Raw genomic sequence first — 57,671 nt, 5'->3', positions numbered from 1 at the left:
ACGGAGTCGGAATCGGAGCCGGAGTTGGGGCCAGAGCCGCAGTCGCAGTCGCAGTCGCAGTCGGCGATAGAGCAACCCCCAAAGCCCCCCGTCCCGAAAACACCACCCCCACCCGCCGCCGCATCTCCTCCGCCAAAACCTCCCTGCGCCCCGCGCCCCCACCCCGGCCCCCCGCCCGGCGCCGGCCACTGCTACAGCTGCCGGAATCAGTTGCTCGCCCCGGCCCGCCACCACCAACGGCACCGGCAGCCATCCCTCGTGTACGTGATCGAAGTCCCATGACACGAGAATCCAGCACACCCCCCACCCACGGAGATCCACCCCAAAACCCGTGGACAACACCCCACTTGTGGATAACTCGGCCACCCACAAGAGTGACGCCCCCTACCCCACACCACAGACCTCACCCCCTCACCCCCTCACCCCCTCACCCCCTCACCCCCTCACCGAGGCGAAACAACAACCCCCAACAACCCCGGCCCGGTATGCGCCCCGATAACCGCCCCCACCTCACTCACCCGCAACTCCGCAACCCCCGGCACCCGTTCACGCAGCCGCTCCGCCAACCCCTCCGCGCGTTCGGGCGCGGCGAGGTGGTGGACGGCTAGGTCGACGGCCGCCCCGCCCGCCCGCTCGACCGCCAGCTCCTCCAGCCGCGCGATCGCCTTGGACGCCGTCCGCACCTTCTCCAGCAGCTCGATCCGCCCCCCCTCCAGCTGAAGCAGCGGCTTCACCGCGAGTGCCGAGCCGAGGAGGGCCTGAGCGGTGCCGATGCGGCCGCCGCGGCGGAGGTAGTCGAGGGTGTCCACGTAGAACCAGGCGGACGTCCCGGCCGCCCGCTTCTCCGCGACGGCCACCGCCTCGTCGGCCGTGCCGCCCGCCTCCGCGGTCTCGGCGGCGGCCAGGGCGCAGAAGCCCAGGGCCATCGCGACCATGCCGGTGTCGACGACCCGCACCGGCACCGGCGCCTCCCGCGCGGCGACGACCGCGGCGTCGTACGTGCCGGAGAGTTCGGCGGAGAGGTGGAGGGAGACGATGCCGGTGGCGCCGGACTCGGCGATCTGGCGGTAGGTGTCGGCGAACAGCCGGGGGCTCGGGCGGGAGGTCGTGACGGGGCGCCGTTTCTGGAGCGCCTGGGCGAGGGCGCGGGTGGAGATCTCCGTGCCCTCTTCGAGCGCCTCGTCGCCGAGGACCACGGTCAGCGGCACCGCGGTGATGCCGTGCCGCTCCATCGTCCCCGTCGGCAGGTAGGCCGTTGAATCTGTGACGATCGCGACATGGCGGGACATGAGCTGGAGGTTACCTGCCGTAGCGGGGGAACGGCAGCCCGGCCCCCAGGAGCCGGCCGCCCCTTGACCTGATCAAGCCGAATCGATCCGGATCGAGCCGTGTCATGTCGATTCCGGCCGCGTCGAGGTTCGCTTCAAGCTTCAGGTCGTCGTCTCAGGCCGCGCTTTCTTCTCCCAGGGGTACGCCGGACGCGGCGCCTGCGGACTGATCGCGGGCCGCACAGCCTCCTCACCCCGACCCTCCTGTCCCGCGGCAGCCGGCCAGACCGGCCCACCCGAAGCCGAGGACGGAGACGACGAGGGCGGAGACGATGCCGAAGCCGACGCGGAGGACGGAGAAGCCGACGCCGAAGCCGAACCTTGCCCAGCCTGCCCCGAACCCCACCTGCCCTGCCCGGACCCCCCGCCCGCCTGCCCCGAACCCTGGCCCGCCTGCCCCGATCCCCACTTGCCCTGCCCGCCCTGCCCAGCCTGCCCAGAACTCCGACTGGCCTGCCCCTGACTCTCCCCCGAACCCCACAACCCCTGCCCAGCAGACCCCACCCCCCGCTCGGCCCCCTCCCCATCCCCCTCACTCGTCCAATGCCGCAAAGCCCCCGCCTCCACATCGATCTGTGCGCTGAGGCTCTCCAGATCGTCCTCGGCGAACCGCCGCGCCCGGTCCCGCGCCGCCCATCTCAGCGCGTCCGCCGAAGCGACGATCCGCTCGGTCCGTTCCCGCAGCTCAGGCAGCCGTCCGGCGACGGTCGACCGGTCCGGGTCGGACTCCAGCCGCTTCAACTCGGCGTCCAGCTGATGCCCATGCTCACTGAGCCGGGCGAAGAGTCCGAGGGACTCCTTCAGCGACTCGTCCTCCGCGACGCCCGCCTGCAAGTCGTCCTGCGTGGCCCGCATCGACGTCCGCAGCTTCAGCCGCAGCTGGGCGACCTCTCCCGCGGGGCCGAGCCGGCCGAAGGACTTGGCCCGCAGCGTGTGGTCCTCCACCGTCCGCCGGGCCTGGTCGATCGTACGGTCCACCCCGCGCTTGGCCGCGCCGACCACCTTGACCGTCGCGTACACCCCGAGCGCCAGGAAGAGCACCACAAGCAGCGCAACCACTGCGATCACGGCTTCCACAGCTCTCCTCCTAGCCTCCGGCACGGCCCACCCCGCACCGCCCTTTCCAAGGTAAACGCCGACCCCTCCCCCCGAGTTCCATCCGAACCCGGACCCACCCCCCATTCCCACCCCGCCAACCCGTAGGGGACACCCCCGAGACCCCGCCGCCGCACCGCCGACCCCAGCCACACCCAGCCCGTCCAGCGCTTGAGGACAAGGCCCGTCCAGGGCCGAAAACCACCCCTGAAACCCGCACCCGAAACCCGCACCCACCCCAACCCAACCCACCCCGCACCCCCGCACCCCGCACCCCGCACCCCGCACCGGCACCCCCGCGTCCCGCACCCGCACCCGCACCCCCGCACCCCCGCACCCCCGCACCCGAAACCCGCCCCCACACCCACCCCCAAAAACGCGAAACGCGCCCCACCCGGCCAAAGACCAAGCAGAACGCGCCCGCAAACCCCTCACAGGCACCCCCGGCGCCCGCAACCCCTCACAGGCACCCCCCGGCACCCACCACCCCTCACCCCTCACCCCTCACCCCTCACCCCTCACCCCTCACCCCTCACCCCTCACCCCTCACCCCTCACCCAGTAACGATATTCACCAACTTAGGCGCCCGAACAATCACCTTCCGCACAGCCGCCCCGTCCAACGCCCGCACAACCCCCTCATCCGCCAACGCCACCTTCTCCAGCTCAGCCTCGGAGATCCCCGGCGACACCTCCAGCCGAGCCTTCACCTTGCCCTTGATCTGGACGACACAGACGACCGCCTCGTCGACGACGTACGCGGGATCGGCGACCGGCAGATCCTGGTGGACGACGGAGTCGGTGTGCCCCAGCCGCCGCCACAGCTCCTCCGCGACATGCGGAGCCAGCGGCGCGACCAGCAGGACCAGCGCCTCGGCGACCGGACGCGACACGGGGACGCCCGCCTTGACCAGGTGATTGTTCAGCTCGGTGATCTTGGCGATGGCGGTGTTGAAGCGCAGCCCCTCGACGTCCCCGCGCACCCCGTCGATCGCCTTGTGCAGCGCGCGCAGCGTCGCCTCGTCGGGCTCGGCGTCGGTGACGGTCACCTCACCGGTGGCCTCGTCGACGACATTGCGCCACAGCCGCTGGAGCAGCCGGTACTGGCCGACGACCGCGCGGGTGTCCCAGGGACGCGAGACGTCCAGGGGGCCCATCGCCATCTCGTACAGCCGCAGGGTGTCCGCGCCGTACTCCGCGCAGATGTCCTCGGGCGTGACCGAGTTCTTCAGGGACTTGCCCATCTTGCCCAGCAGGCGGGAGACCTTCTCGCCCTCGAAGAAGTACGCCCCGTCGCGCTCCTCGACCTCGGTGGCCGGGACGGGGAAGCCCCGGGCGTCGCGGTAGACGTACGCCTGGACCATGCCCTGGTTGTACAGCTTGTGGAAGGGCTCGGCGGAGGAGACGTGGCCCAGGTCGAAGAGGACCTTGGACCAGAAGCGGGCGTACAGCAGGTGCAGCACGGCGTGCTCGGCGCCGCCGACGTACAGGTCGACACCGCCGTGCGGCATCCCCTCGCGCGGGCCCATCCAGTACTGCTCGATCGCGGGGTCGACCAGCCGCTCGGAGTTGTGCGGGTCCAGGTAGCGCAGCTCGTACCAGCAGGAACCGGCCCAGTTGGGCATGGTGTTGGTCTCGCGGCGGTAGGGCTGCGGGCCCCGGCCGTCGCCCAGGTCCAGGGTCACGGCGACCCAGTCCTCGTTGCGCGACAGCGGCGTCTCGGGCTGGGTGTCGGCGTCGTCGGGCTCGAAGGTGCGCGGGGTGTAGTCCTCGACGTCGGGCAGCTCCAGCGGCAGCATCGACTCGGGCAGCGCGTGGGCGACGCCGTCCTCGTCGTAGACGACCGGGAAGGGCTCGCCCCAGTAGCGCTGGCGGCTGAACAGCCAGTCGCGCAGCCGGAAGTTGACGGTGCCCGCGCCGATGCCCTTGCGGGCCAGCCACTCGGTGACGCGGGCCTTGGCCTCGGGGACCGGCAGACCGTCCAGGGAGATCTCGTCGTTGGCCGAGTTGATGATCTTCGCGTCGTACGAGCCGAAGGCGTTCTCCCACGCGGCGGTGTCCGTGCCGCGGCCGTCGGTCGGCTCGACGATGCAGGTGATCGGCAGCTCGAAGGCGCGGGCGAACTCGAAGTCGCGCTGGTCACCGGCGGGGACGGCCATGATGGCGCCGGTGCCGTAGCCCATCAGGACGTAGTCGGCGATGAAGACCGGAATCCGCTCACCGTTGACCGGGTTTGTCGCAAACGCGCCACTGAAGACGCCCGTCTTCTCCTTGGCCTCGACCTGCCGCTCGACGTCCGACTTGGCCGCGGCCTTCGCGCGGTACGCCGCCACGGCCTCCGCCGGGCTCGCCGCCCCGCCGGTCCACACCTCGTGCGTGCCCTCGGGCCACGCGGCCGGCGTGATCTCGTCGATCAGCGGGTGCTCGGGCGCCAGGACCATGTACGTCGCGCCGAACAGGGTGTCCGCGCGGGTGGTGAACACCGTGATCCGGCGGTCCTCGGAGCCCGCGACCGCGAAGTCGACCCGCGCCCCTTCACTGCGCCCGATCCAGTTCCGCTGCTGGAGCTTGATCGCCTCAGGCCAGTCCAGCGCGTCCAGATCGTCCAGCAGCCGGTCCGCGTACGCGGTGATCCGCATGTTCCACTGCCGCAGCTTCGACTTGAAGACCGGGAAGTTGCCCCGCTCGGAGCGCCCGTCGGCGGTGACCTCCTCGTTGGCCAGGACCGTGCCGAGGCCGGGGCACCAGTTGACGACGGCGTCGGAGGCGTAGGCCAGGCGGTACTCGCTCAGGACGTCGGCGCGCTCGACGGCGCTCAGCGCGTCCCAGGAGCGGGCGCCGGGCAGCGCGCGCTCACCGGAGGCGAACTGGGCGACCAGCTCGGTGACCGGGCGGGCCTTCTTCGCCTCGTCGTCGTACCAGGAGTTGAAGATCTGGACGAAGATCCACTGGGTCCACTTGTAGTACTCGGGGTCGATCGTGGCGAACGAGCGGCGCTTGTCGTGGCCCAGGCCCAGCCGGCGCAGCTGGGACTTCATGTTCTCGATGTTGGCCTCGGTGGAGACCCGGGGGTGGGTGCCGGTCTGGACGGCGTACTGCTCGGCGGGCAGGCCGAAGGCGTCGAAGCCCAGGGAGTGCAGGACGTTGTGGCCGGTCATCCGCTGGTAGCGGGCGTAGACGTCGGTGGCGATGTAGCCCAGGGGGTGGCCCACGTGCAGGCCCGCGCCGGAGGGGTACGGGAACATGTCCATGATGAACTTCTTGGGGCGGGCGGCGAGTTCGGGGTCGCCGGCCAGGTCGCCCGTGGGGTTCGGTGCCTCGTAGGTGCCCTCGGCGTCCCAGAAGTCCTGCCAGCGTGCCTCGATGTCGGCCGCCAGGGCCGCCGTGTAGCGGTGCGGCGCGGCGCTCTCGGCGGCGGCAGCGGGGGTGGTCTCGCTCATGGTCCTCAAAGCTCCATCGATCGTCGTCGTCATCTGCCCGGACGGCCCGGGAGTCCCCGGAAAACGAAAAATCCCCTCGCACAGGAGGGGACGCCGCGCTGATACCGGCCACACTCACCGGCGGTCGGTGCTGATCAGCGCGGCCCGCTAAGCAGAAGGCGTACGGCACGCATGCCGTCAGAGTACCGCAGGGCTTGAGCAAGCGACGACGGACTTCCGTATAGCTGAACGACACCGCGGACACGGGAGCGAAAACTGACTTACGTTCAAGATTTATCCGGCACACCACCCCCTATGGGGACAACGCCTCCAGCGACCGCCCCTTAGGTCACAGAGCAATAACTCAAACCTCGTACCCATCGGTATGGAGCCCACTTAGAGTTCGGCAGCGGGACCGCTTTCCCGAACTGCTCGGAGTTGCCCCCATGAACCCTCGTCGTACTAACACCTCGCTCCCGAAGCCGGGCCGGTCGGCCTACGGGATGGCGACGGCTGTCGTCCTGCTGCTCATACCCGTGGTCGTGGTCTTCGGAGGCAACTGGCTCCAGGACTTCCTGAACTTCGGTGCGGGCGTACTGGCCCTCGTCTGTCTCACCTGCTCCGTGATCTGGGGCCTGGTCGCGCAGGACCGGCTGATCCTCAACACCCGCCAGCGCATCGTCGCGCAGGGCATCCACCGGATCACCGCCGTCGCCTCGATCGCCTTCCTGCTGGTGCACATCACCATCAAGATCGCCGTCGGCCACACCGTCCTGATCGCCGCCCTGATCCCCTTCAGCCTCGGCATCAGCGGCACCGGCGGGCTGATCGGCCTGGGCTCGCTCGCCGCCCTGCTGATGATCTTCGTGGGGGTCACCGGCGCGCTGCGCAACCAGTTCGCCTCCCCCGCCCCGGTCGCCGCCCGCTGGCGCGCGATGCACATGATGGCCTACCCCGCCCTGTGCGCGGCCCTCATCCACGGCCTCTTCGCCGGCCGCGCCGCCAAGCCGTTCTTCATGGTCTCCTACGAACTCTGCCTGCTCGGCGTGATGGCCGCCCTCGCGCTGCGCGCCGCGCCGCGCGCCTTCAAGCGGAAGGTCGCCGACCGGATCGCCGTGGTCATCGGCTCCGAGGGCGGCATGCGCGACGACCTGGAGCAGTCCCGCGCGCGGATGGCCGAGTCCGGCCCCCAGGAGCGTCCCGCGCGCGCGGAGCGTGAGCGCCCGGCCGCCGCCCCCAAGACGTCGTCCCTGTTCGGCACCCCCGCCCCCGACGCCGGCGGTTTCGCCGCCGCCTACCGCAACGCCCCCCAGGCCCCCGCCCCGGGCGCCGGCGTCCCCTTCGACATGCAGGCCACCGCCGCGATGCCCCGCATGGACGGCCCCGGCTCCACCTCCGGCAGCTGGCCCGTCCCCTCCCCGCCGCCGGTCGGCGAGGCCCCGCAGTCCGTCTACGACCCCATGCAGGACACCGGGTTCAACATCCCCGTCTACAACAACCAGGGTGATGTGCGCGACACCGCTGAGACGAACCCCGGTTTCCGCGCGTACAACCCGAACAGCCCGTACAACGCGAACGAGCAACAGCCTGGCGCGTCCTTCGACGCGTCAGGTCCGGGCGAACCTTGGAACACGCCTTCCGGAGGCTATAGGTGAACGAGGCCCTGCCCGACGTGCCCGAAGTCCGCGTGGTCGGTCTGCCACAGCTGACGTCGGGCTTCGACCTCGTCGAGAGGCTCGATCTGCCCATGCACCTCAAGGTGCACGGGCCGCTGGAGCCCATCGGCGGCGAGAAGCTGGCCCAACTGGCCGAGCGGATCAGCCTGAAGGGGCGGGGCGGCGCGGGCTTCCCCTTCCACAAGAAGCTGCGCTCGGTCGCCGACGCCGCGATCAAGAAGGGCATCCGGCCCGTCGTCGTCATCAACGGCAGCGAGGACGAACCGGCCTGCCGCAAGGACACGGTGATGATCAACCGTGCCCCGCACCTCATCCTGGACGGCGCCCTCCTGTGCGCCGAGGCGCTCGGTGCCCGCACGCTCGTGGTGGGGGTCACCCGTGAGTCGACCGCCCGCTCCATGGAGGCCGCCCTCGCCGAGCGCGGCCTGAGCAACTCCCGCCGCTCCGCGCTGCGCGCCTTCGTCCAGCGCAACCCGATCCGCATGGTCACCGGCGCCGCCGCGTCCCTGATCCGCTCGATCGACGGCGGCCCCGCGGTCCCCCCCGGCCGCAAGACCAGCGCCTCCCAGAGCGGCGTCGGCGGCGCCCCCACCCTCCTGTCCAACGCCGAGACCTTCGCCCAGCTCGCCATCGCGGCCCGCATCGGCCCCGAGCGCTACGGCAACACCGGCCTGTACGACGAGCCGGGCACCGTCATGCTCACCGTCTCCGGCGCCGTCGCCCGCCCGATGGTCATCGAGGTCCCCACCGGCGTGCCCCTGCGCTACGTCCTCCAGCTCGCCGGCGCCCCGCCCGTCCCCCAGGGCGTGCTGACCGGCGGCTACCACGGCAAGTGGATCGACGCGGCGACCGTCAACGAGGCCGTCGTGTCCAGGAATTCGCTCGACGCGGTGGGCGGCGCGCTGGGCGCCGGGGCGATCCTGCCGATCAGTCAGGAGACCTGCCCGCTGGGCGAGTCGCTGCGGGTGGCCCAGTGGCTGGCCGAGGAGAGCGCCGGCCAGTGCGGCCCCTGCTACCTGGGCCTGCCGGCCGCCGCGCGCGGTATGGAGGACATCCTCAACGGCGGCGGCCCGGCCGCCCTCGAAGCGCTCAAGCAGGTCGCCAAGAACGTCAAGCGGCGCGGCGCCTGCTCGCACCCGGACGGCTCCGCGATGTTCCTGGAGTCGACGATCAAGGCGTTCACCGACGACCTCGCCGCGCACGTCCTCGGCAACGGCTGCGGCCGGCCCGTCGAGGGCGTCCTGCCGCTCTTCGAGGACGGCAAGATGCCGACCGGCATCCCCGGCGGCGGCGAGGCGCCCTCGGACGGCGGCTCCAGCCGGCAGAAGATCTTCGTCGACTGGACGCTGTGCCGCGGCCACGGCCTGTGCGCCGACATCCTCCCCGAGGTCTTCCAGCTCGGCGCCGACGGCTTCCCGACGGTGGCGCAGGCGAAGGTGCCGCGCTACGCCGAGGCCAAGGCGCTCCGCGCGGTGCGCCGCTGCCCGGCGCTCGCCCTGCGCGTCGAGGAGGACACCCGGGGGCAGGCCCCGGCGAAGAACCTGCCGGTGCTGTCGCAGCGCGAGGGCGGCGGCGGGCGGGGGCGGCGGGCGCTGGGCCGCTGACGTTCGCTTCGAGAGGGGCGCTCACGAAAGGTGGGCGCCCCTCCCCATGCCATGAGTGCGACATGCCATGAGTGCGACCGCGCACGAAAAATCCCGCCGGATCATCAACTGATCCAGCGGGATTCACTGTGGAGCTAAGGAGAATTGAACTCCTGACCTCCTGCATGCCATGCAGGCGCTCTACCAACTGAGCTATAGCCCCTCGCTGTCGTTCCCGGGGTTCCCCCCGGCGACATCGAGAACATTACCGGCCGAGGGCGTGGACCACCAAATCGATTCCGATCTGTCCGGATTGGCCGGAATGACCACTTCGACTGGTCACGTCATCACGAACGAATAGAACCGCTTGAGAGTGCAGTGCTCCTCCAGCAGCCGCCCATAGATCGGCTCCCCCTCAAGCTCGCGGTACGTCTCGATGGGGTCGCCCTTTATGATCAGCGCCCGCGCGCACTCCTCGCACCAGTACTGGTACTTGGAGTTGACCGGCTCCATGTCCCGCACGATCGGGGTGCCGCTGCCGCACCAGTCGCACTTCCGCCTGTGTGCACCCATAGGTCAGCTCCCGGGAGTGTCGCACCGTCGGGCCGCCCCCTTCCGGCCGTTTGATTCTGCCACGGACGGGCCGACACGGTCAGCGACGCATCAGTACCAGTCCGGACACAGAGGTATACGCCTGTGGACCCCTGACCGACTCAAACCGGAAACGAAAAGATCCCGCCCCTTCCCGGGACGGGATCTTTCACAAACCTCTGTGGAGCTAAGGAGAATTGAACTCCTGACCTCCTGCATGCCATGCAGGCGCTCTACCAACTGAGCTATAGCCCCTCGCGTTCTTCCCGTTCCGGCTGGCCGGGCGAACAAGAAGAACTCTAGCCTGCGACCTGCCGGAAAGTGAAATCCGCGCTACGCACCCCGGCAAGACCCGCCGCAAGGCCCCGGCAGGGCCCTCACCAGGCCCTCAGTCGTCGTCCCCGAGCACCGGCTCGGGCAGCGTCCCCGCGTTGTGCTCCAGCAGCCGCCACCCCCGGGCGCCCTCCCCGAGCACCGACCAGCAGCAGTTGGAAAGCCCGCCCAGGCTCTCCCAGTTGCGCGCCTCGAGCCCGAGCAGCCGGCCGATGGTCGTGCGGATCGTCCCGCCATGGCTGACGACGACCAGGGTGCCGTCGTCGGGCAGCTTGTCGGCGTGCCGCAGCACCACGGGAGCCGCCCGGTCGGCGACCTCCGTCTCCAGTTCGCCGCCGCCCCGGCGCACCGGCTCCCCGCGCTTCCACGCGGCGTACTCGGAGCCGTACCGGGCGACGATCTCCTCGTGCGTGAGCCCCTGCCAGACGCCCGCGTAGGTCTCGCGCAGGGCCTCGTCGTGGGTGATCTCCAGGCCGGTCAGGGTGGCCAGCTCGGCGGCCGTGCGGGCCGCGCGGGAGAGGTCCGAGGCGATGATCGCGTCGGGCTTCAGGGAGGCGAGCAGCCGGGCCGCGCGGCGGGCCTGGCCGACACCCGTGCCGGTCAGCTCGACGTCCGTGGAGCCCTGGAAGCGGCGCTCCACGTTCCACGCGGTCTGCCCGTGCCGCCACAGGATGAGGCGGCGCCCCCGGCCTGCCTTCCCGTCGCTCACCTCACCCGTCGCGCTCACCACTGGTCCCCGTCGTCCTCGGCGGCCTTCTGCTTCGCGTGCTCCTCCGCCTTGCCGCGGGTCGCCTTGGCCTCGGCGGGCAGCTCCAGCTCGGGGCAGTCCTTCCACAGCCGCTCCAGCGCGTAGAAGACCCGCTCCTCGCTGTGCTGGACATGGACGACGATGTCGACGTAGTCGAGGAGGATCCAGCGGGCGTCCCGGTCGCCCTCGCGGCGCACGGGCTTGGCGCCCAGCTCCTTCAGCAGCCGCTCCTCGATCTCGTCCACGATGGACTTGACCTGGCGGTCGTTGGGCGCCGAGGCCAGCAGGAAGGCGTCGGTGATCGACAGGACGTCGCTGACGTCGTAGGCGATGATGTCGTGCGCGAGCTTGTCGGCCGCGGCCTGGGCGGCGGTCGTGATGAGTTGGAGCGAGCGGTCGGTGGCGGTCACTGCACGGTCTTCCGTCGGGGGTCGTTGGCCCTTCAAGGGTCTCACGGACCACCGACAGCCCCTTCTCCCTTGGTGCCGCTACGACGCCGACGGCTTGAAGTCCGTCCCCAGGACCACCGTGACGTCCGCGTTCGACGCCCCCTCGCCCGCCTTGACCGCGCTCTCCGGCAGCCCCAGCGTCTTGGCGACCTCGGTCGCGTTCTCCTTGTCGGAAGGATCCCCGTAGGTGACGGCCGACGCCGGCCGCTCGCTGTCCGTCCCCCCGTCCAGGAACGTGAACCCGCCGTTGAGCAGCGTGACCCGCGCCTCCTCGGTCCGGCTCTTCTTCCCCGTCGCGTTCTGTACGGAGACGGCGACGGCGGCGCCCTTCTCCGGGCTCTTCGCGGTGCCGCCGAGGACGGTCTTGACGACGTCGGCGCTCGCCTTGGCGTCCAGGGTGCCGTCGCTCTGCACGGGCAGCAGGGACGTCTTGTAGTCGCCGCCCTTCGCCAGCTCCGCGAGCCCCGCGAGGAACGTGCCCAGGTCCTTGTCGGTGAGCGAGGGGTCCAGGATCTGCGCGAGGGTCTGCACGGTGACCGTCGCCGCGCCCGCGTCCGTCGACACCTTGCGCAGCACCCCCTGCACGACCTGCCCGAACCGCTCCAGCTGCGCGTCCTGCGACTCGTCCTCCGCGCGGTAGGTGGCGTACGCGACGGCCATCTTCCCGCTCAGCGTCTGCCCGGACCCCTTGGCGACGAGCGGCGCCTGCCCCTTCTTGGCGGCCGGGTCGGGGACGGCGACGTTGGTGTCGGCCTCGATGCTGCCGACCAGGTCGACGAGGTTCTGGAGATACGGCGTGTCCAGCCGCCAGGTCCCCTCGATCTCCGTGCCCAGCACGGTGTCCAGCGCGTCCCGGGTCCCGGAGGACCCGTCGTCGTCGACGGACTTGGCGAGCGTGGTCGTCGTCCCGTCGTCGGTCGTCACGACCAGCGAGTTGGGCAGCAGCACCGTCGTCCCCTGCTTCGCCGTGCTGTTGTCGACCAGGAGCACGGTGGAGGTGCCGCCCTTGGCGGTGTCGTGGAGGTGTACGACGATCACGTCGCGTTTCTGCGCGCCGCCGGCCGTGGCGGCGGCCGCCTTGGAGCCGCCTGCGGAGTCGCCGGAGCCGAGCAGCAGATAGCCGACGCCGCCGACGACGACCAGGGCGAGGACGACGGCCAGGGCGACGAGGCGGCTGCGCGCCCGCTTCTTGGCCTCCTCGCGGCGCTCGGTGCGGTTCTCCGTGAAGTTCAGCCAGTCGATGACGTCCTCGGAGTTGCCCTCGGCCTCCTCGACGAACGCGAACTGCTCGGTGTGGTACTCCCGTTGCTCGTCCTTGGGGGTCTCAGCCGGCTGCGGCTCGGGCTCCTGGGCGGTCTGCGGGGGGATGTAGGCGGTCTGCTGCTCGGCGGGGGCCTGGGTCTGCTGGGGCGCCTGGGTGTGGGTCTGCTGGTGGGTCTGGGCGCCGTACGCGTCGTAGCCGTACGGCTGCTGCTGCCCGTAGCCCTGGCTCTGGTCGTAGGGCTGGGTCTGCTGGGGGTACTGCTGCTGGCCGTAGCCCTGCTGCGGGTAGCCCTGGTAGTCGTACGCGGGGTACTGGGCGTACGGCTGGCGGGGCTGCTGCTGGGGGACCTGGCCGTAGATCGGGCGGCCGTAGTCGTCGTAGCCGACGAGTTCGTACGGGGTCTCGCCCTGGTCCTGGTCAGCGTCGTAACGGTCGTTCACCGGCACCCCTTCTCGGCTCGCTCGCCTCACTCGCCGCGGTACAGCTCGCGCTTGTCGATGTAGCGCACGACACCGTCCGGCACCAGATACCAGACGGGGTCGCCCTTGGCGACGCGCGCGCGGCAGTCGGTGGAGGAGATGGCGAGCGCGGGGACCTCGACCAGGGAGACGATGCCCTTGGGCAGTCCGGGGTCGGCGAGGTGGTAGCCCACGCGTGTGACGCCGATGAAGTGCGCCAGGGAGAACAGTTCGTCGGCGTCGCGCCAGGTCAGCAGCTGTGCGAGGGCGTCGGCGCCGGTGATGAAGAACAGGTCGGTGTCGGGGTTGAGGGCCCGCAGGTCGCGCAGGGTGTCGACGGTGTACGTCGGGCCGCCCCGGTCGATGTCGATGCGGCTCACCGAGAACTGGGGGTTCTCGGCGGTCGCGATGACCGTCATCAGATAGCGGTCCTCCGCCGCGGAGACCGCGCGGTGGGACTTCTGCCAGGGCTGACCGGTCGGGACGAACACGACCTCGTCCAGATGGAACTGCGCGGCGACCTCGCTGGCCGCCACGAGGTGTCCGTGGTGGATCGGATCGAACGTCCCGCCCATGACGCCGAGGCGGCGCTTGCCCGGATTCGACGGGCCGGTAGGCATGTCCTGCTCTCCCATGCGTGCGACCCTACCGGCCCGGGCCTAGGGCCTGTCCGGCGGATCCGGCTGGCCGACAGCGAACGGTGTCTGACCGGCTTACCTGAGCGGGGTCTGGTGCGTGCAGCTGCAAGGCGGAGGAGACGCTGACATCTGCCGCTGCCGCGGCGGGCGACGCGGTGGGGGCACCTCCCGGCCGAAGGCTGGGGGACGTCGGCAACCGACGACAACGCCTGGGGGTACCCCCTGCTCGAAGAGCTTGGGGGAGTGCGTGCCAGACCCCGCGACCCCAGCAGGATCCGCCGGACAGGCCCTAGCCTTGGCCGGAGGTTGCCCGAGTGGTTGGGGACCGGTCAGCGGTCGCGGTTGAAGCGGGTGGTGATCCACAGCAGGAGCAGCAGGATCAGGAACGCGGAGCCGCCGGTGACCAGCGGGTTGAGGCTCTCGTGGTTGCCACCGTGCCCCTCGCCCTCGGCGGCGAGGGTGACCAACTGGGCAGCGGCGCTGTGGAGGTTCATCTTCGTCAGGACCTATCCGGTGTGGGCGGCAGAAGAACGTCGGCCCATGGTAAGCGGGCGGCTCGGCGGCGATCACGCCGACTCCGCCAATAGGTAAGGGGGGCGCGCTCTCGCGGGGCGCGGGGAACTTTCGCGGAGCGTCAGTCGTCTTTCCGCTTGTAGCCACGCAACAGGAACCACGCGGTCAGTACACAGCCCACGAGCATCACGAGAAGCACGACCCGGAGCAGATTGCCCGGCCCCTGCTGGTCGGCGGCGTTCATGGCCGCGGCGAGCCAGGTGGCGGGGGTGTGCTCCATGGCGCGGGACTCCTTCAGGTCTAGTGCCCGTCCACCGTAACTCCGCCTAGGCTGGAAGCAGCCTCGGGGGCACAAAGGACCGCACAAGGGTCCGCAAAGAGCCACTCAACCGCACATGGGGGATGACATGTCCGACGGCCAAGAGCAGGGTGGGCACGAGAACGTGCCGAGCAGGCAGCGCAGGCGGTTCCCCGGGATCTCCTCGCGTGCGTACGAGCACCCCGCAGACCGTTCCGCCCTGGTCGCCCTGCGCAAGCTGAGCGGCTTCGACACGGTGTTCAAGGCGCTCAGCGGACTCCTCCCGGAGCGCAGCCTGCGCCTGCTGTTCCTCTCCGACTCCGTCCGCGTCTCCGAGCAGCAGTTCGCGCATCTGCACGGGATGCTGATCGACGCCTGCGACATCCTGGACCTCGAAAAGGTCCCGCCGATGTACGTCAACCAGGATCCGCAGCCCAACGCGATGTGCATCGGTCTCGACGAGCCGATCATCGTCGTGACGACCGGTCTCGTCGAGCTCCTCGACGAGGAGGAGATGCGCGCGGTCGTCGGCCATGAGGTGGGCCACGCCCTCTCCGGCCACTCCGTCTACCGCACGATCCTCCTCTTCCTCACCAACCTCGCGCTCCGGGTGGCCTGGATCCCGCTCGGGAACCTCGCGATCATGGCGATCGTCACGGCGCTGCGGGAGTGGTTCCGCAAGTCGGAACTGTCCGCCGACCGTGCGGGGCTCCTGGTCGGCCAGGACCTCCAGGCCTCCATGCGGGGCCTCATGAAGATCGCCGGGGGCAACCACCTCCATGAGATGAACGTCGACGCGTTCCTCAAGCAGGCCGAGGAGTACGAGGCCGGCGGCGACCTCCGTGACTCGGTCCTGAAGATCCTGAACGTTCTGCCCCGCTCGCATCCCTTCACGACGGTCCGCGCGGCCGAGCTGAAGCGGTGGGCCGAGTCCCGCGACTACCAGCGCCTCATGGACGGCCACTATCCGCGCCGCGAGGAGGACAAGGACACGTCGGTAACCGACTCGATCCGCGAATCGGCCGCCAGCTACGCGACCGACGTGAAGAACTCCAAGGACCCCCTGATGAAGCTGGTGAGCGACATCGCGGGCGGGGCCGGGGACTTGGGCGGCAGGGTGAAGAAGGGGTTCGGGTTCGGGGGGTCTACACAGACGAAGGATCGGGGGGAGGGGCAGGGGGGATCGGAGGAGGGGTAGCGGGTCGGGTGCGGCGGGGTGGGGGGCTGGTCGCGCCCACGCGGCGGAGCCGCACATCGATACAGCCCCGCGCCCCTAAAAGACGTACGACCACCGCCAGTTGAAAAGCCGACGGGCAGGGGCTGAGCGCGCCCACGCGGCGGAGCCGCAGTTCGGCACAGTCCCGCGCCTCTCCGCCAGCTTCTCAGCTTCCGGCCACCGCACGCTTTTAGGGGCGCGGGGCTGTATCAAATGTGCGGCTCCGCCGCGTGAGCGCGCTCAGCCTCTCTCCGTGAGCTTCTCAACTGGCGGCGGCTGCACGTCTTTTAGGGGCGCGGGGAACTGCGCGACCAGCCACGACGGTGGGAAAGCCGCCCCCTACCGCAACACCCCACACACCGCCCCCACCCCCCCACTCACAAACAGATCCGTCCCCGTCGGCCCACCCCCCTCAGCCCTCTCCCCCGCCAGCAACGGCCGCAAATACCCCACCGAATCCACCCCGCACGACAACGGCCCCGCCTGTACGTACGACGAGTTCAGCTGAGCCTGGTGCAACCGCAGGTCATCCGCGTCGAACCGGAACTGCATCTCCCGCCGCACCGTGAACAGCGACGCCTCCCCCGACCCCCCGGCGGACCGCACCGCGTACACGAAAACGTGATCCGCCGTCACCTCAAGCGTCGTAGAGTCCAACTCCCCGACCTCCAGGCTCCCTTGAACCCGCACCTTACGATCCGCGAGCTGCACCCGCCCGGGGTCGAAGCGGACCAGCCAGCCAGTGGGAGCGTGGTGCCCGTCCGCCGCCGGGTGGGCGAAACTCTCGTCGAACTGGTCCAGTTGATCGGTGTCGAGCAGTATCCGGGCCGCCCGCACCTGCTGCCCGGTCAGCACCTCGGGATACAGCGCGGACCGCACGATGTAGTCCTTGGCGGTGGTGAGCGCGGCGACGACTTGGCTCTCGGTGAAGTGCCCCGTACCGCGCGCCGCGGGCAGCGTGATCCCCTCCGCCCCGATCCGGAACTGCGCGGCGGGACTGCGGTCGTACAGCTGCTCGGGATCGGCGCCCCCGGGCACGGCGACGGTGGGCGCCAGCGGAACGACCGTCATCCGCAGCGGCTCCACGGGCCGTCTCGCAGAGGGGGACTGATAAGGGCTGCGGACGCCCATATAGATCGCCGTACCGAACGCGACCATGATGAGGACGACGAGGACGGCCGCCTGCCGGGTGAGCCCGCGCCGCAGCGGCGGCCGGCGCCGGACGGCGGGCGCGTGATCGGCCATCCGCTCCCGCGCCGAGTACTCCTGTAAGCGGGCAGCGCGCACGAACGACTCGTCGAAGACGACGGATCGGTACTCGTCCTCTCCACCTGCGGGAGCGCCCTCGGGTGTCCCCTCCGGTGGGTCTCCAGTCCCGCTCATACCTTCAGAGTAGGTCGTGTGAGGCTCAGGTAAACGCCCTGGTACACGACAACTTCTGAGAGGCCGTCAGGAAGAGGCTCACCGGGGGCCGGGCCGTGCCGAGAGCGCCGGCGGAGAGTACTCGGCGGCGGCCGGGGGCCCGGACGTACCGCCTTGCTCAAGTCCGGTCGGCGCCGGGGAGGGCCCTTGGTCGCGGCTGGAGCCGGAGGCGCCCCGGTAGACGGCGGCGAAGGCGAACGCGATCATGCCGATGCCCATGATGAGCGCGAGGACCCAGGCGACGGGCCGGTGCCAGCGGCTCTGCCTGCCGTACGGCGAGTACATGCCGTCGACGTCGGAGGAGTCCTCGGCGTCGTCCTCGGGATCATGGCCGAAACCCTCGGGGCCGTACGCGAGGCGGCGTGACTCGGCCTCGGCGGCTCTGGCCTCGGCGGCGGCCAGGAGGCGTTCGACGGCGGTCGGCTCATGGAACACCGCCGCCTTGACGAAGGCCTCGTCGAACACCACGGAGGCGAACTCTTCGTCCGTCACCCCGCGGTCCTGGTCGTCGTCGGGCTCGCGGCCGTCCGAGAACGGCGTGCCCCCCACGTCCTCCGGCACCTCTCCAGAGTAGACCTGAGGTAACGGTTCGGACAGGCCGTCCGCATATTCGCGCACCCGATGAGACGGCCGTCACGCCGCCAGGCTTCAGCGCCGGACGTGCCCGTCGCCCGTGACGATGTACTTCGTGCTGGTCAGCTCCGGCAGCCCCATCGGCCCGCGCGCGTGCAGCTTCTGCGTGGAGATGCCGATCTCCGCACCGAAGCCGAACTGGCCGCCGTCGGTGAAGCGGGTGGAGGCGTTGACGGCGACGGTCGTGGAGTCGACCAGCTGGGTGAAGCGCCGGGCGGCCTGCTGGGAGGTGGTGACGATGGCCTCGGTGTGGCCGGAGGTCCACAGCCGGATGTGCTCGACGGCCTTGTCCAGCGAGTCGACGACGGCGGCGGCGATGTCGTAGGAGAGGTACTCGGTCTCCCAGTCCTCCGCCGTGGCCTCGACGACCGTCGCCTTGGAGTCCTTCGCGTACGCCATGACCCGCTCGTCGGCGTGGACGGTGACGCCCGCCTCGGCGAGGGCGTCCAGGGCGAGGGGGAGGAAGTCGGCGGCGATGTCCTGGTGGACCAGGAGCGTCTCGGCCGCGTTGCAGACGCTGACGCGGTGGGCCTTGGAGTTGATCAGGATGTCGACGGCCATGTCGAGGTCGGCGTCCGCGTCGACGTAGACGTGGCAGTTGCCGGTGCCGGTCTCGATGACGGGGACGGTCGACTCGGAGACGACCGTGCGGATCAGGGAGGCGCCGCCGCGCGGGATGAGGACGTCGACCAGTCCGCGCGCCCGCATCAGCTCGCGCACCGACTCGCGGCCCTCGCCGGGGACCAGCTGGACGGCGTCGGCGGGAAGACCCGAGCCGCCGACGGCGTCGCGCAGGACGCGCACGAGGGCGGTGTTGGAGGCGTACGCGGAGGCCGAGCCGCGCAGCAGGACCGCGTTGCCGGACTTCAGGCAGAGCGCGGCGGCGTCGACGGTCACGTTCGGGCGGGCCTCGTAGATGATGCCGACGACGCCCAGCGGGACGCGGACCTGGCGCAGGTCGATGCCGTTGGGGAGGGTCGAGCCGCGCACGACCTCGCCGACCGGGTCGGGCAGGGCGACCACGTCCCGTACGTCGGAGGCGATGGCCCGCACCCGCTCCGGGGTGAGGGTCAGCCGGTCGATCACCGACTCTGCGGTGCCGGCCTCGCGGGCCTTGGCGATGTCCTTGGCGTTGGCGTCCACGATCTCGCTCGTGCGGACCTCCAGCGCGTCCGCGATGGCGAGCAGCGCGTCGTCCTTCACGGCCCGGGGCAGCGGCGCGAGGTCCGCGGCGGCGGCCTTGGCGCGGTAGGCGGCCTCGATGACCGGGGACATGGCGTCGTAGGGCGAGAGCGTGGTCATGGAAGAAAGCGTAGTGCGCCCGGCGAGGGCGTCCGCCCGGCGGTCCACACCCCGAGACAAGGGGTCAGAAGGGGTGGACGCCGACCGGGGCGGCCGGGGGTGGGCCGTAGCCCTCGGCGATGCGCTGGTGGTAGGTCTCGCGGTCGATGACCTCCAGGCCGACGATCTCCCAGGACGGCAGGGCGGCGGTCTGGCGGTGCTCGCCCCACAGGCGCAGGGCGACGGCCGCCGCGTCGTGCAGGTCGCGGGCCTCCTCCCAGTAGCGGATCTCCGCGTGGTCGGCGGCGTAGCGGCTGGTCAGCAGGAAGGGGTGGTCATGGGCGAGCTGTTCGAGGCCGCGGCGCAGGTCCGGCAGCGGTACGGCGGCGCCGGAGACGCTGAGGGTGACGTGCCACAGCCGGGGCAGGTCCTTGGGCTCCTCGTAGTCGCCGCCGGCCGCGACGCTGGTCAGACCCCCGCGGGCCGCCGGCCCGGGGCGTGCTGGTCTCACGACGGCCTCCTCGCACTTTTCGCGGAACATCCAGGGTCCGCAACCCAGTTGAGCAGGCTACGGCCGTCCTTGTGGCGGTTTCACGGAACGTCCCCCACCGGTACGGGGCGTTCGACCCGGTCGTCAGGCGGCTACGGCTGGAGCAGCACCAGGTCGTCCCGGTGCACGACCTCCCGCTCGTACGCCGCCCCCAGCTCCTTCGCCAGCTCGCGGGTGGAGCGGCCGAGCAGTTGGGGCAGTTCCTTCGCGTCGTAGTTGACCAGGCCCCGCGCGACCGCCCGCCCGGTCAGGTCGCGCAGTTCGACGGGGTCCCCGGCGCTGAAGTCGCCCTCGACGGCCGCGATCCCGGCCGGCAGCAGCGACTTGCGGCGCTCCACGACCGCCTTGACCGCGCCGTCGTCCAGCGTCAGCGAGCCCTGCGGGGTCGACGCGTGCTGGAGCCACAGCAGGCGGTCCGCCGAACGCTTGCCCGCCGGGTGGAAGTACGTGCCCGTGTCGCCGCCGGTCAGCGCCTCGGCCGCGAAGACCGCACTGGTCAGGACGACCGGGATGCCGGCCGCCGCGGCGATCCGCGCGGCCTCGACCTTCGTGACCATGCCGCCGGTGCCGACGCCCGCCTTCCCGGCGCTGCCGATGTCGACGTGCGCCAGGTCCTCGGGGCCGTTGACCTCCGCGATCCTCGACGTCCCCGGTTTGCCGGGGTCGCCGTCGTACACGCCGTCGACGTCCGAGAGGAGGACCAGCAGGTCGGCGTGGACCAGGTGGGCGACCAGTGCGGCGAGGCGGTCGTTGTCGCCGAAGCGGATCTCGTCCGTGGCGACCGTGTCGTTCTCGTTGACGATCGGGAACGCGCCCATCGCGAGCAGTTTGCCGAGCGTGCGGGAGGCGTTGCGGTGGTGGGCCCTTCGGCTCATGTCGTCGCTGGTGAGGAGGATTTGGCCGACCCGTACGCCGTGGCGGGCGAAGGAGGCGGTGTAGCGGGCGACGAGGAGGCCCTGGCCGACACTTGCCGCCGCCTGCTGGCGGGCCAGGTCCTTGGGGCGGCGGCGCAGGCCCAGCGGGGCGAGGCCGGCGGCGATGGCGCCCGAGGAGACCAGGACGATCTCCTTCTCGCCGCCGCTTCTCGTCTTGGCGAGGACGTCCACCAGGGCGTCGACTCTGTCGGCGTCGAGGCCGCCGGTGGCGGTGGTGAGGGAGCTGGAGCCGACCTTCACTACGATCCGACGTGCCTCTGACACCCGTTGCCTTGTCACCCTGCGTGTCCTCACTGGTGTTGCTTCGACCTGCGGCGGACTTCGCAATTTACGGGAGGGGGTTGAGCGGCGCTTCGCGATTTCGCGGTTCGGACTACTGGGCGAGGGAACGCCTGAACGCCACGCACTCCTCATACCCCGGCAGCAACCCCAACTCCCCCGCCCGCTCCAGGCTCGGCCCCTCCGCGTCCTTCGCCGACAGTTCCGGGACCCCCTCCACCGGCCACTCCACCCCGATCTCCGTGTCCAGCGGATAGATCGTGTGCTCCCGCTCCGGCGCGTACCCCTCCGAACAGAGGTACGTCACCGTCGCCCCCTCGGTCAGCGCGCAGAAGCCGTGGCCCAGGCCCTCCGACAGGTACACGGCGTTGCGGGTCTCGTCGTCGAGGCGGACCGCCTCCCACTTGCCGAAGGTCGGGGAGCCCACCCGTACGTCCACGATCACGTCGAGGATCGCGCCCTTGACGCACATCACGTACTTGGCCTGGCCCGGGGGGACGTCCGCGAAGTGGATGCCGCGGATCACGCCGGCCGCCGAGACGGAGAGGTTCGCCTGCTTCAGCCGGAGCGGGTGCCCCACCGCCTCCTCCATGCGCTCTTCCTTGTACCACTCCAGGAAGAGGCCGCGGGCGTCGCCGTGCTGCTGGGGGATGAACTCCCAGGCGCCTTCGATGCCAAGGGGGTTGATCTTCATGCCAAGTCCTCTCAGGCGCCGTACTTCAGGAGGTCGAGGAGGTAGTCGCCGTAGCCGCTCTTGGTGAGGGGGCCGGCGAGGGTGCGCAGGTGGGCGTCGTCGATGAAGCCCTCGCGCCAGACCGCCTCTTCGAGGCAGCCGATCTTCATGCCCTGGCGTTCCTCGACGACGCGGACGTACTCGGAGGCCTGGACGAGGGACTGGAAAGTGCCGGTGTCGAGCCAGACGGTGCCGCGGTCGAGGACGGAGACCTGGAGTTCGCCGCGGTCGAGGTAGTACTTGTTGACGTCGGTGATCTCCAGCTCGCCCCGGGCGCTGGGGGTCAGGTTCCGGGCGATCTCGACCACGCGGCTGTCGTAGAAGTACAGGCCGGGCACCGCGTACCGGGACTTCGGCTGCGCCGGCTTCTCCTCGATGGAGCGGGCGCGGCCGTGCTCGTCGAAGTCGACGACGCCGTAGGCGGTGGGGTCGGAGACGGCGTGGGCGAAGACGACACCGCCGGCCGGGTCGCTGTACTGGGCGAGCTGCCGGCCGAGGCCGACGCCGTGGAAGATGTTGTCGCCGAGGATGAGGGCAACCGAGTCGTCGCCGATGAACTCTTCCCCGATGACGAAGGCTTCGGCGATGCCGTTGGGCTTGTCCTGCGTGGCGAACTGGAGGTTCAGGCCGAAGTCACTGCCGTCGCCCAGGAGGCGCTCGAACTGGGGGCGCTCCTCGGGTCCGGTGATGATGAGGATGTCCCGCAGTCCGGCCATCACGAGGGTGGACAGGGGGTAATAGATCATCGGCTTGTCGAACACCGGCATGAGCTGCTTCGACACCGCACGGGTGATCGGCCACAGCCGGGAACCGGTACCACCGGCGAGCAGGATTCCACGCATGACAAAACAGCCTACGGCAGCCTGATAGGGGCTCCCTACGCGGCCTTCGCAACCGGCCGGGGCCGAACGCCCGGCGAACGGTGTCTTACCTCCACGCCATACAATGCGGGCTCTTATGAAGATTCTTGTCACCGGCGGCGCCGGGTTCATCGGTTCGCAGTTCGTGCGGGCCCTGCTTCTGAACGAGCTGCCCTCGGGTGAGGGCGCGCAGGTCACGGTTCTGGACAACCTGACCTACTCGGGCAACCGGGAGAACCTGGCCCCGGTGGCGGACAAGGCGGGCTACACGTTCGTCCACGGTGACATCCGGGAGTACGCCACCGTCGATGACGTGATGCGCGGGCAGGACGCGGTGGTCCACTTCGCGGCCGAGTCGCACGTGGACCGTTCGATCGCGGACGCCTCCCCCTTCGTGACGACGAACGTGCTGGGCACGCAGGTCCTGCTGGACGCGGCCAAGCGGCACGGCGTGGGCCGGTTCGTGCACGTGTCGACGGACGAGGTGTACGGGTCGATCAGCGAGGGTTCCTGGACCGAGGACTGGCCGCTGGCGCCGAACTCGCCGTACTCGGCGTCGAAGGCGGGCTCGGATCTGCTGGCGCTGTCGTACCACCGCACGCACGGCATGGACGTCGTCGTCACCCGGTGCTCGAACAACTACGGGCAGTACCACTTCCCGGAGAAGATGATCCCGCTGTTCACGACGAACCTGCTGGACGGCAAGAAGGTCCCGCTGTACGGCGAGGGGCTGAACATCCGGGACTGGCTGCACGTATCCGACCACTGCCGGGGCATCGAGCTGGTGCTGCGCGGCGGGCGGGCCGGTGAGGTCTACCACATCGGCGGCGGCACCGAGGTCACCAACAAGGAGCTGACGGGTCTCCTCCTCGACGCCTGCGGCGCGGGCTGGGACAGCGTCGAGCACGTCACCGACCGGCTCGGGCACGACCTGCGCTACTCCCTGTCGATCGAGAAGATCCGCGCGGAGCTGGGTTACGAGCCGCAGGTCACCTTCGAGCAGGGGCTCGCCGCCACCGTCCAGTGGTACCGCGACAACCGCGCCTGGTGGGAGCCGCTCAAGGCGAAGGCGGCGCTTCCGGCATGACGCGCTGGCTGATCACCGGCGCGGGCGGGATGCTCGGCCGCGACCTCGTGGACACCCTTGAGGCACATGAGGTCACCGCGCTCACGCGCAAGGAACTCGACATCACCGACCCGGCCGCGGTGCGCGCCGCGGTCACCGGCCACGACGTGGTGATCAACGCCGCCGCCTGGACGGACGTCGACGGCGCGGAGACCGACGAGCCCGCCGCGACCCTCGTCAACGGCGAGGGCGTACGCGTCCTGGCGGAGGCCTGCGCTTCCTCAGGGGCGGCGCTGATCCAGATCTCCACCGACTACGTCTTCGCGGGCGACGCGACCGAGCCCTACCGCCACGACGCCCCGACGGCCCCCCTCAACGCGTACGGCCGCGGCAAGCTGATCGGCGAGGAGGCGGTCCTGGCGCTCCTCCCCGAGCGCGGCTACGTCGTCCGCACGGCCTGGCTGTACGGCGCGCACGGCCGTAACTTCGTGGCGACGATGCTGAGGCTGGCGGAGTCGAAGGAGACCCTGGACGTGGTCGACGACCAGCGCGGGCAGCCGACGTGGACGGTCGCGCTGTCCCGCCAGCTGGTGGCGCTGGGCGAGGCGGCCGTCGACGGCCGTGCGCCGGCCGGGGTCTACCACGGCACCGCGTCCGGTACGGCGACCTGGTTCGACCTGGCGCGTGCCGCGTACGCGCGGGCCGGTCTTGACCCGGAGCGGATCCGGCCGACGACGTCGGAGAAGTTCGTGCGCCCGGCGAAGCGGCCCTCCTACAGCGTGCTCGCGCACGACCGGTGGGCGGAGGCCGGAGTGGCCGAACAGCCGCACTGGGAAGAGCAGTTGGCGCAGGCTCTGAAAGCGATCGCCGCCGGGGCGCGCCCGTGAGCCTGCTCGACCGGATCACCACGGCCCTCCCCTCCGGCACCGCGTTCGTCGGTGCCGGCACCGCGCTGCTCGGGGTCGCGAGCTACGTCCATCTCGCGGCGGCCGGGCACACGCTCGACGTCGACGACATGGCGAGCTTCTCCGTGCTGTGGACGGTCGTGTCGTCCATCGGGCTCGGCCTGTTCTTCCCGGTCGAGCAGGAGATCACGCGGCTGGTCGCGGCGCGGGTGGTGCACGGGGACGGGATCGCGCCGGTGCTGCGGCGCGGTGCGGTGCTGTCGCTGGGGCTGCTCGCGGCGGTGCTGGTGCCGATGGCCCTGTTCTCCGCCCCGCTCGCGCGGCTGCTGTTCCACGGCGACCAGGCCCTCGTCCTCGCTCTCGGCGGTGCCTTCGCGGCGCTCGCGGTCGCCTATGTGACGCGCGGGGTGCTGGCGGGGCTCGGGCAGTTCAAGGCGTACGGGACGCAGCTGGGGCTCGACGGGGCGATGCGGATCGTGCTGCCGGGGCTGCTGGCGGTCGCCGGGGTGAAGTCGGTGTTCGCGTTCGCGGCCGTGCTGACGGTGTCGCCGCTGCTCGCCGTGCTCGCGACGCTGCGTCCGGTGCTCACCGGGGCCCGGCACGGGTCGCCCGCGCACTGGCGGGAGTTCATCGAGCACCTGGGTCTGCTGGTCGGTTCGACGCTGCTCGCGCAGGTCCTCGTCAACATCGCGGTCATCAGCACCAAGCTCATCTCGACGAACGACGACGCGCTGGTCGCGGCATTGTTGTCGGCGCTGGTGCTGGCGCGGGTGCCGCTGTTCGTGTTCGGCGCGTTCCAGGTGTCGCTGCTGGCGGGGCTGTCGTCGGCGGTGGCGGAGCGGGACTGGGCGGGGTACCGGCAGCGGCTGCTGCGGGCGGTGACGATCACGGGGAGTCTCGGGGTCGCGGGCGGGATCGGCGCGACCGCGCTGGGTCCGGTGCTGCTGCCGGTGCTGTTCGGGGCGCCGGACGTGCTGACGGCCGTGGACTTCGCGTGGCTGTCGCTCGGGACGACGCTGTACATGCTGGCGATGGTGCTCGGTCAGGCCCTGCTGACCAGCGGCGGAGCCCGGTTGCAGCTGCTGTCGTGGGTGGTCGGCACAGCGGTTCTGCTGGCGGTGACGTTCAGCTCGCTCGAGCTGCGAACGAGGGTCGAGGTGGCCTATTCCGCGGGGTCTTTCGCGGTGGTCGCCTTCATGTCACTCGTGGTTCGCGCTCGTGTAGGCTACCGTTCGCCGCACTGACGAGAGTGATCATCATCCCATCACTCCAGGTAGTCGATGTGTACGGACAGTGGACCACAGTCCGGCGGCCTCTCTGCGCGGCCGTCCACCCCGGCACATCCATGAGTACATCCCTGGTACACCTTCTGGAAGAGTAGACAGGCCTTTTCCCTCATGAGTCGTCCGACCTACCGGAGCGCGGCATGAAGTTGTGGATGCTGACCTCGGTCACCGGCGTGTTCCTGGTGCTGTGCATCGTGGAGCTGCTGCGCCGCCGAAAGCTCAAGGAGAAGTACGCCTTCCTGTGGGTCTTCACCGGGATGGTGATCATCCCGCTGGGCTTCTTCCCGTCCGGACTGGACGCGGTGGCCCGCAATGTCGGGGTGCGCTCGGGTGTGAGCCTGCTGCTGTTCCTCAGCGTGGCGTTCCTCTTCATCGTCTGCCTCCAGCTCAGCTGGGAGGTGGGTCACCTGGAGGAGGAGGGCCGCACGCTCTCCGAGGAGGTGGCCCTGCTGCGGGTCGACGTCCAGGAGCTGCGCGGGCAGCTGGCCGAGCGGGAGACCGCAGGCGTCCCCGCCGGTCCGGTCTCGGGTTCGGAGAAGCTGAAGTGACCGACGACAAGCGCGTACTGATCATCATGCCCGCGTGGAACGAGGCCGACGGCGTCGCCGACGTCGTCAAGGAGGTCCACTCCACGCTGCCGGACGTCGATGTCCTGGTCGTCGACGACGGCTCGGCCGACGACACGGCGAACGTGGCGCGCGGCGCCGGGGCGACCGTCCTGAAGCTGCCGTACAACCTCGGCGTGGGCGGTGCGATGCGCGCCGGCTACAAGTTCGCGCACGACCGGGGCTACGACATCGCCGTCCAGGTCGACGCGGACGGCCAGCACGACCCGCGCAACGTGCCCGAGCTGATCGAGCGCCTGGAAGCGGGCGCCGACCTGGTGATGGGCGCCCGCTTCGCGGGCACCGGCGAGTACGAGGCCAAGGGTCCGCGCCGCTGGGCCATGCTCGTCCTCGCGTTCTGGCTCTCCCGCATGGCCCGCACCAAGCTCACCGACGTCACCTCCGGTTTCCGCGCCTGCGACCGCGACCTGATCGCGGCGTTCGCGCGCTGGTACCCGGTGGAGTACCTGGGGGACACCGTCGAGTCGACGATCGCCGTCGTGCGCGCCGGCTACCGGGTCGAGCAGGTGCCCGTGGCGATGCGCGCGCGCACGACGGGCACGCCGAGCCAGTCCCCGTGGAAGGCGACGATGTACCTCGGCCGGATCGGGATGATCCTGCTGCTCGCCTTCAGCCGCCGCGCCACCCTCGGACCCGCGCGGAAGAAGGCCAAGTGACCATCGACATCATGCTGCCGCACTACGGCGACACGGCGCTGATGCAGGCGGCCGTGCGGAGTGTGCTGGACCAGACCGACAAGGACTGGCGGCTCACGGTCGTCGACGACGGCCGCGAGCCGGGCGTACCGGAGTGGTTCGCCTCCCTCGGCGACGAGCGGGTGCGCTATCTGCGCAACGAGGTCAACCTCGGGATCACCCGCAACTTCCAGAAGTGCGTGGACCTCGTCGAGGCGACGCACTTCACGATGCTCGGCAGCGACGACCTGATGATGCCGGCCTACGTCGAGACGCTGCGCGCGGCGATCGAGGCGGAGCCCGGGGCGGCGATCTACCAGCCGGGCGTCGAAGTCATCGACGAGCACGGCCAGCCCGTCACCACTCTGGGTGACGAGGTGAAGCGCCGCCTGTACGCGCCGAAGACGAGCGACGGCAAGCGTCTGGTGCTGTCCGGTGAACCGCTGGCGGCGAATCTGCTGGGCGGGAACTGGCTGTACTTCCCGTCGATCTGCTGGCGCGCGGACGCCGTCAAGGCGATCGGGTTCCGCGAGGAACTCTCGGTCATCCAGGACCTGGCGCTGATCATCGAGCTGATCCGGCGCGGTGAGCGGCTGGTCGTCGACCCGGCGCCCGCGTTCCGCTACCGCCGGCACTCCGCGAGCCTGTCCTCCGCCGAGGCGGCGACCGGCAGCCGGTTCGGGGAGGCGGTGCGCTTCTTCAACGAGGTCGCCGACGACCTGGACGCGTTCGGCTGGCACAAGGCCGCGAAGTCCGCCCGCCGTCATCTGTCGATGCGGCTGCACGCCCTGACGATGCTCCCGGGCGCGCTGCGCCACCGCCGCTCGGACGCGGTGCGCCGGCTGCTCGGGTACGCGTTGACCAGATCCGAGTGACGTTCCGGCGGCGGGCGGCTCCTCGTGACCGCGGGCCTTCGGAACCATGGCCGTTCGCGGAACGTTGGCAGAACACGTTGGCAAAGAAGCCGTAAGGGCCGTGGCCCCCGAGGAACCCGAGCCCCCCGCCCCCTCTCTTAAGGGCCGAGGCCCCGAGGCCCGGCCCGACTCCTGCACCGCCTCGACCGCCTCCCGTCTGCGAAAGCCCGAGTCCATACATATGACTGCCGAGTCCACCGAAATCTCCCAGGCCCCCCGGTTCAGCATCGTCGTACCGGCCTACGGCGTGGAGGCGTACCTGCGGGACTGCCTCGACTCCGTGCTGGGGCAGGCGTACACGGACTTCGAGATCATCGCGGTCAACGACGCGTCGCCGGACGCCTGTGGCGCGATCATGTCCGAATACGCGGACGCCGACCCGCGGGTCGTGGCCGTCCTGCTGGAAGAGAACGTGGGCCTCGGCCGGGCGCGCAACGTCGGGATGGAGCGGGCCCGGGGCGACTATCTGATCTTCCTGGACAGCGACGACGTGCTGCTGCCGGGCTCGCTCCAGGCGATCGCGGGCCGCATCGAGGCGACGGGCGACCCGGAGCTGCTGGTCTACGACTACGACCGCACGTACTGGGACGGCCGGGTCACCCCGAACGCCAAGCGCAAGATCCTCACCGACGCCCCGCGCGGCGCCTTCGGCCTCGACGACTGCCCGGGTCTCCTCGAACTCCTCCAGGTCGCCTGGAACAAGGCCTACCGCCGGGACTTCGTGCGGCGCTGGGGCTTCGTGTACCCGACGGGGTACTACGAGGACACGCCGTGGACGTACCCGGTGCTGGTGGCCGCCGAGTCGGTCGCGGTCCTGGACCGGGTGTGCGTGCACTACCGCCAGCGCCGCCAGGGCAGCATCCTGTCCTCCGCGAGCCGTAAGCACTTCGACGTCTTCGACCAGTACGACCTGGTCTTCGGCTTCCTCGCCGCGCACCCCGAGTTCGACCGCTGGCGCGGGCCGCTGTTCGAGCGGATGGCGTTCCACCTCGGGGTGATCGAGCGGATGCCCGGCCGGCTCCCGGCCGGCTCCCGCGCCGAGTTCCGCGCCCGCCGCCTGGAGTCCGAGCGCACCCACCGCCCGGCCGGCCAGGTCAGCAAGCCCAAGCCGCGGAAGAAGGGCGTACGAGGCGTCGCGAACCGTCTGCCCGGCAAGCTGCGGGGGCCCGCTCGCAAGGCGTACCGGGCGGCCCGCAAGCTGAAGAAGCCGGTGCGGACGGCCGTCCTCATGGCGTACTACCGCGCCCAGCGGATGCTGCCCGTGCGGAAGGACACGGCCGTGTTCGCCGCGTACTGGAACGCCGATTACTCCTGCAACCCGGCGGCGATCGACCGCAAGCTGCGGGAGCTGGCGCCCGGGGTGAAGCCGACGTGGGTGCTGAAGCCGGGTCCGCGCAACCGGCCGCCGGCCGGGACCAGGACCGTGCACCCGGGCTCGTTCGCGTTCTGGCGGGCGATGGCCCGCAGCAAGTACTTCGTCAACAACGTCAACTTCCCCACCAAGGTCGTCAAGCGGCCCGGCCAGGTCTTCGTCCAGACCCACCACGGCACGCCGCTCAAGCGGATGGGTGTCGACCAGGTCGAATACCCGCTGGGCGCCGCCCAGTTGGACATGAACCTGCTGATGGACCGGGTCGACCGCTGGGACTACAGCGTCTCCTCCAACAGCTTCACCACCGCCGTCTGGGACCGCGCCTACCCCTCCACGGCGTACGCGTCGCTGGACTACGGCTACCCGCGCAACGACATACTCGTCAACGCGACGGACGCCGACCGCCGCGCCGCCCGCGAGAAGCTGGGCCTCGCCGAGGACGCCAAGGTCGTCCTGTACGCGCCGACCCACCGCGACTACCAGTCGGTGCCCCAGCCCCTCCTGGACGTCGAGCACTTCGCGCACGAGATCGGCCCCGAGTACACCGTCCTGGTCCGCGCCCACTACTTCAACCTCGACACCGGGCACGGCAACAGCGGCGGCATCGTCGACGTGAGCGGCCACCCGAGCGTGGAGGAGCTGTACCTGGCGGCGGACTGCCTGCTCACCGACTACTCGTCGCTGATGTTCGACTACGCGATCCTGGACCGCCCGATCGTCATCTACGCCAACGACTGGGAGGTGTACCGCGCCACCCGCGGCACCTACTTCGACCTCCGCATAGAGTCGCCGGGACCGATCGCGGCGACCAAGGAAGACCTGATCGACGTCTTCCGCTCCGGCCGCTGGAGCGGAAGCGCGTCCGCGAAGGCCCGCACCGAGTTCCGCCGCCGGTTCTGCGAGTTCGACGACGGCCGCGCCGCCGAACGCGTCGTGCGCCGCGTCTTCCTCGGCCAGGAACCCGAGCCGCCGCGGCCGTCCATGGGCGGCTAGAGCTACCGTGTCCGGCGAGTCCGGTCATGTCCGGCAGGACCCTCACCCTGAGAAAGGCGCAGTACCCCAGATGCCTCCCCGTCTGTCAGTAGTCGTTCCCGTGTACAACGTGGAACTCTTTCTCGACGAGTGCCTCCAGTCGGTCGCGGACCAGACCTTCACCGACTGGGAGGCCATCGTCGTCGACGACGGATCGACCGACGGCAGCCTGGCGATCGCCGAGCGGTGGGCGGCGAAGGACGACCGCTTCAAGGTCGTCGCGAAGAAGAACGCGGGCCTCGGCCCGGCCCGCAACACCGGCGTCGAACACGCCGACGCGGGCGCCGAGTTCCTCGCCTTCGTCGACAGCGACGACATCGTCCTGCCGGACGCGTACGAACGCTGCGTCGCGAGCCTGGAGAAGACGGGTTCGGACTTCGTCAGCGGGAACGTCAACCTGCTGAAGGCCGGGGAGATCATCAAGTCCCCGCTGCACCAGAAGCGGCTGCGCACCGACCGCGAGCGCACCCACATCAGCCGCGACAAGGACCTCATCTACGACCGCACCGCGTGGAACAAGGTCTTCCGCCGCTCCTTCTGGGACAGGAACACGTTCGAGTTCCCGGGCATCCTGTACGAGGACGCGCCCGTCACCCTCCCCGCGCACTTCCTCGCGAAGTCCGTCGACGTCCTGGGCGAGCCGGTCTACCTGTGGCGCCAGCGCACCGGCGGCGCCCCCTCGATCACCCAGCGCCGCACGGAACCGGTCAACGTCCGCGACCGCATCAGATCCTGCGACTCCGTCAGCCGCTTCCTCGCCGGCCAGCCCGGCGAGAAGTACGCCGCCCACAAGCGGTGGTACGACGAGATCTTCGTGACCGACGAACTCCCCTTGTTCATGGGCGTGTTGGACGAGGCGGGCAGCGAGTTCCGGGACCTGTTCCTGACCGGCGCCTCGGACTTCCTCAGCCGCGTCGACCCGGCCGTCTTCCCCAAGCTCCCCGTGTCGCTGCGCCTGAAGTGCCACCTCATCCAGGAGAAGCGCCTGGACGAGCTGATGGAACTGCTCGCCTACGAGCGCGAGACCGGCCGCGCCGTCCCCGTCGTCCGCCAGGGCCTGCGGCACTTCGCCGACTACCCGGTCCTCACCGGCGAGAGCGTCCCGCGTTCGGTGCTGCGCGTCGACAACGACTTCGCCGCCCGCGCCCGCGCCGAGGAGGTCGTCTGGCAGGGCGGCAAGCTGCACATCAAGGGCCACGCCTACATCCGCAACCTCGCCGCCGAACGCCCCCAGCCGACCACGCTGCGGGTGCTGATGCTGCGCGAGACCGGCAGCCGGCGCACGGTCCTGGTCCGCCCGGACCGCACCCAGGCCGCCCGCGCCACCCAGACCTCCGGCCAGTCCCTGCACAACTACGACTGGTCCGGCTTCGCCCTCGGCCTCGACCCGCGCAAGTTCAAGGCGCGCGGCGGCTGGCGGGACGCCGTGTGGCGGCTGACCGTCGCCACCGTCCAGCAGGGCATCGTGCGCCGCACCCGCCTCAAGGCCGGCGAGAGCGGCAGCGCCGAGTCGCCGGTGCCGTACTGGGTCGAGCCCGACGTACGGGTCGTGCCGTTCGTCGCCGACGACCACATCTATCTGCGGGTCGAGCTGGTCCGGGCCCGGCTGACCGGGCACCGGGTGAGCGGCGGCGTGCTGGAGCTGAAGGGCGCGCTGGGGCACGAGGCGGTGTCGGGCAAGCTGGGCCTGAAGCTGACCCACGGCTCGACGCAGGCCGTCCTGTCGTACGAAGTGCGGCGCGAGGGGCGGGAGTTCACCGCTTCGGTGCCGCTCGCGGACCTGGACGTCGACGGGCGGGACGTCGCGAACTGGGACCTGACCGACAAGTGGTCGGCCGAGGTCACCGTCGACAAGAAGGCGCACCCGCTGGCGGTGCAGGCGGGCGAGGGCGACCTCACCCACCAGTACCCGCTGGACGGCGCCCCGGTGTGCGGCTGGGGCGAGCGGACGCTGGCCGTCGCGGACGACGGGGTGGGCCGGCTGGCGCTGCGCACCCAGCGCGCGCAGCCCGCGGTCTCCTCGCTGTCCGTCACCGCCGAGGGCCGGGTCGTCCTGGCGGGCGCGCTGCCGGTGAAGACCGACGAGCCCGTCGAGATCGTCATGCGGCACAGCCGGCACTCCGAGGAGCACTCCAGCCCGGCGGCCCTGGTCGACGGCGTGTTCCGCGCCGACTTCCTGCCGGTCCCGGACAGCCTGAGCGAGGTCCCGCTGCGCCAGGGCCGCTGGTATCTGACGGCGCGCGCGGCGGAGTCCCGTACGGAGGTCCCGCTGCGGGTCGTCCCCGAGGCGCTCGGCGATCTGCCGGTGCGGTTCGCGGTGCGCGGCCGGGACTACTCCCTGACCCACCGCTTCTTCGACCGCCTGCTGGTCGAGGCGGCCCCCGACCTGCTGCCGGACGAGTTCGGCTGGTACCGCCAGCGCGAGCTGCGCACCGGCGTGTACGAGACGGCCCGCACGGCGTCCTTGCGCGACACCGTCCTGTACGCGTCCTTCTCCGGCCGCCAGTACTCCGACTCACCGCGCGCGGTGTACGAGGAGCTGGTGCGCCGGGGCGACCAGCTGGAGCACATCTGGGTCGTCGAGGACAAGCGGGCGCAGATCCCCGAGGGCGTGCGGGTGATCCGCCGCTGGAGCCGCGAGTGGTACGAGGCCCTCGGCCGCTCCCGCTACATCGTCACCAACACCCACCTCCCGCACTGGATCCGGCGCCGCGAGGGCCAGGTGATCGTGCAGACCTGGCACGGGACCCCGCTGAAGCGGATCGGGCACGACATCGACAGCGTGCAGTTCGCCGACCGCAAGTACCTCTCCAAGGTGGCGGAGGAGACGCCCAGCTGGAGTTTCCTGGTCTCCCCGAACCGGTTCTCGACGCCCATCATGAAGCGGGCGTTCCAGTTCGAGGGGGAGGTCCTGGAGTCGGGGTACCCGAGGAACGACCTGCTGCTGTCTTCTGACACCGCGGAGCTGGCTTCCAAGGTCCGCGAGCGGATCGGCCTGCCCGCCGGCAAGAAGATCGTGCTGTACGCGCCGACGTGGCGGGACGACCAGTTCTACCGGGCCGGCAACTACAAGTTCGACCTGCGCCTGGATGTGAAGAAGGCGCGCGCGCGGCTCGGCGACGACCATGTGCTGCTGGTGCGCAAGCACTCCAACATCGTGGACGCGGTGCCCGGCGCCGGGGACGGTTTCGTCTTCGACGTCTCCAGCTACCCGGACATCGCCGAGCTGTACCTCATCACGGACGTCCTGATCACGGACTACTCCTCCCTGATGTTCGACTTCGCGAACACGGGCCGTCCGATGCTGTTCTTCACCTACGACCTGGAGTACTACCGCGATCAGCTGCGGGGCTTCTACTTCGACTTCGAGGGCCAGGCCCCGGGCCCGCTGTTGCAGACCTCGGACGAACTCATCGACGCGCTCGGCGACATCGAGCGCATCCACGCCTCCTACCAGGAGAAGTACCGGGAGTTCAAGAACATGTTCTGCGACCTCGACGACGGCCTCGCCGCCGAGCGCGTCATCACCCGGATGCTGGAGCTGGCGCACCCCGACCGACCTGCTACGGAGCGCTGAGAGTTGTCTGTCACCGCCGTCTCGCGGACCCGCCTCAGAGAGGCCTGGAACCGCATCCCGCCCAAACGCCGCCTGCCCCTGACGGTGTACGCGAGCACCCAGTTCGTCTTCCTCCTGTGGTGGGCGGCCTTCTATCCGGGCGGGATGAGCTACGACTCCATCTCGTACGTCTGGCACGTCACGACGAACCACTGGATGTCGAACCATTCCGTGGCGTACGACGGCCTGGTCTGGATCTCGCTGAACGTCACGGGTGATCTGGCCCTGCTGACCTTCGCGCAGACCATCGGCATGGCGGTGGCCCTCGCCTATGTGGCGGTGACGCTGCGGCACTTCGGGGTGCCGGGCAAGTGGAGCGCGCTCGCCGCGCTGGGCTGCGCGGTGCTGCCGTCGATCGGCACGTTCACCATCTTCATCTGGAAGGACGTCCCCTTCGTCATCGGCGCGCTGCTGGCGTTCGGGGCGTCGGGGCGGCTGGTGGCGCGCCGGATGCGGGGCCGGCAGGCGGTGAAGGACAAGGCGTTCCGCGACCAGGTGATCGTCCTGTTCGTCGGCTTCCTGATGATGGGCCTGTTCCGCAACAACGGCCTGCTCGTCGCGGTCATCGCGTGTCCGGTGCTGCTGCTGGTCCTGCCGAAGATGCGGCGCGCGATGCTGGTGGCGACCGTGATCCCCACGGTCGTCTCGGCGGCGCTGCAACTGGTCATCTATCCGGCGCTGGGCGTCATCACGCCGACGAAGGACCAGGTCTACGCGCTGAACTACGCGGACATCGCGGTGGCGTACGGCAAGGCGCCGTGGACGTTCACGACGGCGGACAAGAAGCTCATGGCCGAGGTGGCGCCGCTCTCCCACTGGGGCGGCCGGGCGGCGAACTGCTGGAACGCCGACTGGGCGATGCAGAAGCCGATGAACCGCAAGAAGGCGGCGGAGCTGAACACCGAGTTGCTGGATCTGTGGGGCCGCGTTCTCAAGCGCACCCCGGACCAGCTGATCGGCGCCCGCCTGTGCCGCTCCCAGATCGCGTGGGGCATCTTCCCGGGTCCGGCGTCGATGGACGGCAACACCCTCATCACGGTCCCGTCGGTCCCGAAGAACCTGTACGGCTGGGCCGACTGGAACCCCCAGATGCGGGACAGCCCCTACCGCCCCGAACTGAAGATCCGCCCCCTGAGCGACACGCTCCACAACGCGGCGTACTTCACCTGGAAGGCGACCAAGGCTCCGCAGCTCCAGTGGCTCCTCTTCCGCGGCGCGATCTGGTGCTACGCGGCCTACGGAGTCTTCCTGTGGTTCTCCCGCCGCCAGCGCACATGGGCCCCGGTGGCGATGATGTCCATCCCCCTGGCCCTCCAACTGACGGTAGTAGCAGCCAACCCGGCCCCCCTGGCCCGCTACATGTTCGCCCCGATGTTCCTGGGCATCATGACACTGCCACTGCTGGCGGCAAGGCCGAGGTGGGGCAGGGAGAAGAAGGCTACGCCGGAGCCGGTGGCGTAGCGGAGAGCATGTAAGAAGGGCCCGCCCAGACTCCTGTCGGAGATTGGGCGGGCCCTTCGCTGTCCTCAGGAGTTCAGGGACATGACGAGATAGACCATCGCGGCAAAAAGAAGCACCCCGAGAACGACGAGGACGATCAGCGCACATCCGAGCGCACTGGAGACCCCGGCGATGGCCCACCAGCCGAGCCGAGCGGCTTTGTCGGCCCGCCGGACGGCGTCGTCGTAGGGGCGGGGGTCGTCCCAGTTGGGGTTGGTCATTGGGGCCTATGGGGGACGGGAGAGGGCAGGCGGCGAAGCGGGGGGCGGCCGAAGGCGTTTTCAGGGGCGCGGGCTGTATCGATTTGCGGCTCCGCCGCGTGGGCGCGACCAGCCACGGCGAACCCGCAGCCGCCGAACCACAGCTCCCCCACCCCTACACGCCCCCTAGAACGGCTCGAACCCCTCGAACTCCTGGGTCGCCTCGTCCCGTTCCGCCTGCTTGTCGCGCCGGCGCTGAGTCGCGGGCCGGGGTGCGTCGAAGCGGTGGTCCTCGCCACGCCGGCCGAGCATCTCCGCCCCCGCCATCACCGTCGGCTCCCAGTCGAAGACCACCGCATTGTCCTCAGGCCCGATAGCCACCCCGTCCCCCGACCGAGCCCCCGCCTTCATCAGCTCCTCCTCCACCCCGAGCCGATTCAGCCGGTCCGCCAGATACCCGACCGCCTCATCGTTGTTGAAGTCGGTCTGCCGCACCCAGCGCTCCGGCTTCTCCCCCCGCACCCGGTACAGCCCGTCCTCCTCACGGACAACGGTGAACCCGGCGTCATCCACGGCCTTGGGCCGGATCACGATCCGCGTAGCCTCTTCCTTCGGCTTAGCCGCCCGCGCCCGCCCCACCATCTCCGCCAGCGCGAACGACAGCTCCCGCAACCCGATGTGCGCGACGGCGGACACCTCGAACACCTGATACCCGCGCGCCTCCAGCTCCGGCCGCACCATCTCGGCGAGATCCTTGCCGTCAGGAACATCGATCTTGTTCAGAACGACGATCCGAGGCCGGTTGCTGAGCCCGCCGTACTGCCGCAACTCCTCCTCGATGATGTCGAGATCGGAGACGGGATCCCGCTCGGACTCAAGCGTCGCGGTGTCGAGCACATGCACAAGAACACTGCACCGCTCGACATGCCGAAGAAACTCGAGCCCAAGCCCCTTGCCCTGACTGGCCCCGGGAATCAGCCCGGGAACGTCGGCGATCGTATAGACGGTCGAACCGGCCGTGACGACACCGAGGTTGGGGACGAGAGTCGTGAACGGATAGTCGGCAATCTTCGGCTTCGCCGCGGAGAGCACGGAGATCAGCGAGGACTTCCCCGCACTCGGGTACCCGACCAGCGCGACGTCGGCGACGGTCTTCAGCTCAAGGACGATCTCCCCGAGATCCCCGGGCACCCCCAGCAACGCGAACCCGGGCGCCTTGCGCCGAGCGGAGGAGAGGGCGGCGTTCCCGAGCCCGCCCCGCCCGCCCTGCGCGGCCACGTACGAGGTCCCGTGCCCGACGAGGTCCGCGAGGACGTTGCCGGCCCGGTCGAGGACGACAGTGCCGTCCGGCACGGGAAGGACGAGGTCCTGCCCGTCCTTGCCGGACCGGTTGCCGCCCTCACCGGGCTTGCCGTTGGTCGCCTTGCGATGCGGCGAGTGGTGGTAGTCGAGAAGCGTCGTGACGGACTGGTCGACGGTGAGGATGACGTCCCCGCCCCGCCCGCCGTTCCCGCCGTCGGGCCCGCCGAGCGGCTTGAACTTCTCACGGTGGACGGAGGCACAGCCGTGGCCTCCGTTACCCGCGGCGACATGCAGTTCGACGCGGTCCACGAAGGTGGTCATGGTTCAGTGCCTCCAAAGAAGAAACAAGTACTACCTATGTCAACACGCGAAAGGCGGACCCGCCTTCCCGAACGGGAAGTGAGGTCCGCCTCGCGAAAAGCCTTCGATGAGCTTCCTTGAAAGCCTCACCCGAAGCTTTCGAAAAAGCTTCCGATCAACCGATTCAGGCGACCGGAACGATGTTCACGACCTTGCGGCCACGGTGGGTACCGAACTCCACCGCACCGGGCTGAAGCGCGAACAGCGTGTCGTCGCCGCCACGCCCGACACCCGAACCCGGGTGGAAGTGCGTACCGCGCTGACGGACCAGGATCTCACCCGCGCTGACGACCTGACCGCCGAAGCGCTTCACGCCGAGCCGCTGGGCATTGGAGTCGCGACCGTTCCGGGTGGACGATGCGCCCTTCTTGTGTGCCATTGCTCAGTCCCTCTTTACTTCGCGGCCGTCGGGATGGACGTGACCTTGATCGCCGTGTACTGCTGACGGTGACCCTGGCGACGGCGGTAACCGGTCTTGTTCTTGTAGCGAAGGATGTCGATCTTGACACCCTTGTGGTGGTCCACGACCTCGGCCTCGACCTTGATACCGGCCAGCACCCACGGGTCGCTGGTCACAGCGTCGCCGTCGACAACGAGCAGGGTCGAGAGCTCGACCGTGTCGCCAACCTTGGCGGTGGAAATCTTGTCAACCTCGACGATGTCGCCGACAGCAACCTTGTGCTGGCGACCACCGCTGCGCACGATGGCGTACACGCGGATCTCTCTTTCGCTCGGAGAACGGCACCCCCGCAGGCCAGCCGCCCGGTGACGTCACGGAGCAGCCTCTCCCGGTCACGAGCCGCGCCCGGAAGGAAGAAAGGTTTACGGAGATGTGGCGCGCCTACTACTGACACGCCGACGACCCAGGCTACGAGCTGTCACCCGTAATGGTCAAACCGGGTCCCGGGCCGGAAACGGGGAAGGCGGGGAGAACCGGCTCGCACCGGCGCTCCCCGCCCTCGAAAAGAACCCCGGGCTCAGCTCTCGTCGACCGCGGCGGAAGACGAAGCCGCAGCCGCCGTCTTGGCGGTCTTCTTCGCGGCGGCGGCCTTGGTGGTCGCCTTCTTCGCCGTCGTCTTCTTGGCAGCGGTCTTCTTGGCGGCCGTGGTCGTCTTCTTGGCCGCCGTCTTCTTGGCGGCCGTGGCGGCCTTCTTCGCCGGAGCCTTCTTGGCGGTCTTCCGAGCGGCCGTCTTCTTGGCAGGAGCGGCCTCGGCCTCAGCCTCCGCAGGAGCCTCCTCCGTCACAGCCGAGGGCACGACCAGCACGGCCGTCTCCTCGGACGCGGCAGGAGCGGTCTCCTTGCGCACGGCCCGCCGCCGCGGACGCGCCGCGGGAGCAGCTTCAGCCACAACGTCCTCAGCGACCGGCTCAGCCTCGACGACAGCCTCGGCCACGACCTCGACCGGAGCAGCCTCGACGACCGTCACAGCGGCCTCGGCACCCGCGGGCGACCCGGCCGGCGCGGACGCCTTCCGGGTGGCCCGCCGCCGCGCCCGCCCCTGAGGAGCGGCCTCGACGACAGCTTCCTCGACGGCGACCGGCTCGGCGGCTACGACGACAGCCTCAGCGACGACCTCAGGCTCGGCCTCGACGACCGAAGCCACCTCGGCAACCGGAGCCACCTCAGCCTCAACCTCACTCCCCCGCCTACGGGAAGCAGGCGCCCCCGCAGGAGCGGAAGCGGCCCGGCGAGCCCGCCGCCGCCCACGCCCACGGGACGCAGCGGCCTCGGCCTCGGCGACGCTGCTGTACAGCTCCTCGTCCGGCTCGAACTCAGGCGCCGGAAGCGCCACAGGCTCGGCGACCTCGGCGACGACCTCCGCCACGGTCTCCTCGACCGGCGCCGAAGCCTCGGCGACCGGCTCGACGGCGTCGTGCTCATGCCCGTGCCCGCGCTTCTTGCGCTTGCCGCCGCCCGCGGGGGACGAGGGCTGGTCGAGGTGGACGATGACGCCCCGGCCGTTGCAGTGGACGCAGGTCTCGGAGAAGGACTCCAGCAGACCCTGGCCGACCCGCTTGCGGGTCATCTGGACCAGGCCCAGCGAGGTCACCTCGGCGACCTGGTGCTTCGTACGGTCGCGGCCCAGGCACTCCAGCAGCCGGCGCAGGACCAGGTCGCGGTTGGACTCCAGGACCATGTCGATGAAGTCGATGACGATGATGCCGCCGAGGTCGCGCAGCCGCAGCTGGCGGACGATCTCCTCGGCCGCCTCCAGGTTGTTGCGCGTGACGGTCTCTTCGAGGTTGCCGCCCTGACCGGTGAACTTCCCGGTGTTGACGTCGACGACGACCATCGCCTCGGTCCGGTCGATGACCAGCGAACCGCCGCTCGGCAGCCAGACCTTGCGGTCGAGGGCCTTGGAGAGCTGCTCGTCGATGCGGTAGGTGGCGAAGACGTCGACCTCGGACGTCCACCGCGACAGCCGCCCGGCGAGGTCGGGGGCGACGTGGGAGACGTACCCGTGGATCGTCTGCCAGGCCTCGTCACCGCTGACGATGACCTTGGTGAAGTCCTCGTTGAAGATGTCCCGCACGACCCGGACGGTCATGTCCGGCTCGCCGTAGAGCAGCACGGGCGCGTTGCCGCTCTTGGCCTTCTTCTGGATGTCCTCCCACTGCGCCTGGAGCCGTTCGACGTCGCGGCGCAGCTCGTCCTCGCTGGCGCCCTCGGCGGCCGTACGGACGATGACGCCCGCGTCCTCGGGGACGATCTTCTTGAGGATGCTCTTCAGCCGGGCCCGCTCGGTGTCGGGCAGCTTGCGGCTGATGCCGGTCATGGAGCCCTCGGGGACGTACACGAGGTAGCGCCCCGGCAGCGAGACCTGGCTGGTCAGCCGCGCGCCCTTGTGCCCGATCGGGTCCTTCGTGACCTGCACGAGCACGGACTGCCCGGACTTCAGCGCCGACTCGATCCGACGCGGCCCGTTGCCCATCCCGAGCGCCTCGAAGTTGACCTCACCGGCGTACAGGACGGCGTTGCGCCCCTTGCCGATGTCGATGAACGCGGCCTCCATGGAGGGCAGCACGTTCTGCACCTTGCCGAGGTAGACGTTGCCGACGTACGAGGTCGACTGCTCCTTGTTGACGTAGTGCTCGACGAGCACCCCGTCCTCCAGGACACCGATCTGCGTACGGTCGCCGTGCTGGCGTACGACCATCACGCGCTCGACGGCCTCGCGGCGGGCCAGGAACTCGGCCTCGGTGATGATCGGAACGCGCCGGCGCCCCTGCTCGCGCCCCTCGCGGCGGCGCTGCTTCTTGGCCTCAAGACGGGTCGAGCCCTTGATGGACTGCACCTCGTCGGACGGCTCGGACTGCTTGCGCGGCTCGCGGACCTTGACGACCGTGCGCTCCGGGTCACCGTCACCGGCCTGCTCGGCGTCGCCGCCGGAGTCCCCGGCGCGGCGACGGCGGCGCCGACGGCGCCGGCTGCCGGCGGTGGAGGCGGAGCCGCCCTCGTCGTCGGCGTCCTCGTCGTCCTGCTCGGCGGTGTCCTCGGCGTCCTGCGCGGCCTGCTCGGCGGCGGCCTCGTCGTCGTGCCCGTCGTCGTCGTGCGCGTCACCGCGACGACGGCGGCGGCCACCGCGGCGGCGGCGCCGGCGGGACCCGGTCTCCTCGGCCTCGTCGTCGACGGAGTCCTCGGGGTCGGTGTCCTCGTCGGCCTCGTCCTCGGGCTCGATGGCGACGGGGGCGGGGGCGGAGACGGGGGCCGCGGGGGCTTCGGAGACGCGGGAGGTCTCGGCGGCCTCCTCGGCCGGGGCGGCGCCGCGACGGCGACGGCGACGGCGTCCGGAGCCGGACTGCTCATCGGCGTCGACGGCCTCGGCGACCTCGGCGGGCAGCCGGACGGGCTCGGCGACGACGACCTCCGGCTCCTCGATCTCGGCCTCAACCTCAACCTCGGCTTCGGCCTCCGCGGCGGCGGCCTCGGCGGCGGCGCGCTGCGGGGTCTGGAACATGGGCTCGGCGAAGACCGGCGCCTGGAACACGGCGACGGCCGGGCGGGCGGGCCGCTTCCGGTCGTCACCGAAGGACGCGGGCTCGGGCGCCGAGAACCCACCGGCGGCCTTGCGGACCACACGACGGCGGGAGGAACGGCGGGGGGAGGCGTCTTCGTCGGCGGGGGCCTCGGCGAGCACCGGGGTGGCGGCGCGGGCCGGAGCGGCGGTGGCGCGCGCCGGGGCAGCGGCTTGGGCGACCGGAGTCTGAACGGGCTGAGCCTGAGCGGCCCGAGCCCGGGTGGCCCGGGTCTGGGGAGCCGCGGTCTGCTCGGCGGCCACGGCGGCCGGAGCCTCAGCAGCGGCCGGGGCCTCGGCAGCCTTCGTGGGCGCACCGGCCGGCGCGGAGGCGCGGCGGGTGACACGGCGGCGGCGCGGGCCGGCGTCCTCGGCGGAAGCCTCGGCGGCCGGCTCGGCGACAGCGGCAGGCGCTTCCTCGACGACAGCGACGGGCGCTACGGCGACGGCCTCGGCGACGACAGCCTCGTCCTCAGCGCCCTTGGGCGTACCGGCAGGCGCGGAAGCCCGCCGGGTCGCACGCCGCCGGGACCGCGGAGCGGAAGCCTCTTCGACGGCCTCAGCAGCAGCGGTCTCTTCGACAGCGGCCGGAGCGGCGACGACGGTCTCAGTGCCCTGAGCCTCCTCGCCTCCCTTGGGCGTACCGGCCGGCGCGGAAGCCCGCCGGGTGGCCCGCCGCCGACCGCGCTGAGCAGCCTCAACAGGCGCGTCGGCCTGCTGCTCGGCGGAAGCGGAAGCGGAAGCGGAAGCATCGGAGGAGGTGGAGGCCGCCTCAACAGCCTCAACAGCCTCGCCAACCTCAGCGGCCTCGACTGCCTCGACAGAGGAGGTCACCTCAGCAGCGGCCTGTATGGCGGCGGCACTCTCGGCGGAGGCATCTCCGGCGAGCGGACCGGCGGGCGGACCGGCCGGTCGGGACGCGGCACGGCGCCGACGACGCGGCGGCAGAGTGTCGCTGGGAGTATTCGGTTCAAAACCCTCGGCGGGTTCGGTCGGTTCGAGCATGCGGGCGTTTCTCCCGTCAGGCTCCCGGGCGCCGCACCTGGTCCGGCGCCGGCCATGAGGGCCGGTCACCGCTGACGTCCGCGGCACGCGCATCGCGTTCACCGCCGACCCGGGGCGCGGGCGCCGCACGGGAGCTTTCCGTGTCCTGTCTCGCCGGTTCCGCACGCCATGTTGCGTACGGCCTGGCGAAAGTCTTGTGGTCGGTGCGCTGCCCGACCCAGGTGGCTCCCGAGTACGAGGGCGGCGCTACGACGTCCGTCCTTCTGAGGACCTTCCCTACGCCGGCGCCTTCGCGGCGGCAGTCGGTTCGGCCGTTGAGGGGGCCACCGCTGCCTCGCGGTCGGGCGCGAGCGGGTCGGTCACCGTGCCGGTCTCTTCATCGAGCAGCCCCTGCGCCAGCCTGGTCACCGCTGCGGGGACCGGCGGCGCCAGGTCGGCCACGGCGCGGAGACCGGACAGGACGTCGTCGGGTCGCACGGCAGGCGTCACGTGCCGAACAACCAGCCGCAGTATCGCACAGGGCTGGTCGGTCGGCCTATCAGCCGCTTCACTCTGCGTGGTTCCGAGATGTACGACAGCGGCGCGGGCGTCGAAATTCCGCACCCCGTTCTTGGTGGCCCGCTGCACCTCGACGAGTTCGGCGGCGTTGAAGGCGTCGACCGCCTTGCGCGCCGCGTCCGCGTCCACCCCGGTCAGCCGCAGCTCCCATTCGGAGGCGGTGAGCCGGTCGGCGAGGCCGGAGGTACGGGCCTCGACGGCGTCGATGACGTCGAGCCCCGGGGGCAGCGACTCGTCGAGCAGCGCCCGCAGGGTCTCGGGGTCCCGGGCCGCCGTGAGCGCGATCTCCAGGTACTCCGCCTCACTGCCCGTGCCGGTGGGTGCGGCATTGGCGTACGAGACCTTCGGGTGCGGGGTGAACCCCGCCGAGTACGCCATGGGCACCTCGGCGCGGCGCAGCGCCCGCTCGAAGGCGCGCTGGAAGTCACGGTGGCTGGTGAACCGGAGGCGGCCGCGCTTGGTGTAGCGCAGTCGGATGCGCTGCACCGCGGGAGCGGGCGGCGGGCCTTCGGGCTGTCGCTTGCCCAGTGTTCTAGTCCTTAGTGAGAGCGGTCGTACTTCTACCAAGAGTACGTCCGTCCGGGCCCCCGGGTTCCCGCCGGCCCACGGCTTCCTTCTCCCGGGTCCCCCCGGACAGCGCCCGCCGCAGCTCCCCGCGCACCTGCCGGAAGGTCTCCCGGCCAGCGCCGAGCACTTCCCGGCAGACGCGCCCCGCACTCCGCACGGCAGCGGCGGCGGGCCGCACCAGCGCGTCCCGTACGACGTGCCCGGCCGGGGTCAGCACCCACCGGTAGACCCACCGCGCGGGCTCGGCGACCACCCACCGGAAGAGCTGGGCGAGCCCCCGCCACAGGGCGAGCGAGATCCGCCCGGCGATCCGCCAGGCGTGCCCGAGCGCGTCCCCCGCCTCGCGCGCGACGACGAGCAGCACGCGCCCCGCCGGCACCAGCACCCACCGCCACAGCGGGACGAACAGCACCCAGCCGGCCCAGTACAGCGCGGTCCCGAGCGCGCGCCCGAGAGGCAGCACGACCCACGCGCAGAGGAACCGGGCGGGAGCGACCACCAGCTGCCGCAGCAGCCAGGCACCCCCGCCGCCCACCCCCCGCAGCACCCACATCACCCCACGCCCCAAGGGCACGGCCCCCCGCGCCCAGACCCACCCGGCACCGCGCCCGGCCGGCACGAGGACGAACCGCCACGCCCACCCGAGCGGCACGGCGACGAACACCCGTCCGCCCCACCGGAGACCGCGCCCGGCCGGCACGACGACGAACCGCCAGAGCGCGAGCGCGGGCCGGAGAAGGAGAAGCTTCCCCGCCCAGGACACCCCCCGCCCGAGCGGCAGCAGCACGAAGTCCCGGAGGACCCGCCCCACGACGACCCCCGCGTCCCACACCACCCGCACCGGCACCACGACGACCAGCACCACGATCCGCACCGGAACCCGGACCGCCACCACCAGACACCCCTCGGCCCCCGGCCCCCGCTTCTCCACGTCCATATCAGGACAGACGCCGGCCCACCCCGAAAGGATGCGGCCAACCCGCCCGTATCAAGCCGAACGGGCCCTCTCCCCCAGGGGAAAGGGCCCGGCGGTGCGTCAACTCAGTGGGTGTGCCCGCTCGTCGCGGGCTGCTTCACCGTCAGCGGCAGCAACTTCTTGCCCGTCGGGCCGATCTGGATGTGCGTGTCCATCGCGGGGCAGACCCCGCAGTCGAAGCACGGTGTCCAGCGGCAGTCCTCGACCTCGGTCTCGTCGAGGGCGTCCTGCCAGTCCTCCCAGAGCCAGTCCTTGTCGAGGCCTGAGTCCAGGTGGTCCCAGGGCAGGACCTCCTCGTAGCCGCGCTCGCGGGTGGTGTACCAGGCGACGTCGACGCCGGAGCCGGTGAGGGCCTTGTCCGCGCAGGCCATCCAGCGGTCGTAGGAGAAGTGCTCGCGCCAGCCGTCGAAGCGGCCGCCGTCCTCGTACACCGCGCGGATGACCGCGCCGAGGCGGCGGTCGCCGCGGGAGAGGAGGCCCTCCACGATGCCGGGCTTGCCGTCGTGGTAGCGGAAACCGATCGAGCGGCCGTACTTCTTGTCGCCGCGGATCTTGTCGCGCAGCTTCGTCAGGCGGGCGTCGGTCTCCTCGGCGGAGAGCTGCGGGGCCCACTGGAAGGGGGTGTGCGGCTTGGGGACGAAGCCGCCGATGGAGACGGTGCAGCGGATGTCGCCCTGGCCGGACACCTCGCGGCCCTTGGCGATGACGCTGGTGGCCATGTCGGCGATCTGGAGGACGTCGTCGTCGGTCTCGGTGGGCAGGCCGCACATGAAGTACAGCTTCACCTGCCGCCAGCCGTTGCCGTACGCGGTGGCCACCGTACGGATCAGGTCCTCTTCGGAGACCATCTTGTTGATGACCTTGCGCATGCGCTCGCTGCCGCCCTCGGGGGCGAAGGTCAGGCCGGAGCGGCGGCCGTTGCGGGTCAGTTCGTTGGCGAGGTCGACGTTGAAGGCGTCCACGCGGGTCGACGGGAGGGACAGGCCGATCTTGTCCTCCTCGTAGCGGTCCGCGAGGCCCTTGGCGACCTCGCCGATCTCGCTGTGGTCGGCGGAGGACAGCGACAGCAGGCCGACCTCCTCGAAGCCCGTCGCCTTCAGGCCGCGCTCGACCATCTCGCCGATCCCGGTGATCGACCGCTCCCGCACCGGCCGCGTGATCATGCCGGCCTGGCAGAAGCGGCAGCCGCGCGTACAGCCGCGGAAGATCTCCACCGACATCCGCTCGTGCACGGTCTCCGCGAGCGGCACCAGCGGCTGCTTCGGGTAGGGCCACTCGTCCAGATCCATGACGGTGTGCTTCGACACCCGCCACGGCACCCCGGAGCGGTTGGGCACGACGCGGGCGATCCGGCCGTCGGCCAGGTACTCCACGTCGTAGAACCGGGGGATGTAGATGCTGCCGGTCCGCGCCAGCCGGAACAGCACCTCCTCGCGGCCTCCGGGGCGGCCCTGCGCCTTCCACTCGCGGACGATGTCCGTGATGTCGAGGACGGCCTGTTCGCCGTCGCCGATGACGACCGCGTCGATGAAGTCGGCGATCGGCTCGGGGTTGAACGCGGCGTGCCCGCCGGCCAGGACGATCGGGTCGTCCAGGCCCCGGTCCCGCGCCTCCAGCGGGATGCCCGCCAGGTCCAGCGCCGTGAGCATGTTGGTGTAGCCCAGCTCGGTGGAGAAGGACAGCCCGAAGACGTCGAACGCGCCGACCGGGCGGTGGCTGTCGACGGTGAACTGGGGCACCCCGTGCTCGCGCATGAGGGCCTCCATGTCCGGCCACACGCTGTACGTGCGCTCGGCCAGGACGCCCTCCCGCTCGTTCAGCACCTCGTAGAGGATCATGACGCCCTGGTTGGGCAGCCCGACCTCGTAGGCGTCGGGGTACATCAGCGCCCAACGGACGTCGCAGCTGTCCCACTCCTTGACGGTGGAGTTCAGCTCACCGCCGACGTACTGGATGGGCTTCTGTACGTGCGGGAGCAACGCTTCCAGCTGCGGGAAAACCGACTCGGCAGACATCTCGCGAACTTTCGGGAGCCGACAGGGGTGACCATCCAGCCTAACCCGGGCCGGCGGCCTCCCCCGCCCGCCCGTCAGCTCCCGGCCTCGCCCCTCACGGCCGCCCACAGCTCCGGCAGCCGCGCCTCGGCGTCGGCCGCGCGCTGTTCCTCGCGGCCGTACAGCAGCCCGTACGTGAACCCGCTCTCCTTCGCGGCGTGCGCCTGGGCCGCGATGTCGCGCAGGGCCTCGCGGGCCATGACGCTGTCCTGGTGGTCGCCGAGGAGACCCTGGAGGGCCTTGGCGTTCTTCACCGTCACGGCCGCCGCGTCCCCGAGCACCGGCAACGCGGCCTCCGCCGCGTACCGCGTCCGCTTGGCCTTCTTGCGGGCCTCGTGCAGCGCGAGGTCGCGCTCGGCCCCCGGCTCCCGCCCCAGCGCCTCCTCGACCAGCGCGGACACCATCGCAAAGTCCTTGCGCACGGCCCCGGCGATCACCTTCTCCGGCCTGTCACCGGCGGCCTTGCGCAGCGGCGGTCCGGCGATCAGCACGTCGAGGGTGTCGAGGAGCTGGAGGTAGCGCTTGCCGTCGAGCACGGCGATCAGCCGCCGCCGCGAGCCGCCGCGCCGGGCGTGCGACCAGGTCCGCAGCCGCGTCTTGACCGGCCCCACGACCAGTTGCCGGGGCAGTTCGTCCAGCGCCCCCGAGATCCGCCCGGTCAGCACCTCCTGGTCCCGGTCCACCCCCAACTCCCCGGCGAGCCACTTCAGTTCCTCCCCGACCGGGTCGGTGACCCCCCGGTCGAGGACCTTCCCGTACGACCGGAACGCGCTGCGCATCCGCCGGGTGGCGACCCGCATCCGGTGCACGGAGTCGAACTCGTCCCGCCGCACCGCCGGGTCCAGCGCGACGATCGCGTCCCGCTGCGCCCGCAGATACTCCAGGACATGGTCCCCGGCGGTGGGCGCCGGAGTCTCCTTCACGGCCGGGGGCGGCTTCTTCCCGGACTTCCTGCCACGGGCGCGCGGCGCGGTCTCGGCGAGTGCCCGCGCCAGCTTCGACGCCGACTTCGACCGCCGCACCCCGGCCTTGCGCAGCTGCTTCTCCACCTGGTCGAGGACGGCCGGGTCACCCCCGTCGGCCAGCTCGACCTCGATCTCCGTCCACTGCACGGCCCCCTTGCCCCCGCTGAGCCGCTCGGCGCGTACGGAGTCGACGCTGACCTCGGCGAGCAGTCCGCCGTCGGCGTCGACCAGTTCCCGTACGTCGCGCGCCGACCTGAGCCGGACCACCGGGACCAGTTCGGCGTCCCGGACCCGGGATCTGACCAGGCCGGCCAGCGCGCGGGGCAGGTGCTCGGAGAGGGGGGCCTGGACCTCGTCCCGTACGTCGGGGCCGACCGGGAACTTCAGGTGCCAGCCGGCGTCGGATCCGCCCGTGCGCCGGCGCAGGGTGATGGAGGACTCGGCCAGCCGCTGGTCCGGGGTGTCGTAGTAGGTCGCGTCCAGTTCGGCGACGCCCTTGTCCAGCACGTTCGCGATTCCGGCGACACCGGTCAGGTCCGGCAGCCCGCTGTCGTCGGATTCGTACTTGCGCTCGATCTCGCGTTTCGTCTCCGCCATGAATTGAATCTAGTGGGAGTCGGGGCAAAGCGGCAGAGGGAAACTCCGGATGAATTCACGACCAAGGGGACGCAAAGGACGACTCAGGCGGACATGGGCCGCTGCACCCTGATCGACTGCAACAGCCCGACCGCCACCCACACGGCGAACATCGACGACCCTCCGTACGACACGAACGGCAGCGGCAGACCCGTCACCGGCATGATCCCCAGGGTCATCCCGATGTTCTCGAACGCCTGGAAGGCGAACCAGGCGACGATGCCGGCCGCGACGATCGTCCCGTACAGCTCCGTCGTCTCCCGCGCGATCCGGCAGGCCCGCCACAGGACCACGCCGAGGAGGAGGACGATCAGCCCGGCGCCGAGGAAGCCGAGTTCCTCCCCCGCGACCGTGAACACGAAGTCGGTCTGCTGCTCGGGCACGAACTGGCCGGTGGTCTGCGAGCCGTGGAACAGGCCCGAGCCGGTCAGGCCGCCGGAGCCGATCGCGATGCGCGCCTGGTTGGTGTTGTAGCCGACGCCCGCCGGGTCCAGCTCCGGGTTGGCGAACGCCGCGAACCTCGCGATCTGGTACTCGTCGAGGATCCCCAGCTGCCACACCGCCAGCGCGCCCGCCGCGCCCGTGCCCAGCAGGCCGAAGATCCAGCGGTTGGAGGCGCCGGAGGCCAGCAGCACGCCCAGCACGATCATCACCATCACCATGACCGAACCGAGGTCCGGCATCAGCATGACGATCAGCATCGGCACCGAGGCGAGGGCCAGCGCCTGGAGCACCGTGCGGTGGTCGGGGTACGGCTTGTCGCCCGCGTCGACCCTCGCCGCCAGCAGCATCGCCATGCCCAGGATGATCGTGATCTTCACGAACTCCGAGGGCTGCAAGGAGAAGCCGCCGCCGAGGACGATCCACGAGTGGGCGCCGTTCACCGTCGAGCCCAGCGGGGTCAGCACCAGCAGGATGCCGAGCACCGACAGGCCGTACAGGATCGGGACGGCGTTGCGCAGGGTGCGGTGCCCTAGCCAGACCGTGGCCAGCATCAGGGCGAATCCGATGCCGGTGTTCATCAGGTGGCGGATCAGGAAGTAGTACTGGTCGCCCTGGTTGATCTCCGTCCTGTTTCTCGTCGCCGAGAAGACCAGGAGGGAGCCGATGCAGGAGAGGGTCAGGGCGGAGAGCAGTATCGGCCAGTCCAGGCGCCTTGCGAGGGAGTCCCTTGCCAGGAGTCTTGTCCAGCCTGCGCGTTCTGGGCCGTAGCCCGAGACCGAGAAGGTGTTGCCGGTCACTTCGGCGACCTCCGGAATCGGGTGAGGAGAGTTGTCCAGCGGCGGAGGGGCTTTCGCCTACCGGGGGTGCCTCGTTCTGCCGTCTTGCGGGTGCCGCGGCGTCGTGGCTGATCGCGCAGTTCCCCGCGCCCCTTAACCCCGTTGCCCTTCGGCCCAGTTTTCTTGCGCCGCGTGTTCTGGTTGCCCCCCGTATTCGTCTGCACCGTCCCCGCCGGCTGGCCCTCGTCCGGCTTCGGGGCGTTCTCCTGGCTGGCCCGCTGGTCCTTCGCCGGGTCCTTCGCGATCTTCGGGGAGGCGATCGTGCCGTCCGTCTGGATCTTCGGGAGGGTGGTCTGGGGGGTGGGGAGGAGGGCGTTCTTCGGGGTGATCGTGCCGTCGTCGGCCACGCCGTACAGGGCGTTGTAGATCTTGCGGACCGCCGGGCCCGAGGCGCCGGAGCCCGTGCCGCCCTGGGAGATCGTCATGACGATCGCGTAGTCCTTGGTGTAGGTCGCGAACCAGGACGTCGTCTGCTTGCCGTAGACCTCGGCGGTGCCGGTCTTGGCGTGCATCGGGATCTTCGCCTGGGGCCAGCCGACCTGGGCGAAGCGCCAGGCCGCGGTGCCCTGGGTGGCGACGCCGGCGAGGGCCTCGTCCATCTGGTCGCGGGTGGACTTGCTTATGGGCAGCCTGCCGTGGGACTTGGGCGCGATCTCGGTGGTGGTCTTGCCGTCGGCGCTGACGACGGCCTTGCCGACGGTCGGGTTCCACAGCGTGCCGCCGTTGGAGATCGCCGCGTAGATCGTGGCCATCTGGATCGGCGTCACGAGGGTGTCGCCCTGGCCGATGGAGTAGTTGATCTCGTCACCGGCGCGCATCCGGTTGCCTTCGAGGCAGTTCTCGTACGCGATCTGCTCGACGTACGTGCCGCCCTTCTTGCCCTGCCTGCACCAGGCGTCCTTGTTGGCCTTCCAGTAGCTCTCCTTCCACTGGCGGTCGGGGACGCGGCCGGTGACCTCGTTGGGGAGGTCGATGCCGGTCTCCTTGCCGAGGCCGAACTGGTGGGCCGCCTTGAAGAAGTAGTCGCCGGGGTTCTTCTTCGGCTTGATGCCGCCGTCCTTCTGCCACTCCTGGTGGGCCAGGCCGTAGAAGACGGTGTCGCAGGAGACCTCGAGGGCGCGGCCGAGGCTGATCGGGCCGAAGTTCTCCGACTCGAAGTTCTTGAAGACCTGGCCGCCGACCGAGTACGAACTGGTGCAGGGATAGCGGCCGTTGAAGTCGTAGCCCGCCTCCACCGCGCCGGCCGTGGAGATCACCTTGAACGTGGAGCCCGGGGCCGACTGACCCTGTATGGCCCGGTTCAGCAGCGGGTAGTTGGAGTCCTTGCCGGTGAGCGCCTTGTAGTCCTTCGCGGAGATGCCGCCGACCCAGGCGTTGGGGTCGTACGTCGGGTTGGACGCCATGGCGACGATCCGGCCCGTCTTGGCCTCCATGACGACGACCGCGCCGGAGTCCGCCTTGTAGTTCTCGTTCGTGTTGCGGTCGAGCTGCTTGCGGGCCTCGACCATCGCGTCGTTCAGCTCGTACTCCGCGACCCGCTGGACGCGGGCGTCGATGCTCGTGACCAGGTTCGCGCCGGGCTGCGCCGGGGTGGCCTCGGCCTGGCCGATGACGCGGCCGAGGTTGTCGACCTCGTAGCGGGTGACGCCCGCCTTGCCGCGCAGCTCCTTGTCGTACTCCCGCTCGAGTCCCGAGCGGCCGACCTGGTCGGAGCGCAGGTACGGGGACGAGCTGTCCTTGGCCTGCTGGATCTCGTTGTCCGTGACCGGGGAGAGGTAGCCGAGGACCTGGGCGGTGTTGGACTGGCCGGGGGCGGGGTAGCGGCGGACGGCCTCGGGCTCGGCGGTGATGCCGGGGAAGTCCTCGGCGCGCTCGCGGATCTGGAGGGCCTGCTTGGGGGTGGCCTCGTCGGTGATCGGGATGGGCTGGTAGGGCGAGCCGTTCCAGCAGGGCTGGGGGGTCTGCGCGTCGCAGAGGCGGACCTTCTGGCGGACCTCGTCCGGCGTCATGCCCAGCACGCCCGCGAGCTTCGCCAGGACCGCCTTGCCGTCGTCCTTCTGCTTCAGCAGTTCCGTGCGCGACGCGGAGACGACCAGGCGGGTCTCGTTGTCGGCGAGGGGGACGCCGCGCGCGTCCAGGATCGAGCCGCGCACCGCGGGCTGGACGACCTGCTGCACATGGTTGCCCGACGCCTGCTTGGCGTACTCCTCGCCCTCGCGGATCTGGAGGTACCACAGCCGTCCGCCGAGCGTGCCGAGCAGGGAGAGGACCAGGATCTGGATGACGACCAGCCGTGTCTGCACCCTGGGCGTCCGCCCGGTCTCCGGAATGTTCGTCATCGCCGCCCCCTCTCGTCAGAACCCCGTCCGTACACCCCATGAACGGCCGGGCTCTCGCCCCGCGTTCCGCTCTCGTTAGCCCGCCCGGGTGAAATCGGCAGAACCCACAGGAACTCCCCGCCCCTCACAGCCTCTTGACCCCCTTGATCCGCCCCGTCCGCGCCGCCGAGCGGCGCGCCGCCTTCATCTTCAGGCCGTTGCCCACCTTCAGCCCGCTGCCGCGCTGCCCGCCGATCCGCAGGCCGGTCCCCGAGGAGAGCCAGCCCGAGGAGATGTCGGCCGCCTTGGACGCCGCGTTCGCCTCGGCCAGCGGGTCGTTCTCCGCGCGCCGGGCCAGGAACATCACCGCCGGGACGACGAACGGCGCGAGCAGCAGGTCGTACAGCGCCGCGCTGAACAGCAGCCCGACCAGGCCGACATGGCGGGCGGCGGTGTCGCCGACGAGGGCGCCGACGCTCGCGTACAGCAGGGTCGAGCCGATCGCGGAGGCGACGACGACCAGCATCGGTCCGGTCGCCGACTTCAGCCGGCCGGTCTCGGGTTTGATCAGTCCGGCCGCGTATCCGATGACGCACAGGACGAGGGCGTAGCGGCCCGCCGCGTGGTCGGCCGGCGGGGCGAGGTCGGCGAGGAGTCCGGCGCCGAAGCCGATGAGGGCGCCGCCGACATGGCCGTAGACCATGGCCAGGCCCAGCACGGTCAGCAGGAGCAGGTCGGGGACGGCGCCGGGGAGGTGGAGCCGGGCCAGGACGCTGACCTGGACCACCAGGGCCACGGTCACCAGCGTCGCGGAGAGCAGGATGCGGTTGACGCGCATGGGGTTCAGCTCCTACTGCTGCACATTGGGGTTCGGCGCGCCCGGCGTCACCGTGACCGTCACCGTGGGCGTCGGCACCGGCTTGGGCTTGGCCGGCAGGACCGTGTCGCGCGGGTCCTGCTTGGGGGCCTCGACGACGACTCCGACGATGTCGAGCTTGGAGAAGCTGACGTACGGGGTGACGTACAGCGTGCGGGTCAGGTCGCCGCCGGAGGGGTCGACGCGGGAGACGACGCCGACCGGGACGCCGGGGACGAAGGGCTTGTCGGCCTGGGAGCCGAACGTCACCAGGCGGTCGCCCTTCTTCACCTCGGCCTTGCCGTTGAGCAGTTCCACCCGCAGCGGGCGGTCGCCCTGTCCGGAGGCGAAGCCGAGTTCGTCGGAGGACTCCATGCGGGTGCCGACGGTGAACTCGGGGTCGCTGGCCAGCAGGACCGTGGAGGAGCCGGGTCCGACGGTCGTGACGCGGCCGACGAGTCCGTCGCCGTTGAGGACGGTCATGTCGCGCCGGATGCCGTCGCGGGCGCCGACGTCGATGGTGATCGTCCAGGAGAAGCCCTGGGCCGCTCCTATGCCGATGACCTGCGCGCCCTTGATGCCGTACTGGCCCTCGCCGGCGATCTTCAGCATCTTGTCGAGCTGGGTCAGCCGGCTGCGGTTGCGGTCGTCGCTGCCGAGCTTGGCCTTGAGAGCGGCGTTCTCCTTCTCCAGGGCGGCGAGCCGGTCGTGCCGTTTACCGGAGTCGCGTACCGCGGAGACGGCGTTGCCGACGGGGTCGACGGCGGAGGCCACGCCGTTCTCGATGGGGCCGAAAACCGCTGCCGCGGCCTGCCGGGCGCCGTCGACCGGGGAGTCCTCCCCGCCGCGGATGTCGACCGTGATCAGCGCGAACGAGACGGCGACCAGTAGCACCAGGAGCAGCCGGCTCTCTCGTGTGTCCCTCACGTGCGGCGGCCGTGCCTTCCTCATAGGAATTCGGAAAGCCCCTCGTCACCGACGGATCGTCACAAAGGGCTTTGACAGAGCTTAAGTCGCTGTGTCGCGGAGCTGATGTCTCTGTATCAACGATCCGCCGTACGAGAGGAGATCGTCCCGTACGGCGGAATCGAGGCGTCACGTCATCGGCGCGGCGCGGCGTCCAGGACCTGCTGGAGCGCCTCGAACTCCTCGACGCACTTTCCGGAGCCGAGGGCGACGCTGTCCAGCGGGTCCTCGGCGATGTGGATCGGCATACCGGTCTCGCGGCGCAGCCGTTCGTCAAGGCCGCGCAGCAGGGCGCCGCCGCCGGTCAGGACGATGCCGCGGTCCATGATGTCGCCGGACAGCTCGGGCGGGCATTTGTCGAGGGTCGTCTTCACCGCGTCGACGATCGCGTTGACGGGTTCCTCGATCGCCTTGCGGACCTCGGCGGCCGAGATGACGACGGTCTTGGGCAGCCCGGAGACGAGGTCCCGGCCGCGGATTTCGGTGTGCTCGTCGGTGTCGAGGTCGTACGCCGAACCGATCGTGATCTTGATCTGTTCGGCCGTGCGCTCACCCAGGAGGAGGCTGTACTCCTTCTTGATGTGCTGGATGATCGCGTTGTCCAGCTCGTCGCCCGCGACGCGGATGGACTGGGCGGTGACGATCCCGCCGAGCGAGATGACCGCGACCTCCGTGGTGCCGCCGCCGATGTCCACCACCATGTTGCCCGTGGCCTCGTGGACCGGCAGGCCGGAGCCGATGGCCGCGGCCATGGGCTCCTCGATGATGTGCACCTGACGGGCGCCGGCCTGCGTCGACGCCTCGATGACGGCGCGGCGCTCGACACCGGTGATGCCGGAGGGGACGCAGACCACGACTCGCGGCCGGGCGAGGTAGCGGCGCTTGTGGATCTTCAGGATGAAGTAGCGCAGCATCCGCTCGGTGATCTCGAAGTCGGCGATCACACCGTCCTTGAGCGGACGTACGGCAACGATGTTGCCGGGCGTCCGCCCGATCATCTTCTTCGCTTCCGCGCCGACCGCGAGGATCCCACCGGTGTTGGTGTTGATCGCGACCACGGACGGCTCGTTGAGTACGATCCCGCGACCCCTGACGTACACCAGCGTGTTGGCGGTCCCGAGGTCGACAGCCATGTCACGGCCGATGAACGACATTGAGTTCCCCATCAGGATTCGTCTGGCCTTCCCACGAGCTTTTGAGGGCTTTTCAGGACGGCGAAGTGGGTGCGGTGACGTGAAGGTCTCCATCGTAGACGCGCCTTCACGGACACCGCGCGAGGGTCTTCGCCATTGTCAGCACGGGCCGACCCGCCTCGCTTGCGGAGACGGTCCATCGGGGGCACGGGTTCCCCCGATCGGCACCGCATATGCCGAAGGACGGCCGAAAATGTACGGCCGTCCCAGGTGTGACGAGCGGACGATCTGACGGTAGGTCAGAAAAATCCGCGAAACCTTCGCGCGGGTCGGTTTACGACCGGGGAAGGCGGTTCAGCTGTGGCCGGGGAAGAACAGCTTCACCTCGCGCTCGGCCGACTCCTCGGAGTCCGAGGCGTGGATCAGGTTCTCCCGGACGATGACCCCGAAGTCGCCCCGGATGGAGCCCGGCGCGGCGGCGATCGGGTCGGTGGGACCGGCGAGCTGCCGCACGCCCTCGATGACCCGCTCCCCCTCGACGATCAGCGCGACGACCGGCCCGGACGCCATGAACTCGACCAACGGCTCGTAGAACGGCTTGCCCTTGTGCTCCCCGTAGTGCTGCTCCAGGGTCTCCTGGTCCAGGGTGCGCAGCTCCAGCGCGCTGATCCGCCAATCGGCCTTGCGCTCGATACGGCTGATGATCTCGCCGGTCAGACCACGACGAACGGCGTCGGGCTTGAGCAGGACGAGGGTGCGCTGAGTCACGAGGGCTCCTTATTCCACTGCGGGTTGCGGTGGCACGAGGTTACAGGGCGTGTCGGTGCTTCCTTTATGCGGCGTCAGCTGCCTGGGCCTGCGCCGCCTTGAATTCCTCGATCTTTCTGCCGTAGTGCACCGACGCCCACCACAGGGCCGTGAAGACGGCGCCCATGAAGAACATCACCGGGACGAAGAAGCCGGAGAGGACCAGCGCGATCTGGAGGGCCCAGCCCAGCGCGATGCCACCGGGACGGGTCACCACACCGCAGAGCAGGACGCTGAACGCCATCAGCACCCCGCAGACCGTCCAAACCGTCGCCATGGTCAGGTCCGGGTCCTTCATGGCGACGAGACCGGCGAACCCGATGATGAAGAACTCGCCGATGAGTGTCGACGAACAGAGCGTGCGCATCCTTCAGCGCCTCCCGAGCAGCAGGCGGGCCTCGCCGACGGTGATGACCGAGCCGGTGACCAGGACGCCGCCGCCGGAGAACTCGCCCTCTTCCTCGGCGAGCGTGATGGCCGCCTCGAGCGCGTCCGGGAGCCGGGGCTCGACCTGGACCCGGTCCTCCCCGAAGACCTCCACGGCGACGGCGGCCAGCTCGTCGGTGTCCATCGCGCGCGCCGTCGAGTTCTGCGTCACGACGACCTCCGCGAAGATCGGCTCGAACGCCTCGAGCAGCCCGCGCACGTCCTTGTCCCCGCTCGCCCCCACGACCCCGATCAGCCGGCTGAAGTCGAAGGCCTCACCGACCGCCTCGGCGGTCACCTGCGCCCCCGCCGGATTGTGCGCCGCGTCCAGGACGACGGTCGGCGAGCGGCGGACGACCTCCAGGCGGCCCGGGGAGGTGACGGCCGCGAACGCCTTGCGGACGACGTCGATGAGAAGGGGCTGCACGCGGGCGGCGCCGACCCCGAAGAACGCCTCCACGGCGGCGAGGGCGACCGCCGCGTTGTGCGCCTGGTGGGCGCCGTGCAGCGGGAGGAACACGTCCGTGTACTCACCGCCGAGCCCGCGCAGGGTCAGCAGCTGGCCGCCGACGGCGACCTCCCGGCTGACGACGCCGAACTCAAGACCCTCGCGGGCGACCGTGGCATCCACCTCGACCGCCTTCTTCAGCAGCACCTGCGCCGCGTCGACCGGCTGCTGGGCCAGGATCACCGTCGCGTCCTGCTTGATGATCCCGCCCTTCTCGCCGGCGATCTCGGCGGGCGTGTTCCCGAGGCGGTCGGTGTGGTCCAGGGAGATCGGCGTGACGACGGCGACGTCCGCGTCGATCACGTTCGTCGCGTCCCAGCTGCCGCCCATGCCGACCTCGACGACGGCGACGTCGACCGGGGCGTCCGCGAACGCGGCGTACGCCATGCCGGTCAGCACCTCGAAGAAGGAGAGCCGGAACTCCTCCTTGGCGTCGACCAGTTCCACGTACGGCTTGATGTCCTGGTACGTCTCGATGAAGCGCTCCGCCGAGATGGGGGCGCCGTCCAGGCTGATCCGCTCGGTGATCGACTGCACGTGCGGGGAGGTGTACCGGCCCGTGCGCAGGTCGAACGCGCCGAGCAGGGACTCGATCATGCGGGCGGTGGAGGTCTTGCCGTTGGTGCCGGTGATGTGGATCGAGGGGTACGCGCGCTGGGGCTCCCCCAGCACGTCCACCAGCGCGGCGATGCGCCGCACCGACGGCTCCAGCTTGGTCTCGCCCCAGCGTCCGGCGAGCTCCGTCTCGACCTCCCGCAGCGCCCGGTCGACCTCGGGGTCCGCCGGGCGGCCCGGCACGTCGTCGCCGCGCTGGGCCGCTCCCTGGGTACGGAGCGTCCGGCTGCCGGCCTCGATGACCGCCAGGTCCGGGTCGCGGTCTGTCTCGGAGTCGATGATCTCGTCGAACGGGTCGCTTGCTGTCACGAGAGCCAGTCTACGGAGAGCCACTGACAACCGGGGTCTCCGGGGCACATCCCCCAGTCCGGTGAACCCCGGGCGCGTCCCCGGGCGTGGCGGGGGCGCGGTCGGCCATGCTCACCGGCAGTCCCGTTCGCTCCTTCTTTCGAGATTCGAGAAAGGAACCGCCATGCGCAGACTGCTTCCCGCGCTCCTCGCCGCCTCCTTCGCCGCCACGGCCCTCACCGTGGCCGTCGCGCCCCTCGCCTCCGCCTCGGCCGCCTCCGGCTGCCGGTACTACTACACGTCGTACTTCCGCGGCCCGAACGGCGAGACGACCGGCTCCGGCGAGTACGGCGAGGGCGACCACGACCCGGAGGGGCGGATCTGCCGCAACGGGTGGTGGGTGAGCCCGTACGAGCTGGACGGCGAGATGCACTGACCGGCTCCCGCATACGGAAGGCCCCCGGTGCTCGGCAAGGACGCTGTTGGTTATTTCGGGGGCTCGCGTGACGTCGGCCTTCAAGACCCGGTTGTGGTCTTGAAGGC

At 70.5% G+C, this 57,671-nt stretch carries 47 protein-coding genes and 2 tRNA genes; 13 read left to right on the top strand and 36 right to left on the bottom strand.

Going from position 1 to position 57,671, the window contains the following annotated elements; genetic code table 11:
* Positions 1–443: 443 nt before the first annotated feature.
* The 3 genes from ACYUD3_RS24335 to leuS form a co-directional block, all read right to left on the bottom strand.
* Positions 444–1,289: a DegV family protein gene (locus ACYUD3_RS24335; protein ID WP_470973402.1), complete on the bottom strand. Its 846-nt coding sequence runs from the start codon at positions 1,287–1,289 to the stop codon at positions 444–446.
* Positions 1,290–1,430: 141 nt separating this feature from the next.
* Complete coding sequence (locus ACYUD3_RS24330) at positions 1,431–2,405, bottom strand: hypothetical protein (RefSeq protein ID WP_470973400.1); 975 nt, start codon at positions 2,403–2,405, stop codon at positions 1,431–1,433.
* A gap of 571 nt (positions 2,406–2,976) precedes the next feature.
* Positions 2,977–5,862 carry a leucine--tRNA ligase gene (gene leuS / locus ACYUD3_RS24325; RefSeq protein ID WP_470973398.1) on the bottom strand — a complete coding sequence of 962 codons (2,886 nt, stop codon included), beginning with the start codon at positions 5,860–5,862 and terminating at the stop codon, positions 2,977–2,979.
* A 425-nt stretch (positions 5,863–6,287) separates the two neighbouring features.
* Here leuS and ACYUD3_RS24320 point away from each other — a divergent pair, with 425 nt between their 5' ends.
* Together ACYUD3_RS24320 and ACYUD3_RS24315 are read left to right on the top strand one after the other, a co-directional pair.
* Positions 6,288–7,496: a cytochrome b/b6 domain-containing protein gene (locus tag ACYUD3_RS24320; protein WP_470973395.1), complete on the top strand. Its 1,209-nt coding sequence runs from the start codon at positions 6,288–6,290 to the stop codon at positions 7,494–7,496.
* On the top strand, positions 7,493–9,121 hold the full coding sequence (locus tag ACYUD3_RS24315) for an NADH-ubiquinone oxidoreductase-F iron-sulfur binding region domain-containing protein (protein ID WP_470973392.1): 1,629 nt from the start codon (positions 7,493–7,495) through the stop codon (positions 9,119–9,121). The genes ACYUD3_RS24320 and ACYUD3_RS24315 overlap by 4 nt, the downstream gene beginning before the upstream one ends.
* Positions 9,122–9,250: 129 nt before the next feature.
* Here ACYUD3_RS24315 and ACYUD3_RS24310 read toward each other — a convergent pair.
* The 9 genes from ACYUD3_RS24310 to ACYUD3_RS24270 form a co-directional block, all read right to left on the bottom strand.
* Positions 9,251–9,323 (bottom strand) — tRNA-Ala (locus ACYUD3_RS24310).
* A 116-nt stretch (positions 9,324–9,439) separates the two neighbouring features.
* On the bottom strand, positions 9,440–9,673 hold the full coding sequence (locus ACYUD3_RS24305) for a hypothetical protein (protein WP_470973389.1): 234 nt from the start codon (positions 9,671–9,673) through the stop codon (positions 9,440–9,442).
* A 200-nt stretch (positions 9,674–9,873) separates the two neighbouring features.
* Positions 9,874–9,946: transfer RNA gene (locus ACYUD3_RS24300), tRNA-Ala, on the bottom strand.
* Positions 9,947–10,079: 133 nt separating this feature from the next.
* Positions 10,080–10,751, bottom strand: coding sequence for a histidine phosphatase family protein (locus ACYUD3_RS24295; RefSeq protein WP_470973386.1), 672 nt, complete (start codon positions 10,749–10,751; stop codon positions 10,080–10,082).
* Complete coding sequence (rsfS, locus tag ACYUD3_RS24290) at positions 10,748–11,182, bottom strand: ribosome silencing factor (RefSeq protein WP_470973384.1); 435 nt, start codon at positions 11,180–11,182, stop codon at positions 10,748–10,750. Before rsfS ends, ACYUD3_RS24295 begins: the two co-directional genes overlap by 4 nt.
* A 78-nt stretch (positions 11,183–11,260) precedes the next feature.
* On the bottom strand, positions 11,261–12,925 hold the full coding sequence (locus ACYUD3_RS24285; protein ID WP_470973381.1) for an LCP family protein: 1,665 nt from the start codon (positions 12,923–12,925) through the stop codon (positions 11,261–11,263).
* 26 nt (positions 12,926–12,951) lie between these two features.
* A complete protein-coding gene (nadD, locus tag ACYUD3_RS24280) occupies positions 12,952–13,578 on the bottom strand; it encodes a nicotinate-nucleotide adenylyltransferase (RefSeq protein ID WP_470973379.1) in 627 nt (208 codons plus the stop codon).
* 332 nt (positions 13,579–13,910) lie between these two features.
* Positions 13,911–14,075 (bottom strand): hypothetical protein, encoded by a 165-nt coding sequence (locus ACYUD3_RS24275; protein WP_470973377.1) that lies wholly within the window; start codon positions 14,073–14,075, stop codon positions 13,911–13,913.
* Between the two features lie 140 nt (positions 14,076–14,215).
* Positions 14,216–14,374, bottom strand: a complete 159-nt coding sequence (locus ACYUD3_RS24270; RefSeq protein WP_470973374.1) for a hypothetical protein — start codon at positions 14,372–14,374, stop codon at positions 14,216–14,218.
* A gap of 115 nt (positions 14,375–14,489) precedes the next feature.
* On the opposite strand from ACYUD3_RS24270, the gene ACYUD3_RS24265 reads away from it, so the two are divergent.
* A complete protein-coding gene (locus ACYUD3_RS24265) occupies positions 14,490–15,590 on the top strand; it encodes a M48 family metallopeptidase (protein WP_470973371.1) in 1,101 nt (366 codons plus the stop codon).
* 357 nt (positions 15,591–15,947) lie between these two features.
* Here ACYUD3_RS24265 and ACYUD3_RS24260 read toward each other — a convergent pair whose 3' ends face one another.
* The 7 genes from ACYUD3_RS24260 to rfbA form a co-directional block, all read right to left on the bottom strand.
* Positions 15,948–16,991 carry an SCO2583 family membrane protein gene (locus ACYUD3_RS24260; protein ID WP_470973369.1) on the bottom strand — a complete coding sequence of 348 codons (1,044 nt, stop codon included), beginning with the start codon at positions 16,989–16,991 and terminating at the stop codon, positions 15,948–15,950.
* A gap of 78 nt (positions 16,992–17,069) precedes the next feature.
* Positions 17,070–17,591 carry an SCO2584 family spore wall biosynthesis protein gene (locus ACYUD3_RS24255; RefSeq protein ID WP_470973366.1) on the bottom strand — a complete coding sequence of 174 codons (522 nt, stop codon included), beginning with the start codon at positions 17,589–17,591 and terminating at the stop codon, positions 17,070–17,072.
* 87 nt (positions 17,592–17,678) lie between these two features.
* Entirely contained in the window at positions 17,679–18,965 is a 1,287-nt protein-coding gene (locus ACYUD3_RS24250) for a glutamate-5-semialdehyde dehydrogenase (RefSeq protein ID WP_470973363.1), read from the bottom strand.
* A 64-nt stretch (positions 18,966–19,029) separates the two neighbouring features.
* Positions 19,030–19,455 (bottom strand): hypothetical protein, encoded by a 426-nt coding sequence (locus ACYUD3_RS24245; RefSeq protein WP_470973361.1) that lies wholly within the window; start codon positions 19,453–19,455, stop codon positions 19,030–19,032.
* A gap of 131 nt (positions 19,456–19,586) precedes the next feature.
* Positions 19,587–20,693: a glutamate 5-kinase gene (proB, locus tag ACYUD3_RS24240; protein ID WP_470973358.1), complete on the bottom strand. Its 1,107-nt coding sequence runs from the start codon at positions 20,691–20,693 to the stop codon at positions 19,587–19,589.
* A gap of 109 nt (positions 20,694–20,802) precedes the next feature.
* Complete coding sequence (rfbC, locus tag ACYUD3_RS24235) at positions 20,803–21,396, bottom strand: dTDP-4-dehydrorhamnose 3,5-epimerase (RefSeq protein ID WP_470974194.1); 594 nt, start codon at positions 21,394–21,396, stop codon at positions 20,803–20,805.
* A 17-nt stretch (positions 21,397–21,413) separates the two neighbouring features.
* Positions 21,414–22,283, bottom strand: a complete 870-nt coding sequence (gene rfbA / locus ACYUD3_RS24230) for a glucose-1-phosphate thymidylyltransferase RfbA (protein ID WP_470973355.1) — start codon at positions 22,281–22,283, stop codon at positions 21,414–21,416.
* A gap of 115 nt (positions 22,284–22,398) precedes the next feature.
* On the opposite strand from rfbA, the gene rfbB reads away from it, so the two are divergent.
* From rfbB to ACYUD3_RS24185, 9 genes are all read left to right on the top strand, one after another.
* Complete coding sequence (gene rfbB, locus ACYUD3_RS24225; protein WP_470973352.1) at positions 22,399–23,388, top strand: dTDP-glucose 4,6-dehydratase; 990 nt, start codon at positions 22,399–22,401, stop codon at positions 23,386–23,388.
* Positions 23,385–24,254 (top strand): dTDP-4-dehydrorhamnose reductase, encoded by an 870-nt coding sequence (gene rfbD, locus ACYUD3_RS24220; protein ID WP_470973349.1) that lies wholly within the window; start codon positions 23,385–23,387, stop codon positions 24,252–24,254. Before rfbB ends, rfbD begins: the two co-directional genes overlap by 4 nt.
* Entirely contained in the window at positions 24,251–25,516 is a 1,266-nt protein-coding gene (locus ACYUD3_RS24215; protein WP_470973347.1) for a lipopolysaccharide biosynthesis protein, read from the top strand. Before rfbD ends, ACYUD3_RS24215 begins: the two co-directional genes overlap by 4 nt.
* A 182-nt stretch (positions 25,517–25,698) precedes the next feature.
* Positions 25,699–26,106, top strand: a complete 408-nt coding sequence (locus ACYUD3_RS24210; protein ID WP_470973344.1) for a DUF2304 domain-containing protein — start codon at positions 25,699–25,701, stop codon at positions 26,104–26,106.
* The gene (locus tag ACYUD3_RS24205) at positions 26,103–26,840 is read left to right on the top strand and encodes a glycosyltransferase family 2 protein (protein ID WP_470973341.1); all 738 of its coding nucleotides are present in this window, start codon (positions 26,103–26,105) and stop codon (positions 26,838–26,840) included. The genes ACYUD3_RS24210 and ACYUD3_RS24205 overlap by 4 nt, the downstream gene beginning before the upstream one ends.
* Positions 26,837–27,733 carry a glycosyltransferase family 2 protein gene (locus ACYUD3_RS24200; RefSeq protein WP_470973338.1) on the top strand — a complete coding sequence of 299 codons (897 nt, stop codon included), beginning with the start codon at positions 26,837–26,839 and terminating at the stop codon, positions 27,731–27,733. Before ACYUD3_RS24205 ends, ACYUD3_RS24200 begins: the two co-directional genes overlap by 4 nt.
* A gap of 220 nt (positions 27,734–27,953) precedes the next feature.
* Positions 27,954–30,137 (top strand): bifunctional glycosyltransferase/CDP-glycerol:glycerophosphate glycerophosphotransferase, encoded by a 2,184-nt coding sequence (locus tag ACYUD3_RS24195; protein WP_470973335.1) that lies wholly within the window; start codon positions 27,954–27,956, stop codon positions 30,135–30,137.
* Positions 30,138–30,207: 70 nt separating this feature from the next.
* A complete protein-coding gene (locus ACYUD3_RS24190; protein ID WP_470973332.1) occupies positions 30,208–33,753 on the top strand; it encodes a bifunctional glycosyltransferase/CDP-glycerol:glycerophosphate glycerophosphotransferase in 3,546 nt (1,181 codons plus the stop codon).
* Between the two features lie 3 nt (positions 33,754–33,756).
* Positions 33,757–35,253: a DUF6020 family protein gene (locus ACYUD3_RS24185; protein WP_470973329.1), complete on the top strand. Its 1,497-nt coding sequence runs from the start codon at positions 33,757–33,759 to the stop codon at positions 35,251–35,253.
* Between the two features lie 65 nt (positions 35,254–35,318).
* Here ACYUD3_RS24185 and ACYUD3_RS24180 read toward each other — a convergent pair whose 3' ends face one another.
* The 17 genes from ACYUD3_RS24180 to folC all read right to left on the bottom strand — a co-directional run bounded on the left by ACYUD3_RS24180 (position 35,319) and on the right by folC (position 57,149).
* Positions 35,319–35,513 (bottom strand): hypothetical protein, encoded by a 195-nt coding sequence (locus ACYUD3_RS24180; protein ID WP_470973326.1) that lies wholly within the window; start codon positions 35,511–35,513, stop codon positions 35,319–35,321.
* Between the two features lie 165 nt (positions 35,514–35,678).
* Positions 35,679–37,115, bottom strand: coding sequence for a GTPase ObgE (gene obgE, locus ACYUD3_RS24175; protein ID WP_470973323.1), 1,437 nt, complete (start codon positions 37,113–37,115; stop codon positions 35,679–35,681).
* Positions 37,116–37,278: 163 nt separating this feature from the next.
* On the bottom strand, positions 37,279–37,533 hold the full coding sequence (gene rpmA, locus ACYUD3_RS24170) for a 50S ribosomal protein L27 (RefSeq protein ID WP_388966694.1): 255 nt from the start codon (positions 37,531–37,533) through the stop codon (positions 37,279–37,281).
* Positions 37,534–37,547: 14 nt separating this feature from the next.
* Positions 37,548–37,868, bottom strand: a complete 321-nt coding sequence (gene rplU, locus ACYUD3_RS24165; protein ID WP_402585564.1) for a 50S ribosomal protein L21 — start codon at positions 37,866–37,868, stop codon at positions 37,548–37,550.
* Between the two features lie 263 nt (positions 37,869–38,131).
* On the bottom strand, positions 38,132–42,175 hold the full coding sequence (locus tag ACYUD3_RS24160) for an Rne/Rng family ribonuclease (protein WP_470973320.1): 4,044 nt from the start codon (positions 42,173–42,175) through the stop codon (positions 38,132–38,134).
* 276 nt (positions 42,176–42,451) lie between these two features.
* Positions 42,452–43,219, bottom strand: coding sequence for a TIGR03936 family radical SAM-associated protein (locus ACYUD3_RS24155; protein WP_470973317.1), 768 nt, complete (start codon positions 43,217–43,219; stop codon positions 42,452–42,454).
* 46 nt (positions 43,220–43,265) lie between these two features.
* Positions 43,266–44,237, bottom strand: coding sequence for a hypothetical protein (locus tag ACYUD3_RS24150; protein WP_470973314.1), 972 nt, complete (start codon positions 44,235–44,237; stop codon positions 43,266–43,268).
* Positions 44,238–44,341: 104 nt separating this feature from the next.
* Entirely contained in the window at positions 44,342–46,291 is a 1,950-nt protein-coding gene (locus tag ACYUD3_RS24145; protein WP_470973311.1) for a TIGR03960 family B12-binding radical SAM protein, read from the bottom strand.
* 74 nt (positions 46,292–46,365) lie between these two features.
* Positions 46,366–47,892, bottom strand: coding sequence for a CYTH and CHAD domain-containing protein (locus tag ACYUD3_RS24140; protein ID WP_470973308.1), 1,527 nt, complete (start codon positions 47,890–47,892; stop codon positions 46,366–46,368).
* Positions 47,893–47,975: 83 nt separating this feature from the next.
* Entirely contained in the window at positions 47,976–49,172 is a 1,197-nt protein-coding gene (rodA, locus tag ACYUD3_RS24135) for a rod shape-determining protein RodA (RefSeq protein ID WP_470973305.1), read from the bottom strand.
* Positions 49,169–51,550: a penicillin-binding protein 2 gene (gene mrdA, locus ACYUD3_RS24130; protein ID WP_470973302.1), complete on the bottom strand. Its 2,382-nt coding sequence runs from the start codon at positions 51,548–51,550 to the stop codon at positions 49,169–49,171. Before mrdA ends, rodA begins: the two co-directional genes overlap by 4 nt.
* 124 nt (positions 51,551–51,674) lie before the next feature.
* Positions 51,675–52,367 (bottom strand): rod shape-determining protein MreD, encoded by a 693-nt coding sequence (gene mreD / locus ACYUD3_RS24125; RefSeq protein WP_470973299.1) that lies wholly within the window; start codon positions 52,365–52,367, stop codon positions 51,675–51,677.
* A 12-nt stretch (positions 52,368–52,379) separates the two neighbouring features.
* Positions 52,380–53,312: a rod shape-determining protein MreC gene (gene mreC, locus ACYUD3_RS24120; RefSeq protein ID WP_470973296.1), complete on the bottom strand. Its 933-nt coding sequence runs from the start codon at positions 53,310–53,312 to the stop codon at positions 52,380–52,382.
* A gap of 173 nt (positions 53,313–53,485) precedes the next feature.
* A complete protein-coding gene (locus ACYUD3_RS24115; RefSeq protein WP_110628156.1) occupies positions 53,486–54,505 on the bottom strand; it encodes a rod shape-determining protein in 1,020 nt (339 codons plus the stop codon).
* Positions 54,506–54,838: 333 nt separating this feature from the next.
* Positions 54,839–55,252, bottom strand: a complete 414-nt coding sequence (ndk, locus tag ACYUD3_RS24110; RefSeq protein WP_470973293.1) for a nucleoside-diphosphate kinase — start codon at positions 55,250–55,252, stop codon at positions 54,839–54,841.
* Between the two features lie 64 nt (positions 55,253–55,316).
* Positions 55,317–55,658 (bottom strand): DUF4233 domain-containing protein, encoded by a 342-nt coding sequence (locus tag ACYUD3_RS24105; protein ID WP_470973290.1) that lies wholly within the window; start codon positions 55,656–55,658, stop codon positions 55,317–55,319.
* A gap of 3 nt (positions 55,659–55,661) precedes the next feature.
* The gene (folC, locus tag ACYUD3_RS24100) at positions 55,662–57,149 is read right to left on the bottom strand and encodes a bifunctional tetrahydrofolate synthase/dihydrofolate synthase (RefSeq protein ID WP_470973287.1); all 1,488 of its coding nucleotides are present in this window, start codon (positions 57,147–57,149) and stop codon (positions 55,662–55,664) included.
* A gap of 163 nt (positions 57,150–57,312) precedes the next feature.
* On the opposite strand from folC, the gene ACYUD3_RS24095 reads away from it, so the two are divergent.
* Positions 57,313–57,564 carry a hypothetical protein gene (locus ACYUD3_RS24095; protein WP_470973285.1) on the top strand — a complete coding sequence of 84 codons (252 nt, stop codon included), beginning with the start codon at positions 57,313–57,315 and terminating at the stop codon, positions 57,562–57,564.
* The last annotated feature ends 107 nt before the right edge of the window (positions 57,565–57,671 follow it).

This window comes from Streptomyces sp. AMJ-169, from assembly GCF_055597585.1.
This window is presented reverse-complemented; position numbering and strand designations above follow the sequence as displayed.

What these genes read in the sequence shown, in the direction of transcription:
- ACYUD3_RS24335 (WP_470973402.1), bottom strand. Translation starts at nt 1,289, where the DNA reads ATGTCCCGCCATGTCGCGATCGTCACAGATTCAACGGCCTACCTGCCG.
- leuS (WP_470973398.1), bottom strand. Translation starts at nt 5,862, where the DNA reads ATGAGCGAGACCACCCCCGCTGCCGCCGCCGAGAGCGCCGCGCCGCAC.
- ACYUD3_RS24320 (WP_470973395.1), top strand. Translation starts at nt 6,288, where the DNA reads ATGAACCCTCGTCGTACTAACACCTCGCTCCCGAAGCCGGGCCGGTCG.
- ACYUD3_RS24305 (WP_470973389.1), bottom strand. Translation starts at nt 9,673, where the DNA reads ATGGGTGCACACAGGCGGAAGTGCGACTGGTGCGGCAGCGGCACCCCG.
- nadD (WP_470973379.1), bottom strand. Translation starts at nt 13,578, where the DNA reads ATGGGAGAGCAGGACATGCCTACCGGCCCGTCGAATCCGGGCAAGCGC.
- ACYUD3_RS24275 (WP_470973377.1), bottom strand. Translation starts at nt 14,075, where the DNA reads ATGAACCTCCACAGCGCCGCTGCCCAGTTGGTCACCCTCGCCGCCGAG.
- ACYUD3_RS24270 (WP_470973374.1), bottom strand. Translation starts at nt 14,374, where the DNA reads ATGGAGCACACCCCCGCCACCTGGCTCGCCGCGGCCATGAACGCCGCC.
- ACYUD3_RS24265 (WP_470973371.1), top strand. Translation starts at nt 14,490, where the DNA reads ATGGGGGATGACATGTCCGACGGCCAAGAGCAGGGTGGGCACGAGAAC.
- ACYUD3_RS24260 (WP_470973369.1), bottom strand. Translation starts at nt 16,991, where the DNA reads ATGAGCGGGACTGGAGACCCACCGGAGGGGACACCCGAGGGCGCTCCC.
- ACYUD3_RS24250 (WP_470973363.1), bottom strand. Translation starts at nt 18,965, where the DNA reads ATGACCACGCTCTCGCCCTACGACGCCATGTCCCCGGTCATCGAGGCC.
- rfbA (WP_470973355.1), bottom strand. Translation starts at nt 22,283, where the DNA reads ATGCGTGGAATCCTGCTCGCCGGTGGTACCGGTTCCCGGCTGTGGCCG.
- rfbB (WP_470973352.1), top strand. Translation starts at nt 22,399, where the DNA reads ATGAAGATTCTTGTCACCGGCGGCGCCGGGTTCATCGGTTCGCAGTTC.
- rfbD (WP_470973349.1), top strand. Translation starts at nt 23,385, where the DNA reads ATGACGCGCTGGCTGATCACCGGCGCGGGCGGGATGCTCGGCCGCGAC.
- ACYUD3_RS24210 (WP_470973344.1), top strand. Translation starts at nt 25,699, where the DNA reads ATGAAGTTGTGGATGCTGACCTCGGTCACCGGCGTGTTCCTGGTGCTG.
- ACYUD3_RS24195 (WP_470973335.1), top strand. Translation starts at nt 27,954, where the DNA reads ATGACTGCCGAGTCCACCGAAATCTCCCAGGCCCCCCGGTTCAGCATC.
- ACYUD3_RS24190 (WP_470973332.1), top strand. Translation starts at nt 30,208, where the DNA reads ATGCCTCCCCGTCTGTCAGTAGTCGTTCCCGTGTACAACGTGGAACTC.
- ACYUD3_RS24180 (WP_470973326.1), bottom strand. Translation starts at nt 35,513, where the DNA reads ATGACCAACCCCAACTGGGACGACCCCCGCCCCTACGACGACGCCGTC.
- obgE (WP_470973323.1), bottom strand. Translation starts at nt 37,115, where the DNA reads ATGACCACCTTCGTGGACCGCGTCGAACTGCATGTCGCCGCGGGTAAC.
- rpmA (WP_388966694.1), bottom strand. Translation starts at nt 37,533, where the DNA reads ATGGCACACAAGAAGGGCGCATCGTCCACCCGGAACGGTCGCGACTCC.
- ACYUD3_RS24160 (WP_470973320.1), bottom strand. Translation starts at nt 42,175, where the DNA reads ATGCTCGAACCGACCGAACCCGCCGAGGGTTTTGAACCGAATACTCCC.
- ACYUD3_RS24150 (WP_470973314.1), bottom strand. Translation starts at nt 44,237, where the DNA reads ATGGACGTGGAGAAGCGGGGGCCGGGGGCCGAGGGGTGTCTGGTGGTG.
- ACYUD3_RS24145 (WP_470973311.1), bottom strand. Translation starts at nt 46,291, where the DNA reads ATGTCTGCCGAGTCGGTTTTCCCGCAGCTGGAAGCGTTGCTCCCGCAC.
- ACYUD3_RS24140 (WP_470973308.1), bottom strand. Translation starts at nt 47,892, where the DNA reads ATGGCGGAGACGAAACGCGAGATCGAGCGCAAGTACGAATCCGACGAC.
- mrdA (WP_470973302.1), bottom strand. Translation starts at nt 51,550, where the DNA reads ATGACGAACATTCCGGAGACCGGGCGGACGCCCAGGGTGCAGACACGG.
- mreD (WP_470973299.1), bottom strand. Translation starts at nt 52,367, where the DNA reads ATGCGCGTCAACCGCATCCTGCTCTCCGCGACGCTGGTGACCGTGGCC.
- ACYUD3_RS24115 (WP_110628156.1), bottom strand. Translation starts at nt 54,505, where the DNA reads ATGTCGTTCATCGGCCGTGACATGGCTGTCGACCTCGGGACCGCCAAC.
- ACYUD3_RS24105 (WP_470973290.1), bottom strand. Translation starts at nt 55,658, where the DNA reads ATGCGCACGCTCTGTTCGTCGACACTCATCGGCGAGTTCTTCATCATC.
- ACYUD3_RS24095 (WP_470973285.1), top strand. Translation starts at nt 57,313, where the DNA reads ATGCGCAGACTGCTTCCCGCGCTCCTCGCCGCCTCCTTCGCCGCCACG.